The 57,671-nt window shown below is 45.7% G+C and carries 50 protein-coding genes (1 of these 50 running past the window's edge); 27 read left to right on the top strand and 23 right to left on the bottom strand.

Annotated features, from left to right (window positions below; genetic code table 11):
- Together S2091_RS19370 and S2091_RS19365 are read right to left on the bottom strand one after the other, a co-directional pair.
- Positions 1–217: the 5' portion of a hypothetical protein gene (locus S2091_RS19370; RefSeq protein ID WP_105533615.1), read on the bottom strand. Its footprint begins 107 nt before the window's first position; the window shows 217 of its 324 coding nt (coding positions 1–217); it begins with the start codon at positions 215–217; its stop codon lies off the left edge, out of view.
- A 100-nt stretch (positions 218–317) separates the two neighbouring features.
- Positions 318–497, bottom strand: coding sequence for a hypothetical protein (locus tag S2091_RS19365; RefSeq protein WP_105533614.1), 180 nt, complete (start codon positions 495–497; stop codon positions 318–320).
- Between the two features lie 365 nt (positions 498–862).
- Between S2091_RS19365 and S2091_RS19360 the strand changes: the two genes are divergently transcribed.
- Both S2091_RS19360 and S2091_RS19355 read left to right on the top strand, forming a co-directional pair.
- A complete protein-coding gene (locus S2091_RS19360) occupies positions 863–3,901 on the top strand; it encodes a chemotaxis protein CheB (protein ID WP_243405495.1) in 3,039 nt (1,012 codons plus the stop codon).
- Positions 3,898–5,754 (top strand): PAS domain-containing hybrid sensor histidine kinase/response regulator, encoded by a 1,857-nt coding sequence (locus S2091_RS19355; RefSeq protein ID WP_243405494.1) that lies wholly within the window; start codon positions 3,898–3,900, stop codon positions 5,752–5,754. Before S2091_RS19360 ends, S2091_RS19355 begins: the two co-directional genes overlap by 4 nt.
- 427 nt (positions 5,755–6,181) lie before the next feature.
- On the opposite strand, the gene S2091_RS19350 is transcribed toward S2091_RS19355, so the two are convergent.
- Positions 6,182–6,682 carry a Spy/CpxP family protein refolding chaperone gene (locus S2091_RS19350; protein WP_105533613.1) on the bottom strand — a complete coding sequence of 167 codons (501 nt, stop codon included), beginning with the start codon at positions 6,680–6,682 and terminating at the stop codon, positions 6,182–6,184.
- Positions 6,683–7,011: 329 nt separating this feature from the next.
- On the opposite strand from S2091_RS19350, the gene S2091_RS19345 reads away from it, so the two are divergent.
- The 11 genes from S2091_RS19345 (at position 7,012) to S2091_RS19295 (ending at position 22,400) form a co-directional block, all read left to right on the top strand.
- Positions 7,012–7,215: a hypothetical protein gene (locus S2091_RS19345; RefSeq protein ID WP_105533612.1), complete on the top strand. Its 204-nt coding sequence runs from the start codon at positions 7,012–7,014 to the stop codon at positions 7,213–7,215.
- 126 nt (positions 7,216–7,341) lie between these two features.
- Positions 7,342–7,896, top strand: a complete 555-nt coding sequence (locus tag S2091_RS19340) for a DUF1003 domain-containing protein (RefSeq protein WP_105533611.1) — start codon at positions 7,342–7,344, stop codon at positions 7,894–7,896.
- 151 nt (positions 7,897–8,047) lie between these two features.
- Complete coding sequence (locus S2091_RS19335; protein WP_105533628.1) at positions 8,048–9,598, top strand: S53 family peptidase; 1,551 nt, start codon at positions 8,048–8,050, stop codon at positions 9,596–9,598.
- Positions 9,599–10,170: 572 nt separating this feature from the next.
- A complete protein-coding gene (locus S2091_RS19330) occupies positions 10,171–10,818 on the top strand; it encodes a common pilus major fimbrillin subunit EcpA (RefSeq protein WP_133166942.1) in 648 nt (215 codons plus the stop codon).
- Positions 10,819–10,881: 63 nt separating this feature from the next.
- Entirely contained in the window at positions 10,882–11,562 is a 681-nt protein-coding gene (locus S2091_RS19325) for a common pilus major fimbrillin subunit EcpA (protein WP_105533609.1), read from the top strand.
- Between the two features lie 67 nt (positions 11,563–11,629).
- Positions 11,630–12,307, top strand: a complete 678-nt coding sequence (locus tag S2091_RS19320; RefSeq protein WP_105533608.1) for an EcpB family pilus assembly chaperone — start codon at positions 11,630–11,632, stop codon at positions 12,305–12,307.
- A gap of 79 nt (positions 12,308–12,386) precedes the next feature.
- Positions 12,387–15,122 (top strand): TcfC E-set like domain-containing protein, encoded by a 2,736-nt coding sequence (locus S2091_RS19315; RefSeq protein WP_165795039.1) that lies wholly within the window; start codon positions 12,387–12,389, stop codon positions 15,120–15,122.
- A gap of 81 nt (positions 15,123–15,203) precedes the next feature.
- Positions 15,204–16,811, top strand: coding sequence for a hypothetical protein (locus S2091_RS19310; protein ID WP_105533606.1), 1,608 nt, complete (start codon positions 15,204–15,206; stop codon positions 16,809–16,811).
- A 73-nt stretch (positions 16,812–16,884) separates the two neighbouring features.
- Positions 16,885–17,538 (top strand): hypothetical protein, encoded by a 654-nt coding sequence (locus S2091_RS19305; protein ID WP_105533605.1) that lies wholly within the window; start codon positions 16,885–16,887, stop codon positions 17,536–17,538.
- Positions 17,539–18,099: 561 nt separating this feature from the next.
- Positions 18,100–18,726, top strand: a complete 627-nt coding sequence (locus S2091_RS19300) for a response regulator transcription factor (RefSeq protein WP_105533604.1) — start codon at positions 18,100–18,102, stop codon at positions 18,724–18,726.
- Between the two features lie 17 nt (positions 18,727–18,743).
- On the top strand, positions 18,744–22,400 hold the full coding sequence (locus S2091_RS19295) for a transporter substrate-binding domain-containing protein (protein ID WP_165795038.1): 3,657 nt from the start codon (positions 18,744–18,746) through the stop codon (positions 22,398–22,400).
- 334 nt (positions 22,401–22,734) lie between these two features.
- Here S2091_RS19295 and S2091_RS19290 read toward each other — a convergent pair whose 3' ends face one another.
- Positions 22,735–24,387 carry a vegetative insecticidal protein Vip3A family protein gene (locus S2091_RS19290; protein ID WP_105533602.1) on the bottom strand — a complete coding sequence of 551 codons (1,653 nt, stop codon included), beginning with the start codon at positions 24,385–24,387 and terminating at the stop codon, positions 22,735–22,737.
- A gap of 519 nt (positions 24,388–24,906) precedes the next feature.
- On the opposite strand from S2091_RS19290, the gene S2091_RS24110 reads away from it, so the two are divergent.
- The 5 genes from S2091_RS24110 (at position 24,907) to S2091_RS19265 (ending at position 27,755) form a co-directional block, all read left to right on the top strand.
- Complete coding sequence (locus S2091_RS24110) at positions 24,907–25,056, top strand: hypothetical protein (RefSeq protein WP_165795037.1); 150 nt, start codon at positions 24,907–24,909, stop codon at positions 25,054–25,056.
- Positions 25,057–25,315: 259 nt separating this feature from the next.
- Complete coding sequence (locus S2091_RS19280; RefSeq protein WP_105533600.1) at positions 25,316–26,290, top strand: aldo/keto reductase; 975 nt, start codon at positions 25,316–25,318, stop codon at positions 26,288–26,290.
- A gap of 205 nt (positions 26,291–26,495) precedes the next feature.
- Positions 26,496–26,696, top strand: coding sequence for a hypothetical protein (locus tag S2091_RS19275; RefSeq protein WP_105533599.1), 201 nt, complete (start codon positions 26,496–26,498; stop codon positions 26,694–26,696).
- A complete protein-coding gene (locus S2091_RS19270; protein WP_105533598.1) occupies positions 26,693–27,049 on the top strand; it encodes a hypothetical protein in 357 nt (118 codons plus the stop codon). Before S2091_RS19275 ends, S2091_RS19270 begins: the two co-directional genes overlap by 4 nt.
- Positions 27,050–27,287: 238 nt before the next feature.
- The gene (locus tag S2091_RS19265; protein ID WP_165795036.1) at positions 27,288–27,755 is read left to right on the top strand and encodes a nuclear transport factor 2 family protein; all 468 of its coding nucleotides are present in this window, start codon (positions 27,288–27,290) and stop codon (positions 27,753–27,755) included.
- Between the two features lie 69 nt (positions 27,756–27,824).
- On the opposite strand, the gene S2091_RS19260 is transcribed toward S2091_RS19265, so the two are convergent.
- The 5 genes from S2091_RS19260 to S2091_RS24105 all read right to left on the bottom strand — a co-directional run bounded on the left by S2091_RS19260 (position 27,825) and on the right by S2091_RS24105 (position 37,269).
- Complete coding sequence (locus S2091_RS19260) at positions 27,825–30,902, bottom strand: multidrug efflux RND transporter permease subunit (RefSeq protein ID WP_105533596.1); 3,078 nt, start codon at positions 30,900–30,902, stop codon at positions 27,825–27,827.
- On the bottom strand, positions 30,899–34,258 hold the full coding sequence (locus tag S2091_RS19255; RefSeq protein ID WP_105533595.1) for an efflux RND transporter permease subunit: 3,360 nt from the start codon (positions 34,256–34,258) through the stop codon (positions 30,899–30,901). The genes S2091_RS19260 and S2091_RS19255 overlap by 4 nt, the downstream gene beginning before the upstream one ends.
- A complete protein-coding gene (locus S2091_RS19250) occupies positions 34,255–35,415 on the bottom strand; it encodes an efflux RND transporter periplasmic adaptor subunit (RefSeq protein ID WP_105533627.1) in 1,161 nt (386 codons plus the stop codon). Before S2091_RS19250 ends, S2091_RS19255 begins: the two co-directional genes overlap by 4 nt.
- Before the next feature lie 126 nt (positions 35,416–35,541).
- Complete coding sequence (locus S2091_RS19245; RefSeq protein ID WP_105533594.1) at positions 35,542–37,014, bottom strand: efflux transporter outer membrane subunit; 1,473 nt, start codon at positions 37,012–37,014, stop codon at positions 35,542–35,544.
- A 99-nt stretch (positions 37,015–37,113) separates the two neighbouring features.
- Positions 37,114–37,269, bottom strand: coding sequence for a hypothetical protein (locus S2091_RS24105; RefSeq protein WP_165795035.1), 156 nt, complete (start codon positions 37,267–37,269; stop codon positions 37,114–37,116).
- 91 nt (positions 37,270–37,360) lie between these two features.
- Between S2091_RS24105 and S2091_RS19240 the strand changes: the two genes are divergently transcribed.
- Positions 37,361–39,739, top strand: coding sequence for an HAD-IC family P-type ATPase (locus S2091_RS19240; RefSeq protein ID WP_105533593.1), 2,379 nt, complete (start codon positions 37,361–37,363; stop codon positions 39,737–39,739).
- Between the two features lie 49 nt (positions 39,740–39,788).
- Positions 39,789–40,658, top strand: coding sequence for an ADP-polyphosphate phosphotransferase (locus S2091_RS19235; RefSeq protein ID WP_105533592.1), 870 nt, complete (start codon positions 39,789–39,791; stop codon positions 40,656–40,658).
- A gap of 112 nt (positions 40,659–40,770) precedes the next feature.
- Here S2091_RS19235 and S2091_RS19230 read toward each other — a convergent pair whose 3' ends face one another.
- Entirely contained in the window at positions 40,771–41,052 is a 282-nt protein-coding gene (locus S2091_RS19230; protein ID WP_341477011.1) for an ElaB/YgaM/YqjD family protein, read from the bottom strand.
- 139 nt (positions 41,053–41,191) lie between these two features.
- Positions 41,192–41,518 carry a BON domain-containing protein gene (locus tag S2091_RS19225; RefSeq protein ID WP_105533590.1) on the bottom strand — a complete coding sequence of 109 codons (327 nt, stop codon included), beginning with the start codon at positions 41,516–41,518 and terminating at the stop codon, positions 41,192–41,194.
- Between the two features lie 328 nt (positions 41,519–41,846).
- On the opposite strand from S2091_RS19225, the gene pgi reads away from it, so the two are divergent.
- Positions 41,847–43,523 (top strand): glucose-6-phosphate isomerase, encoded by a 1,677-nt coding sequence (pgi, locus tag S2091_RS19220; RefSeq protein WP_105533589.1) that lies wholly within the window; start codon positions 41,847–41,849, stop codon positions 43,521–43,523.
- Between the two features lie 30 nt (positions 43,524–43,553).
- Here pgi and S2091_RS19215 read toward each other — a convergent pair whose 3' ends face one another.
- The 9 genes from S2091_RS19215 to S2091_RS19175 form a co-directional block, all read right to left on the bottom strand.
- The gene (locus tag S2091_RS19215; protein WP_105533588.1) at positions 43,554–43,748 is read right to left on the bottom strand and encodes a hypothetical protein; all 195 of its coding nucleotides are present in this window, start codon (positions 43,746–43,748) and stop codon (positions 43,554–43,556) included.
- A 145-nt stretch (positions 43,749–43,893) separates the two neighbouring features.
- The gene (locus S2091_RS19210) at positions 43,894–44,577 is read right to left on the bottom strand and encodes an ABC-type transport auxiliary lipoprotein family protein (RefSeq protein ID WP_105533587.1); all 684 of its coding nucleotides are present in this window, start codon (positions 44,575–44,577) and stop codon (positions 43,894–43,896) included.
- On the bottom strand, positions 44,574–45,467 hold the full coding sequence (locus S2091_RS19205; RefSeq protein WP_243405493.1) for an MlaD family protein: 894 nt from the start codon (positions 45,465–45,467) through the stop codon (positions 44,574–44,576). Before S2091_RS19205 ends, S2091_RS19210 begins: the two co-directional genes overlap by 4 nt.
- A gap of 41 nt (positions 45,468–45,508) precedes the next feature.
- Positions 45,509–46,363 carry an ABC transporter ATP-binding protein gene (locus S2091_RS19200; RefSeq protein ID WP_105533585.1) on the bottom strand — a complete coding sequence of 285 codons (855 nt, stop codon included), beginning with the start codon at positions 46,361–46,363 and terminating at the stop codon, positions 45,509–45,511.
- A 1-nt stretch (position 46,364) separates the two neighbouring features.
- A complete protein-coding gene (locus S2091_RS19195) occupies positions 46,365–47,501 on the bottom strand; it encodes an MlaE family ABC transporter permease (RefSeq protein ID WP_105533584.1) in 1,137 nt (378 codons plus the stop codon).
- 24 nt (positions 47,502–47,525) lie between these two features.
- Positions 47,526–48,203 (bottom strand): type 1 glutamine amidotransferase domain-containing protein, encoded by a 678-nt coding sequence (locus S2091_RS19190; protein WP_105533583.1) that lies wholly within the window; start codon positions 48,201–48,203, stop codon positions 47,526–47,528.
- A gap of 81 nt (positions 48,204–48,284) precedes the next feature.
- Complete coding sequence (locus S2091_RS19185) at positions 48,285–50,369, bottom strand: putative bifunctional diguanylate cyclase/phosphodiesterase (protein ID WP_105533582.1); 2,085 nt, start codon at positions 50,367–50,369, stop codon at positions 48,285–48,287.
- Positions 50,370–50,551: 182 nt separating this feature from the next.
- Positions 50,552–50,707, bottom strand: coding sequence for a DUF3096 domain-containing protein (locus S2091_RS19180; protein WP_423828252.1), 156 nt, complete (start codon positions 50,705–50,707; stop codon positions 50,552–50,554).
- A 113-nt stretch (positions 50,708–50,820) separates the two neighbouring features.
- On the bottom strand, positions 50,821–51,006 hold the full coding sequence (locus tag S2091_RS19175; protein WP_105533580.1) for a CsbD family protein: 186 nt from the start codon (positions 51,004–51,006) through the stop codon (positions 50,821–50,823).
- 563 nt (positions 51,007–51,569) lie between these two features.
- Between S2091_RS19175 and S2091_RS19170 the strand changes: the two genes are divergently transcribed.
- Positions 51,570–52,148, top strand: a complete 579-nt coding sequence (locus tag S2091_RS19170) for a superoxide dismutase (RefSeq protein WP_105533579.1) — start codon at positions 51,570–51,572, stop codon at positions 52,146–52,148.
- A gap of 81 nt (positions 52,149–52,229) precedes the next feature.
- Positions 52,230–53,468, top strand: coding sequence for an SAM-dependent methyltransferase (locus tag S2091_RS19165; protein ID WP_105533578.1), 1,239 nt, complete (start codon positions 52,230–52,232; stop codon positions 53,466–53,468).
- Between the two features lie 51 nt (positions 53,469–53,519).
- Here the strand turns inward: S2091_RS19165 and S2091_RS19160 are convergent, their stop codons facing one another.
- Complete coding sequence (locus S2091_RS19160) at positions 53,520–54,119, bottom strand: chemotaxis protein CheB (RefSeq protein WP_105533577.1); 600 nt, start codon at positions 54,117–54,119, stop codon at positions 53,520–53,522.
- Positions 54,120–54,259: 140 nt separating this feature from the next.
- Positions 54,260–54,451, bottom strand: a complete 192-nt coding sequence (locus tag S2091_RS19155; RefSeq protein WP_105533576.1) for a hypothetical protein — start codon at positions 54,449–54,451, stop codon at positions 54,260–54,262.
- Positions 54,452–54,701: 250 nt separating this feature from the next.
- On the opposite strand from S2091_RS19155, the gene S2091_RS19150 reads away from it, so the two are divergent.
- The 4 genes from S2091_RS19150 (at position 54,702) to S2091_RS19135 (ending at position 57,145) form a co-directional block, all read left to right on the top strand.
- Positions 54,702–55,250: a hypothetical protein gene (locus S2091_RS19150; protein WP_105533575.1), complete on the top strand. Its 549-nt coding sequence runs from the start codon at positions 54,702–54,704 to the stop codon at positions 55,248–55,250.
- A gap of 136 nt (positions 55,251–55,386) precedes the next feature.
- On the top strand, positions 55,387–55,923 hold the full coding sequence (locus S2091_RS19145; protein ID WP_105533574.1) for a ferritin-like domain-containing protein: 537 nt from the start codon (positions 55,387–55,389) through the stop codon (positions 55,921–55,923).
- Between the two features lie 410 nt (positions 55,924–56,333).
- Complete coding sequence (locus tag S2091_RS19140) at positions 56,334–56,786, top strand: PRC-barrel domain-containing protein (RefSeq protein WP_341477010.1); 453 nt, start codon at positions 56,334–56,336, stop codon at positions 56,784–56,786.
- 155 nt (positions 56,787–56,941) lie between these two features.
- On the top strand, positions 56,942–57,145 hold the full coding sequence (locus tag S2091_RS19135; protein WP_105533573.1) for a hypothetical protein: 204 nt from the start codon (positions 56,942–56,944) through the stop codon (positions 57,143–57,145).
- A gap of 171 nt (positions 57,146–57,316) precedes the next feature.
- Here the strand turns inward: S2091_RS19135 and S2091_RS19130 are convergent, their stop codons facing one another.
- Positions 57,317–57,538: a response regulator gene (locus tag S2091_RS19130; RefSeq protein ID WP_243405492.1), complete on the bottom strand. Its 222-nt coding sequence runs from the start codon at positions 57,536–57,538 to the stop codon at positions 57,317–57,319.
- Positions 57,539–57,671 lie beyond the last annotated feature (133 nt).

Genomic DNA, 57,671 nt, shown 5'->3' with positions numbered 1-57,671 from the left:
TTTTCGATGAATCCTGATACACATTCATCGCCTCTTTTTTTAATGTCAAAAAATAGCCATGTGGAGTCATGTCTTCTTGATACCACCTCGCCGGATCACCGGGCTGAGCTATTGAAGCATCTTGATTGCTTTGTGCGTAACTAGCGCTAATAGACAGGATGAAAAGGCAAATTATTGGCACACTTGTCATTATTGAATTTGTAAGATTGATGTTCATAACTACTCCTAAATTAAGTCATCGTTTAGCGAGAAGGAACGACCATTCCAGGCAAACCTTCCGGCAAATATAACGACTCAGATTAAATTACTTTACTCTCTTAATGCGCAGGTACTATTGTCGTGGTAGTTGACGTTCCCGCTGCGCCCGTTGCACCAGTTGCGCCGGTGTTACCAGTGTTGCCGGTATTACCTGTATTACCTTGCGGGCCGCGTGGACCAGAGCATGCGCTAATAGCAACAAGGATAGCGATAGTAGCGATTGATGTTGAAAATTTCATAAAAGTTTCTCCAATTGATTTGGTGAGATGGGGCACTTTTGGTGACACAATTCTCAGCAACTGTATTCAGAATTCAAGAAAATTAGCGACGTTATCCAGTAGGAAGATCGCCATTGCGTATTCGATTCAACAGAGCGTTGTTCTCTTTCGAGAAAGCAGATTGCGCTGTATTTACCGCTTAGAATAAGAATATCCACGCCGTGTCGTTGCGTCTGTTCGCTAACACGCATAGGAGATGGCATTGAATAACTTGATTACCTTAGTCATTTTTTACGGCTGGCGCTTATTGCCAATGCAGAACTAAATCCATTTAAGTAACGAAAAGCCTTATACTCAAAAGTCAAACCAGCGTAGCGGAGAAGTTAGTGCCATCCAAAAGAATAACCAAAAAACCCGCAACTGAACCTGCCATAGTTCCATTTATCTTACCCGGAACTATCATTCCGGAAAAAAACTATTCAGATGCTTTTCCCATTGTCGGCATTGGCGCTTCAGCCGGTGGTTTGGCTGCGTTCGAAGCATTTTTTTCTGGATTGCCGAGTGATATCGAGCCTGGCATGGCATTCGTTTTGGTGCAACATCTAGCGCCAGATCACAAAAGTTTGCTGACTGAACTCATCCGGCGCTGTACACGGATGCAGGTTTTTGAAGTCGAAGATGGCATGGTAGTTCAACGTAACTGTGTGTATATCATCCCACCCAACCATGATATGGCGTTTCTAAATGGAACACTGCATTTGTTGGAGCCATCTGCGCCGCGCGGGCAGCGCTTACCAATTGATTTTTTCTTTCGTTCATTGGCGCAAGATCAGTGCGAATGCGCCATCGGGATCGTCTTGTCGGGTACTGGCAGTGACGGCACTTTAGGTGTGCGGGCGATAAAGGGTGAGGGTGGCATGGTCATCGTTCAAGTGCCGGAAACGAGCGATTTTGACGGTATGCCGCGCAGCGTCATTGCTACCGGATTGGCTGATTATGTGTTGCCGCCGGCAGAGATGGCGGCGCAATTGATCGCTTACGCGGCCCATGCCTACGGTAAACTTCCGCGCTCCGCTGCTGTCGATATGACGAAATCTGAAAGTGCGCTAAAGAAAATATTTATTTTATTACGATCACAAACGGGTCACGATTTTTCTAATTACAAACCAAGTACGATCAATCGACGTATTGATCGGCGTATGGCGGTACATCAAATAGCTGAAATTGGTAGCTATATGAAATATTTGCAGCAAACGCCCTCTGAGGCGGAGGCACTGTTTCGTGATTTGTTGATTGGTGTGACCAACTTTTTTCGCGATCCAGAGGTTTTTGAGTTATTAGAAAAAGATATTATCCCCAAGTTATTTGCGAGCAAACCTGCTGGGGGAGTGGTACGTGTTTGGTCAACTGGTTGCTCAACCGGTGAAGAAGCCTATTCGATTGCGATTCTTTTACAAGAGCGCATGGAGACACTCAAGCAAAATTACACAGTACAAGTTTTTGCTACCGATATCGATAGCCGGGCAATTGCTATAGCGCGGGCGGGCTTGTATCCAGCTAGTATTGCCGCTGATATTACTCCGGAAAGATTGGCACGGTTTTTTTCAACAGAACCAGATGGATGTACTTTCCGTATCCATAAAAGTATTCGTGACATGTTAGTTTTTTCCGAACAGGATGTCATTAAAGACCCTCCATTCTCTAAGCTAGATCTGATTAGCTGCCGTAACTTGCTTATTTATTTGGGCATGCAATTACAAAAAAGATTGATCCCTTTATTTCATTACGCACTGAAGCCGGATGGCATATTGTTGCTGGGTACGTCTGAAGGAGTAGGTGATTTCACCGGATTGTTTCCAGTACTTGATCGCAAATCGAAATTATTTCAACGCAAAGAAAATTACCAAGTAAGGCCAAGCATGTCATTAGGGCGAACTCTTCCTCGCTCTTTGCCCTTGGATCACACAACCACAGCTGGATCAAAAAAGATGACTTTCCCCGTAAAATTACAATTGCGTGAGTTAACCGAGCAAGCCCTTTTACAACAACTTGCCGCGAGCAGTGCATTAGTTAACTGGCACGGCGATATTCTTTATCTGCATGGCCGTACCGGAATGTACCTGGAATTGACTCCTGGCGAAGTTGGTATCAGCAATATCTTAAAAATGGCACGTGAAGGTTTGCGGCGCGACTTAACCATGGCGTTGCATAAAGCGGTCGGCAGCAAAGGAGTTGTGCGCTGTTCCGGTTTGCGGGTTCAAACAAACGGCCACTTTACGCTGGTGAATTTAACTGTTTCCCCAGTCCTGGCAGGCCCACTGGCAACGCCGGAGTCATATCTGTACCTGGTTATTTTGGAAGAAGTTTCAACCATTGCCACCGAAATATTACAACCGACTGCGCTATTAGCTGAGCCTAAAGAAATTAATGTTGAATTAGATGCGGAGTCGCGTATCGCCATATTAAAGCAGGAGTTACGGGCAAAAGATGAATACCTCCAGAGTACGCACGAAGAACTGGAAAGCTCTAATGAAGAGTTGAAATCTTCTAATGAAGAAATGCAGTCGGTTAACGAAGAGTTGCAATCAACGAACGAGGAATTAGAGACCTCGAAAGAAGAATTACAATCGGTGAACGAAGAACTGGCTACCGTTAATAATGAGCTACAAACCAAAGTAATCGATCTGTCTCGCGCTAATAACGACATGAACAACCTGCTCGCTGGCACTGGCATAGGCACGGTATTTGTTGATTATCAGCTACGTATCCTGCGCTTTACACCGGCCGCGAGCACTATTATCAATTTAATTCCATCAGATGTGGGGCGGCCAGTGGCTCATATTGTCTCTAATCTGCTTGATTATGACAGTTTGGTCGTAGATACTCAGGAAGTGTTAAATACACTGATATTTAAAGAAGTTGCTGTGCAGACTGTTGAAGGGCTCTGGTACACCATGCGGATACAACCCTACCGCACGCTGGACAATGTAATTGAGGGAGCGGTGATTTCTTTTATTGATATTACTGAAACAGTGCGTACGCGCAATGACCTCCACAAAGCCAATAAGTTGATGCGGCTAGCCGTGGTTGTGCGAGATGCGCACGATGCTATTACGATGCAGAATTTGCAAGGTTCTATCTTGGCGTGGAACCCTGGTGCAGTCAGAATTTATGGTTGGAGTGAGTCTGAAGCATTAGCAATGAACGTGCGTGATCGGATTCCCTTGGAAGAACGCGAGGAAGCTCTGGTCAGACTGCAACAACTCAGTCAAGCCGAAATTTTGGAACCTTATAGTACGCAGCGAATTACCAAGCAAGGATCTGTTATCAAGGTGTCGATTACTTCCACTGCTTTATTGAATGAGGTGGGTGAGGTGTATGCGATTGCAACTACAGAGCGAGCTATCAGGGAAATAACCCAATGAATCTAGAGAACGGCATTCCTAATCCGGATGAAAAAGTAAAAAATCTTGAATTATTCCCTGAAGGGAGTAATGCTGCCGCTGCATATTTATTGCAACGTCAACATGCCGAAGCTCGCCTGCAACAACATGCGGCACTGTCGCAAGAGGAAGTGACTATTTTATCGCCGGAAGTATCCCGGCATCTGCTGCATGAATTACGTGTTCATCAGATTGAATTGGAAATGCAGAACGAAGAATTGCGGGAGTCGCAAGTGGCACTGGATGCTGCGCGCGACCGCTATTTTGATCTCTATGATCTGGCCCCGGTAGGTTATTGCACCATCAGTGAAAAAGGGTTAATCCGGCAAGCTAACCTGGCTGCGGCCAGTCTGTTTGGTGTCATGCGTGGCACTTTACTAAAACAACCACTATCGCGATTCATCAGCAGGGAAAACCAAGATACCTATTACTTGCATCGTAAAAAATTGGTTGAGACTGGCGAGCCTCAATCCTTTGAAATGCAAATGGTAAAAGAGGATGCCACGCCATTTTGGGCGCATCTGACGATGACGATAGCTCAGGATGCGGACGGGGCGGCTGAATTACGTGTTGTACTGAACGATGTAACCGAACGCAAGCATGCCGAAGATGAACGTGCGTTACTCCAGCAAGACTTACAAGACAAAAACGCTGAACTTGAGCGTGCCAGAGTCGTTGCGGAAAAAGCCAATCAGGCAAAATCGGACTTTTTATCCAATATGAGTCACGAGTTGCGCACGCCGCTTCACGCTATTCTCGGTTTCGCTCAACTTTTGGGAACTGGAGCACCGGTCAATTCAACACCGCTAACACTTGATCAACAGCAAAGCGTTGATCAAATTCTTAAAGCCGGTTGGCATCTTCTTGAATTAGTTAACGACATACTCGATCTGGCCGTAATTGAGGCTGGCAAAATCGGCTTGTCTATAGAAGCAGTTTCGCTGACGGAAATTATTCGCGAATGCAAAGCGATGGCAGCACCACTGGCACAACGGCGTGGTATTGAAATTATTTTCCCATCGGAAGAAATTTGCTGTTTTGCTCAAGTAGATCGAATTCGAATTAAGCAAGTGCTTATTAATTTGCTGTCCAATGCAATTAAATACAATCGCCCGAATGGAACGGTAACGCTTACGGTAAAGAGCGGCGTCAATTCGGAAAGAAGCATTCGAATTTGTGTTGCCGATACCGGCGCAGGGCTCCGCCAAGATGAACTGTTGCAGCTTTTTCAGCCATTTAATCGACTCGGACAAGATATGAACGCGGAGGAGGGAACAGGCATCGGCTTGGTTGTATGCAAGCGTCTTATTGAATTGATGAGCGGTACGATAGGCGTAGAAAGTATCGTAGGAAAAGGTTCTGTATTTTGGATAGAGTTGGCGCTGGTCGATTCGCCAGATAACATTAAACCGTTGCAAATCAATACGGAAAATATAGCGCAATTAGTGACGAAATCACATACTTTATTGTATGTTGAAGATAATTTAGCGAACTTGAAGTTGGTCGAGGCAATTATTGCACGCCAACCGCATATTCGTTTGCTGAGTGCCCCGAATGGAAATAGCGGTATTGTCATGGCACGTGATTTTTTGCCGGATATCATCCTGATGGATATTGATTTACCCGATATCAGTGGATTTACCGTATTAAAAATGTTGGCAGAAGACGCGACAACAGCGCACATTCCTGTCATTGCCCTCAGTGCTAACGCTATGCCACACAATATTGAGCAAGGATTGAAGGCCGGTTTTTTTCAATATATGACAAAGCCTATTAAAATCGACGAACTCATGAAGACACTGAATAAGGCGACGGATAATACCTTTGGCAATTAGAAGCTTAATCCTGTTGTACTTGGCTTAATCCCAAACGTACTATGTAAATAGATCGTGAATTTGATTTTTTTACTACCTCGAAAAGATGAATTTCTTATCGAGGTAGCAGAACAAATTTTAACGACGTCCTCTGCCATCAGAATGCCCTCTATCGTGTCCACGTGGACCATTGCCTCGATGCACACCCCAATACCCGCCACCTACATACACTCCGACCGGAGGTGCGTAGTAGGGGCACGCTTGATATAAAGCTGGGTAGCCACAAGTGTTAACGCCGATGCCAACGCCGATTCTTACTTGAGCGTTTGTAACTGGTGTAATCATCAACGCGAGAACAGCAAAGAGCAGGGATATAAATTTTAATTTCATGATAAATCCTTTGGTAAAAGAGTGCGGTGAATCTCACTGCACTGAACTTGGAAAAATATTATTTTGCTGATATGCGTTGATCCTTGCCTGCATGGCCACGTTGAGTAAAGATTTCATCAGCTTCCTTTTTCTGGGTATCTGACATTGCTGCATACAACGGGCCAAAGACCATAGAAAGTTTTTTGACTGAATCTGCATGCGCCTGAGCAATATCGGCATAAGCATTTAAATCATCAATTGCTGTCGCGCTGGGGATGAGTGACTCACGTTTGTCGATCACTTTATCAATTTCATTTGCACTGTCGCGCATTGTTTTGGCTACGGTGTCCCAGAGTGTTTCTTGTTCCTTAGTAATTTTTAGCTTCGTATGTAACTCTTTGATGTGCTTCTCGTTAGCCTGATCCCGTTTAGCATCCGATTTCGCCATTGAAGCGGGTGAAGCAGGGGCAGATGCGCTGACGGGCACGCTAGCAGCGGCTCCTGCCGTAACTGCTGGGGTTTGTGCATATGCGCCGCTGATGAGTAATGTAGATACGAGGGCTGTAATATACTTTTTCATTAAGTGCTCCTGGTAATAATAAATCGATTGGGTTAGTTCAATAAATTCGACTTCAATGTAAGTGCTTGTGAGCTTTTCCAAATATTGAAAATAAATGACATATGCTCAGGAGATATTCGAACACGATTAATGCGGGTTGTATGTGCGATGCCGCACATACATTCAAGGTGAGACACACCATAGATGTAGTTGTTTTGTAGTATGTGCGTTATCGAACTGTTTAATCTAATTGGCTGACTTATTCTGCATTGGCATGCCGTGCTCATTGATTTTGCGGCATGCACTTTCGATCTTAAATTAGTAATATTTATTGTTAAGGATTAAACATCATGTCAAATACCAACAATGCTAGTAGTCTTCACAAGCAAGCAGCACTCGATCATGAAACAGCAGCCAAGCACCATCAAAAAGCATCCGAATGCCATGATCAGAACAAGCCGAGCGATGCAATGGACAGCGCAAAGAGCGCCATGGCAAGCTGCAATACGGCAAAGAAAAGTTCTGATACGGCTTGCGCGTCTTCAACTAAGTAATTTTAAGTGAAGATGGCGGTTGGTTTTGGGGGCGTATCAGATGTTTATTGAAAGTTTGTGCTGATAGTCACTAAAACTAGCCGTTTAAAAAGAGTGCTATTTAATTTAAAGTGTGTTCCGTTAATCATGAATGAGCCTGAGTCTAGCTTAGATCCAATAACTCAAAATACTAAAACCATTTTAGAGTTGAGCCAATTTGAAGAAAAATCAATTACCCGCCACCAACGTATTTTGGAATATGTCAGTGGCGTAATAGGCCGCCCTTTTTTTCTTGGCCTTACATTGCTTTTTGTTTCGTTCTGGATCGCTGCCAACCTGTTAGCACATCGCATGGGATTTAACGTTTTTGATCCACCACCATTTCCTCTGTTACAAGGTTTGGTCGGGGTGGGTGCGTTACTAACGACGATAATTGTGCTGATTAAACAAAATCGACTTAGCAAAATGGAGGATCGGCGGGCTCATCTGGAGTTACAGGTGAATCTGTTAACTGAACAGAAAGCCACTAAATTGATTTCCCTAATGGAAGAATTGCGACGAGATTTACCGATGATTAAAGATCGCTATGACGCCGAATCGATCGCACTTCAAGTTCCTACTAATCCAAATTCGGTACTTGCTGCCTTAGATGGGCGAAAAGAAAAAGGAGGAAAGCATGTGAAGCCGGATAGTGTTGATTAAGTTTGTTTATATGTTTAATGTAATTATTTTCATGATTAAATTTCCCATCATTTTCGCGCTGTTTATTTGTGGTATTTTAACGAAGTTAAATTACGGTTCGATGGAATTTCAAACGAATTTCAAATTTATTTTTTTGATGAAAAAGGTAATCATGACTATTAATTCAGTACGTTCAGTTATTCCCGGCACCAATCGAATTCCAATGAGAAATGCGCAAGTCGTTGGCCCGATTCCAGAAAATCAAATAATTGAAATTACAATCATGTTACGGTCAGAGCATGAGTGCAAAGATCTCAATACACAGTTTATGTCTGGAAATCAGTCGCTTTCCAAGCGTAAAATTTTAAGCAGAGAAGAATTTGCCAAAAAATTCGGCGCAAGCAGCGCGGATATCGCCAAGGTAGAAGCGTTTGCACAACAGTACAATCTCGCCGTGTGCAAAGTTAATCAAGCTCACCGTAGCATCATCTTATCGGGCACTGTAGGCGCATTAAACAAGGCGTTTGGTACTACGCTAGAACAATATCAACATCCCAATGGCGTGTATTTCGGACGAATCGGCGAATTGAGTGCACCCAACGATGTCATTGAGATGATAGAAGGCGTTTTTGGACTGGATAACAGACCGCAGGCATCTAAGCATTTTCAAGTACGAACATCAACCGATACAATAAAACCCAGTACAACATTTACCCCACCTCAGTTAGCGAAAATTTATAACTTTCCACCAGCAGACGCTACCGGCCAATGTATAGGGATCATTGAACTTGGTGGCGGCACTCGCCCGGCGGATATCAACGCCTATTTTTCAGGTTTGGGAATTACTGCGCCGAACGTGATTATAGTTCCTGTGGACAGTGCCACTGACCAGCCGAGCACACCCGCGGGTGCTGATGGCGAGGTCATGCTGGATATTGAAGTCGCTGGTGCGATTGCGCCTGGTGCTACGATTGCTGTCTATTTTGCGCCGAATACGGATCGCGGCTTTCTCGACGCCGTCACAACAGCGATTCATGATGCAGTGAACAAACCATCGGTCATTTCAATTAGCTGGGGGAGCGCAGAAGTGGCATGGACCCACCAGGCTATGACCGCTTTCGAATCCGCTTTTATCGATGCTGCCGCTATGGGAGTGACAATTTGCGTCGCGGCCGGTGATAACGGCTCAACCGACGGCCAGACCGATGGAACGCAAAACGTTGATTTCCCCGCTTCAGCACCGCACGCTTTAGCATGTGGCGGCACATCTCTGGTCATCAATGCAGCAGGGAGCGCGACTGAAACGGTCTGGAATGATGGAGTCAACAGCGCAACGGGAGGAGGGCACAGCAGTTTTTTCCCGATTCCTGCTTACCAAACATCACTCGACTTTACTCAACAAGGACGTGGTGTGCCGGATGTTGCAGCCGACGCAGATCCCAATACGGGTTATGCAGTGCGCGTCGATGGTGAGGATATGGTAATCGGAGGCACCAGCGCAGTCGCGCCATTATGGGCTGGGTTAATTGCGCTGATCAACCAACAATTAGGACATCCTGTCGGCTTTTTAAACCCGCTCTTATATGGAGCATTGCAAAACAAAAAAGTGACAAATGATATTACTCAAGGAAATAACGGAGCTTATCAAGCCGGTGTTGGCTGGGATGCCTGTACCGGCTGGGGCTCGCCTAACGGACAAAATCTTTTACACGCTTTAGATTGATAAGCTAATGCTTAGAAAATGACGTTGAATGCTCTGGTGTGTTAAAAGAGGTTTGCTCACAACAATCTTCTGCAGAGCTTCCGTTTATCTATGTCGCACATCATTGGCTGTAAGCCGCCATCAATGTTCTTCGCCTTCTTTGGCGCGCCGACAAAAGAACTGCTCTTGTAATTTTCTAGCCAATTTATCTAAGCCTCTGGCTGTATTGCCTAACGCCAAAGTATTTCCTCGAAGTTAATAAGTTCAACAAGCCGGGCGTGCACAACTGGGCCAGGTTTGCGTAGGGGGGCATCCCTTGTGGGTGCCCACGTTAATCATCCAAGAGCACCCGCAAAGGATGCCCCTACAAAACGTCAAAGCCATAGACTACTTGCGTAACTCCCAACTAATTTCCCTACTTTTACCTTGATAAATTCTTATCGATCTAGTCTCCGATTAAATTACTGCTGTTCCATAAATGGCTCCACGTAAATCTAAATTAAGAAAATTCCTACATTAAAGTAGGAGTTGTCTGACTGCCCAGATTGGCCGCTTGCACGCATAATTCGGCCTCTTCTGCTGATGGCTTAATTATGAATGCTGCGTTAAATAAATCAATGTTGGTCTCTATTTTTGCGAGCGTGGCCTTCCCTGTTTTAGCTGCAACAACGACAGTCAGTTCAAGCGTTACTTGGAAGGCTGAGGCAATTAAAAAGACGGATGTCGAATTAAATGTATTTGCCAGTAATGATAGTTTGCAATTTAAGTGGGATCCAACAAATAAGCGGTTTTCAACTGCCTCCAGTTCGCTAACCGTTCAAGCCGCGGGCAAGGTAGGCACGACTTCCTACCAGATAACTTCCCAGCTTACGCGTAACAAACTCACGCATGTATCCGGTGCTGCAATCGGTACGGTAAGCATTTCTAGTGCTGTCGGTGGGATTGCTATGGACGTAGCTCCTGTCAGCATTCTTGAAGGGGATCGTACTAAAGGCGTAACGCTGGCAGCAAGCGGCATGAATGGGATGAATCTGGAGTTTGAGGGGCCAAATGCGGCGACGAATGGGACATACCATGAAGCTGAGCGCGTTAAGGTGGATTTTAATATTTTAAGTGGTACCGATTCAAAAAATTCTCCCTTGTCACGAGGTAGTGCCGAAGCGGGTCTGGATAAGCTTGCTGACGGCACGTATGAAGGTGTTGTTGAAATGAATTTTGTCGCTTCTTGGACAAAATCTTAAGTGCTGTTCTGGTGCTCAAGTGAAGTGTGTTGTTAGTGTTTTTATTAATTAATGGTGGAAATAATGAAAAATTTAGTGAAATTATCGGTATTGGGCGTGCTTGTTGCGGCTTCATTTTCTGCTTCGGCTTCTGGTGAAGTTACGACGGCAAATACCAGTGTGAAGTGGAATGCTGAAGCGGTTAAAAAATCAGATGTAGAGCTGAATGTATTTGCAAGTAATGATGCATTGCAATTTAAGTGGGACGTGACAAATAAGCGTTTTTCTAATGCCTCTAGCAGTTTGACGATTCAAGCGGCTGGTAAGCCAAATTCAACTGCTTATAGCATTACTTCGCAGCTGTTGCGCAAGAAATTAACCCATCTTTCTGGTGCTGGCACGGGCACATTAAGTTTGGGTGCCACATTGGGCGGGTTAGCAATGACGGATAAGCCTGTTTCTATTTTGGCAGGTAATGATTTTGACATGACTGCATCTGCAGCAGGTATGCAGGCAATGAATTTAAGCAAGGCCGGCCCTAATACAACTCCTAAGGGAAGTTATCACGAAGCCAATAACGTAATGGTGGATTTCAGGATTGAGGAAGGGACTGATTCTGCCGGTAAGGAGTTGACATTGGGTAGTGATGATAAGGGTTTGGATATGCTTGCCGATGGTGTCTACGAGGGGCAAGTTGAGTTGGCTTTTGTTGCATCATGGACCGCTGGTTATAGTAGTAAGCCATCTGAGCCGGATGAGTTGTAAGCATAGAAATAATATGTGATTAATAAAAGAGGAGGAAGCTCCTCTTTTATTGTTGAGGGAGTTGTCAATGAGTAAAAAACCATTTCTTGTAAGCGTATTGCTTTGGGTGTGCGCTAGTGGAGCCTACGCGATTAATGTTGGTGTATTAACGACTGAAATCCAAGATACCGAATTTTTTGTTGTTAAGGAAATAAAAAATCAAGAATCGGTTGCCAAGTTTGTCACTACGAAAGTGATTGAGGTCGATAACCCCAAGTCCTTGGCTCCTGTATTGGGTGGCGCGCCTGATGTGCTGGTTTCACCGGCAACGTTATTGGTGGGCCCTAAAAAATCTGCTTCGGTAAAAATTTACTATAACGGCGCAAAGGATGATCGGGAGCGTTATTACCAATTGATTTTTGTTGAGCAGAGTATGAGCAAGGCAACGGATTTGACTGCAAAAGCATCTATTGAAGCCAAGCAAAAAATCAGTATTGCCACCATTTTGGTTGCTCGCCCGAGAGTGCTTGATTTTAAGTACGAAGTGGATGGTAAGGGTGCCATTAAAAATGTGGGAAATAGCTTTATGCAGACGGTTGCTATTGGGCAGTGTGCGGGAGATACGGCGGATGGGTTGACTCCATGCGCTTCTGAGGAGTTTATTTTGCCGGGTGAGCGCGTTGATTTCTCAAAAAAATTCAAGGTCTTTGACGGTTATGGTATTTGGCACGGACTCAAATATGAGTTTATTGCTGGAGGCGAATAGTTAAAAAGAGCGGTTTGTTTCATAGTTTAAGTTGGTATGGAGGAACATGTTATTAATGTGTTCTCTGTGGGAGAAGGTTTTGAATGCATTAAGTTTGTCTTGTTTTGAAAAGAAAAAATTGTTGGTGGCGCCATTTTCGGAGCAGTTTGGACGGCATTTTTGTTTGCTCAGTACCTTCTTGTTTGTACAGGCATTTCCTGTTTTTGCAGCAGAGCTGGATGAGAATTCCACATCGGCAAGTGAGGTAACTCCGACTAATTCGCCTGCTGTGCTTGCAAACTTCACCGACAAAGCCTTGGGTAAGGACGCTTTCCCGCCAGAATTTTTTGCGTTATTGCAAGCAGGCGTCGAGGTGCCATTTCTTTTGAAAACACCACAAGGTGCCGAGGAGGTTGGTAAAGCTACACTACGCCATACAGGGGACTTTTTAACGATCGATCATCTGTCTGTTGGTAACTCAAAAGTTACTGCCGAATATCAAGCTTTAATCGAGCAGCAATACGGCAAGCCCATTCATTACCAGCAATGCTCTCGCACTGCATTGGACGGAGCGGCAACTGACAAGCAAAATAAAAATCATCTTCATTCTGATACGAGCGACAAGAATGCAGGTTCAGATCCTGCCGCTGCAATAGGTCTGTGTTTTGACGTAATGACGTTTGAGCTAATCGGTGATCTGCCTCAAGAAGCTTATTCTCAAGAAGCACGTTTAAGGATTACCGCGTTGCCGGATAGTACCGAAAAAAATCTTAGCGGCATTTTAAATTACAACGGATCGATGGTTCGCTTGAGCGGCCAAAATCCAGACGGCTACTTTCGCGCTAAATCGGTTACATCGTATGGCGTGAACAACTTCACGCTCGATGGTGATGTGCGAGCCAATCAGCCAGGTGATTTGTATGAGGCGCGTTTTAGCCATGATTACCAGGGGGTAAATGTTTCTGCCGGTTATTTGAGCTTATGGGCGATGAGTGATTTAGGTCGAATTTCCTACGCCAACAGCGGGAAATTTATTGGTGTTATTGCCGGTAATAAAGGTCGATCCGAAAAAACGGACACCAGTCTTTCTAAAAACCCTATTTACGTATTCATGCCTGCAAGTGGGCAGGTATCCATTTATCGCGATGGCAAACTCCTTAATGTGCAGCAAGTCGCATTGGGAAACCAGGAGGTGGATACCAGCGCTTTGCCCGGGGGGAATTATCTGGCGCGGGTTGATGTGATCGTGAATGGACAGGTGGTTTCGAGTAAAGAAGAGATGGTCTACAAAATGTCGTCTTCAATCGGGGCAGGGAACCAATATCAGTTTTTTGCGGGTAATTATCAAAACACCTATGACGGAACATCGACGCATTTAGTTGGAGCAAGCGGCCAATACAACCTACCTTGGGTGGATTTAAGTGCCTCCGTTTACTCTTATGGTTCCTTGATGGTGATTGAGCCAGGCTTTCAGAAAAATTTTAGCCACGGTTCCATCAGCGGCCAGTTTGGAGTAACTTCTGACGGTAGCCATAATGGCACCTTGTCCAGCAGTCTGAGTCTCGGTTCGGGCAGTGTTTGGGGAATGCTGGATTATGCGAGAAAGGGGAAACCGGAAAGTGCAATGACAGACCGTAATTTTGCCAGTTTGGGCGGTACGTTTGATCTGCAAAACACCTTTAACTTATCCAAGTCGTCACAGATTACCGGCAGTGTTTCGTTAGACCGGCAGAATAATAATAGAATATCCCGGCTGGATTTTTCACAAAGTATCTATCGTAATCATTGGGTAGAAGCGCGTTTGAACGCTGGAAAGTATTGGCAAACCCATCAGCAGGACTTTGATAATAACTATACCGAGATCGGTCTGGGTAACAGCATGCCCAGTAGTGCAGGTAATTTACAGCAGTCGTATTACGTGGGAGTTAATTTCACCTTTAGCTTCGGCACAGGCGGTATTGATTATTCACGTAGTCTGAACAGTGAAATGATTGGGGTTAATGCCGCATGGACGCCAAAAAATATCGATGGCCTCGATCACCTGGGAACCAATGTATCCAGAACTCGTTCTTTGGACGATCCAAATGCAGACATATCAAGCAATATTAATGTACGTGCCAATGGCCGTAATAGTATCTTTGCCTGGGATGCCGTTGTGGGTAGCAATAGCTTGAACAAAGGGGTTGATGTCACGGGTGGTATGAGTGGCAGCGCTGGCTGGAATAAAGGTGGTTTCGGCATGACCAATAGTCAGGCTGATGCCGGGATCTTAGTCAAGGTGGACGATGAGGCACGCGGACAACTGGATTTAATGGTCAACGGTGGATCCAATCTGCTGGAAAACAGCACCTCATTTGTACCGGCTCCGGCTTTTTCGACAGCGTCTATGGCCGTACGCAGTAGCGCAAAATCGCCGGAAAATTATGATATCCAAAATAGCGAACAAGATTTCGTACTCTATCCGGGGAATGTGGGTTTGTTAAGCCCAAAACTGAAACGATTGGTGACTGTTTTTGGCGTGTTGACAGAAAATGGGCAGCCGAAACCCGGCGTGGTATTAAGTAATCATATCGGCACAGCTACTACGGATGAAGATGGCGGATTTTCGGTCGACGTAGATTCGGTAAACCCCAGTGTAAGTTATGAAGTGGCAAAAAATCAGTCATGTCAGATCGATTTTGATCTGAGCGCAGCCAAAGGCGCAATGTGGGTGAATGAAGTATTTTGCCCATCCATGAAGCCTAATGGCAAGCAACTTTATGAGGCGGCAAAGCCGGATATGCAAACAGCAATACCAGCAGCGGAGTCTGTAGTAGGTAGTGTTTTCAGTGATTGATGGTTTTAGTAAATCTAAGCAATTTTGTTGTAATTATTCTTGCTTGTCTATGACGGGTGTAGTGCGTTTGGGGTGTTATTTATGTTAAGTAAGTTAATTAAGTCTAGTGCAGTCGTGTTATTTTTTGTCGGAATGAATGTTTGGTCAGCACCAGATCCTGGTTTGCCTGGAGAACCAATAGGCGTTAAGTACCATGGAAATATAGTGACGTCGATTCAGCCGGTCCTTATTAAATTTGGATCTAATTATTTGATTCAAACAAACTCACCAATTGCCGAAGGCGGCATATTTGGAATTTATAATAAAAATGCTCCAAACATGACAACGATGGCAATATCTTTTCCATTTAAAGGAGCCAGTGACTGGAATTACTTTCTGGGTGTGGGGATGTATTTTATTCAGGGTGGAATTTACAATATATTGTCTGATCGCTTTCCTTTTGTTGTAAATGAAAATTACCCATTTTCTTGGCAACCGGATGCGCCTGGTAAACCGGGCGGCTATATGTTGTCGTATAACGGTGTAACGTATGAGTCTAGTTACACTCCAAATTTACTGGGTGATAAATCAAATAGCAATAATCCACGCGGAGCTCAAGTTCAAGGGAAATCGAGAAATGTTTTAGCTGCCGCAATTATTGCAAAAAAATCATTGACCGCAGTTTCTTTGGATGTCTACTATCCTAACTACTTAGAGAATAGTCAAATTTTTGAACGTATGACCACCAAGGCGGAAGGAGCCGTTGGTGCAGAGGGAACCTTTGGTTTAAATAAATCTACTCTGAATATACTGCCAGCGATTGAGAATGGCAGCATTGATCCGCTTTCAGCTGGGGTGATAGGCATAAGTTCACAGAAAGTATTGACGACGGTACCTGCTGGATGCGAGATTGTGGCATCGCCGAGTGGTGTGGCATGTCCTATTAGTACCTCTGGATCATTAGAGATGTATTCATTGAAGTCTACGGTAGCCGGAGTTTCTTTTTTAGTTGATGGAGCTTTAGTACCCGTCACAGATACCGTTATTACTCCTCAGGTAAAACTATTTATGAGCGCTGACTGGATTGATAGTCAGTTGGGAAGTAATGAGCAGGTTGTGTTGGTTGATAGCCCATTAGTTTCGCTATACCCGAACCAAACGCCACAATTTATTGCACCATTTCCCATTTTTACTAAATTAACCATTAATCGCATCAATTATCAGATTTCCATTACCGAGCGCAATCCTGGCTTAGCGGTTGATGGGTATTATCAGGGAACTATCGGCAGCAACTCGGCCATTAGCATTCCGTATACAGTCAAACAGTCCGGGCCATCCAAGGCAACCAACGTAACCATGAGTGTGACAGGTGACACCGCAACTCAGGATAGCGATGGTCGCGCCTACTGCAAATTTACTACCGACAGCAAACCGGCTCAGTTTATTGCGGTGCCGCTGGCATTGGCGTTCTCTGGCAAGGACGGCGTTTCCCGGCAGCAGGTGGATTCGGATTGTTCCGGAACGGAGTCCGATATTACCGGCATGCCCTGGACGGAAACCTTGGGTACTCCTTATATGGGGGAATTATGGGTGGATTTACTGTTTAATCTGTCTTCCCGACGCATATTGACGGATATAAATGATAATTATTGGGCCGGTTCAGCAAAAGCCACGGGTAATATCAAAGTAACGGCGACCTGGAATGATTGAACTATTTTTAAAGCAGCTTGCAAGTTTCTTTATAAAAGATAGGCCAGGTGCTGTTTTGAGCCGGAGAGAAGTAATGTATAAAAAAGTGATTGCATTACTGTTGCTCAGTTCCAGTGCTTCTGCGTGGTCGATTACGGTGGGTGAAATGACCTATTTTATGGGCAGTAACCAGACGTATTTATCAAAGGCGGTACTCAATGATTCGACTCAGGCGCGTTATTACCAGGTAACGGTAGAAGAAACCGACCCACCTTACAAGGGAGCAAAGCTGCATAAAGTAGTAAAGGGGGCGTTGCTGTATGCGCCCAAGCAGTTGTTGTTGCGCCCTAATGAAACCAAGTTTTTAAAGTTGTATTACCAAGGCCCTTCGGACGATCAGCCGCGTTATTACCGAGTGACCTTTCATGAGCGCCCCGGTTTTTCAATGCATTCTGTTTCGGAAGCGTATTTTAGCGGTACGGCCAGTTTAAGTACTATCTTAGTGGTACAACCGCGTCAACCCAAACAGTCCTACCAGTTAAGTAATGGCGTGCTACGTAATAACGGCAATACGGTGTATTTGGCCTATGCTCAGGCACCGTGTAGCGACGAAGCAGAAAAATGCGTTAAAGAAAAATATTTGATCCCCGGCGGAGAATTAGTTTTAGATACGCTGTCAGCCCAGAGCGGCACTTTGTTTTTATCCAACGAAACTATGCAAGAGATTCCAATGACAGGTACGCCATAAAGTGTAACGGACGTGTGTGCCGAAGCCGAACTAATGAATATCCTTATGCTATTAAACGTTAATAGTGGTGTTTTAATTCCTCCTGGTTTCTATGGCGTTAATTGCGGAGTGTCTACAGTTCATAGCGTTTGAATCAGAAATTTCTATTTATCATCGCTGGTATCAAAGAGCATCCGTGTCACAGCTTCAACAAGCTTCCCTTCAATATAGCCTCCCTCAATATTAGACTGTGATGACAGCGGTAACGACAATGATATTGGCCGCGCTTACAATTATTTTCCATAGAGAAATAATTGCTCCCGCATTAAATAAAAAACAAGATCAAAAAGAGCTCAATGTAATGACGACGACTATATATCCGTTATTATTGCGGGCTTTGTGCATATCGCTGGCCGTTTATTCATGACGAATTAATCTAGGGTAACTATTTAGACCTGGATCTGGACGTCATTGAAGGGGGGGCGTAAGCTTAGCTTGAGAGCATTTTATAGTGATGCATCAAGTCTGAAAAACAGTCGGTTTTGTTAATTAAATGTGCTGTGAATAATAAGAAAGTGTTGCATGACTAAAATAATGATCGTTGATGATCATCCTGTGATTCGTTTGGCTGTACGTGTTTTGCTGGAGCGTGGCGGGTATGATGTCGTGGCCGAAACGGATAACGGTATTGATGCCGTGTCGTTAGCGCAAAAAAACGAACCCGATATTCTTATTCTGGATATCGGCATTCCGAAATTGGACGGTTTTCAGGTGATTCACCGGATCAGACAAGCGGCCTTGGCTACCAGTGTATTGGTGCTGTCTGCCCAATCATCGCAGCATATGATTACGCGCTGCATGCAAGCCGGCGCATCCGGTTATGTGAGTAAGGAAAAAGATCTTACGGAATTGATTGACGCGATTAAAGCCATTTTAATTAATAATTATTATTTCCCTCGGCAATCGTTGGGTGCGGCGCCGTCTTTGGATACGACGAAAAGCGAAATGGTTAATTTAAATTCGCTTTCTAACCGTGAAATGATGGTGTTGCAGCAGCTTGTTATTGGTAACAGTAATAATGATATCGCTGAGAATATGTTACTCAGTCCGAAAACAATCAGTACCTATAAGGTGCGACTGTTACAAAAGCTGAATGCCAATTCGTTGACTGATTTAATTGAAATAGCCAAGCGAAATTCGTTGGTATGAATAGGATTGCTAGCAATTTGAAGTTTTTTTTATTTCTGTTGGTGTTAGCAAGTCACTTTTCAATAGCTGATACGCTTGCCGTTGACCGCTTGACCTTGCCGGAACGAACCGTCATTACCCGTAGCGATGTTCCGTTAAGTGCTGATGATTGGCATTGGTTAAGAACTAAAAAAGTGTTAAAGCTGGGGGTGGCCAGTCCTGATACGCCGCCGTTTGATTTTTCCATTTATAACCGGGAATATGCGGGGGCCACTGCCGACTATAGTGATGTGGTATCCCAGTTATTGGGAACTAAATTTGATGTGCTTCGTTATGCAAATCGGGAGTTGGCTTTGAAGGCCTTGGCCGATGGGCAAATTGATTTACTGGGAACCTCCAATCAGTTCGACGTGTTTGAGCGGCCATTTGTGTTAAGTACACCGTATATTAATGGTCAATCTGTACTAGTTTCCCGTATTGGCGACAAACGGCGTTTTTCGCTGGATTTAGAAGGTCTCAGCATTGCTGTTGCTTCTGACTATGTCACAACTTCGGAGTTGTCCCGAAGATACCCTAAGGCGATTATTAAAATTTACCCGTCCATCAATTGTGCGATGGGAGCGGCAGCTTTTGCTCAGACCGATTTACTGATCGCGGATTTAACGACGGCACATTACTTACTTAATCGCAATTACTCACGCTATCTGAAGCTATATAAGGTTAGCGATGTTAAATCGGACGGCTATAGTTTTGCGTTTAAAAAAAGCGATGTCAGGTTAAAAAATATCGTTAACAAGGCATTGAGCGTCATCAAGTTAGAGCAAAAAATTAATATTATGAAACGCTGGGGCGGAACGAACAGTATTCTGATCGATACCGACAGGTGGATAATGACCCGCGCAGAACAGCGCTGGTTGACTGAGCATCCGGTGGTGAGTATTGAGGTTCCCGACTATCAGGCACCGATTTCTTATTTTGATGAAAAAGGTAAATTCAGGGGCTTGGTTGCGGATATATTGAGCAATATTGAATTGCAAACAGGGATTGTGTTCGATGTTAAGCGTAATCCTGACTTTAGTTCGATGGAACCACAATTGCATGATGGGAACATCGATGTTCTTGGACAGCTTTCTTATACGGATGAACGCGCCAAATCGTTCTTATTTACCCGGCCATTTTTTAAAGATCAGCATGTTTTTGTTGTAAGAAAAAATGGACTTCCCATCACATCGTTCAGGCAACTTGATAATAAAAAAATTGCATTGACTGCCAACACCATACTGATCAAATATCTGCATGAAAAATTTCCGACGATCACCATTATTGAAACAAAAAATCACATTGATGCCTTAGGTTTCGTTGAGTCGGGAAAGGCCGATGCCACCGTGGATCTTCTGGCTGTGGCTGAGTATTATTTACCCAATCTGTTTCATGACCGGCTCATCATCTCTTCCACTATTGACCTCGATTCCGAAGGCATTATTTCCCAACCTGCATTTGCCGTCAAACGAAGTGATGTTGAATTACATTCGATCCTGGACAAAGCGCTGCAAGCTATTCCTCCTGATGAACTTGAATTGTTGGTGAGCCGCTGGCAGCCGAATGCGCCGGCTGCACCGCAGCAATGGTCTGACTATCAGCGCCTTATTTACCAAGTATTAGGCGGCGCTGCTCTTTGTTTAATTATTGCACTTCTATGGAATTTAAGATTAAAACGGCATACCCGAGAGCTTCACTCTGCTCAGTTAGCCTTGGCAGATCAATTGAAATTCATGGAAAACCTGACAAACGGCGCACCATTTCCGATTTATGTCAGAGATAGAAACGGCACACTACTTTTGTGCAATGACTATATGTTGAATGATTTGGGGTTAAAAAAAGAAGATGTCATTGGTAAGGTATCTGCAGTCGGCCTGACAGATACGCAGGAGATTGAGGGACTCGAGGCAGATGTTGATCGGGTTCTTGAGCAGGGAGTCACTATTCAGGGAATACGTAAGTTGTATAAGGGCGATAACGTATTTTGGGTTTATCTTTGGCTACTTGCTTACCATGATTTAACAGGTGAAATAAAAGGTGTGATATGTAGTTATATCGATGTCACGGAGCGGCAACAACTACTGGAAAATCTGGAAAAAGCAAAAGAAATTGCCGACAGTGCGAGCAAAGCTAAAACCACATTTTTAGCTACCATGAGTCATGAAATCCGCACCCCGATCAATGCTGTTGTCGGAATGCTTGAGCTGGTATTGAAAAAAGCGGACGACGATGTATTCGATCGCGCCGCCGTTGAAGTGGCTTATAGCTCGGCTCAACATTTGCTGGAATTGATCGGCGATATTCTGGATGTGGTCAAAATTGAGGCCAATAACCTGCGCCTGGCTCCCGAAAGGTGTAATTTACGTGAACAGGTCGAGTCTGTTGTGCGCGTTTTTGACGGGCTGGCAAGGCAAAAGGGCTTGCGTTTGGTGCTTGATCTGGATACCAGCGTTAATCGGGATGTGTTGATGGACCCGATGCGCTTTAAGCAGATTTTGTCGAACATTGTCAGTAACGCGATCAAATTCACCCAATCCGGTCAGGTGACTATTCGCCTTGCTGGCACACAGCCGGACTCGGAACATTTGCAGGTGCAGTTGCTGATCAAGGACAGCGGCATCGGCATTTCCGACGAAGACCAGTTACGTCTGTTCCAGCCGTTTTCACAGGCTGAAAACAATACTCTGCATGGCCGTGTCGGTACCGGTCTGGGTCTGGTCATTAGCCGTACTCTTTGTGAGTTAATGGGCGGCAGTTTGCGGTTGAATAGCATGGCGGGCGAGGGTACCGAAGTCCACATCACGTTTACTGTCAGCACGCTGGAACCGGTTCTGACGCTTGCTGCTGAGCCGTTGAAGGAGCCTTCGCCCAATGGAAAGCTTACTATTTTGGTGGTTGATGATTATTTGCCGAATCGATTGCTACTGTCTGAGCAGCTTAATTACTTGGGGCACAAGGTAAGTTCAGCAGAAGATGGCGCAATTGGACTGAAGCTGTGGCAGAAGGAGTTTTTCGACGTAGTCATTACCGACTGCAATATGCCGGTGATGAGCGGTTATGACTTGGTTAGAACCATACGCGCGGAAGAGTTGGAGACGCAAAGAGCTGCGTGCGTGGTGTTCGGTTTTACCGCTAATGCGCAGGAAGAAGAACGCGAGCGCTGTATTGCCGCCGGAATGAATGACTGCTTTTTTAAGCCAATCAGTCTTGAAGCGCTGGCAAAAAAATTACAGATTACGCCCCATAATCCTATATTGCGTGCATCAACAAGGCCTGAAAACCTTGCCCGTTATGATCTTGGTGGCATGGAAAAATTAGTAGGAAGTCAGCCCCAGTTGATACAGAAATTGATAATAGAATTAATTAATAGTAATCGTAAAGACCTGAATTTATTACGGGTTTATTCTGATAATGCCGATGTGGCGAACTTGAGCGAGCTGGCTCATAAAATCAAAGGCGGAGCGAATATGATTCGGGCAAACGATGTGATATTCCGTTGTGAGGAACTTGAGCTGGCGTGCAAGGATCCGGTTGCAATGGACAGGGTATCGACTGCCGTTATCGCAATGGAGGCATCTATCCTCGCTTTGGAAAAGGAATTATTGCCGTTGACGGTGAATTCCGAAAATCAGGATGGGAGCGGCTCCATTCACTGAGTACCTGCGCATAATTACTTTATACGTGAGCATACTCCTCATGGTAGTAAGTCTCGTTGGCGGTAATTTGGTGTCTATAATTGGATTTGTGTGCAGGCACACCCAGGCACTTACTGGCGCGCATCAATATGGCGCTCGCGGCAAAACCTTGGTAGCAGACAGTAATTGGCATAAAAATTGGAAAAAGCGAGTGTTCTTTTTTTAACGGTAAAAAAAGCCATCTGCATAGCAAATGGCTTTGATACTCGCTCCTAAATCATATCCTCTAAAACATTTGAGTTGCAATACGGCACAATTTCAGATTCTACCCTTAGGGGGCATTTTTGATATTACTCTATGCACGTAAAATAACATCCTCTTCCGGTTTCAAATAATACAGAGCCGCATCTTTGTCATCGGTACTTTCAACAGCACGAATAAGTTTATTTAGATCAGTTTTAATATAAATATCCCGTAGGTACACATGATCAAGTGAAGCATGCGGATGGCTAGCAAGTCCCATCCCAGTTATTGGCGATAAAAACATATCACTTAATACACCATCAGTCTGCCTAAAAGTCCATGGTTTATCATCGGTAAGCGTCATTACTCCATCATCATTTGTTTCTTTAAAATCAACTTTTTCAATTTCGTTTGATAACTCTCCCGTAGCAAAATCATATGATTTAAATTCAAGGTACCCCTTCCCAGTACTATCCACATGAATCCCTGTAAGATAACAATTCTCTCTTGGTGCCATGGCTGCAGTAATACCATCGCGCCCCGCAAACGCAATATAAGTCGCAGCGCCCTTAGTTGGTATCACCACTCGCTCAATACTGCCTGGCTCTATTTGATAGTTACTCGTCATTTTCCCTTGGTAAAATGCGACCAATTCTTGATTCTGTATTCCTCGCTCTATCGAAAAATCAATAGCCAGTATCACATAGGAATCGTCCGCCACTATATCAAAAGCCACAGTGGGCTGTAGATTTACAGGATCCATCGTATAGTCGACCATTGATCCGTGTACTACCTTGGTTTCAATATTATCTAAAACATTATCCAGATAAAATTTCCGTTGTTCTTGGATTCGGTCATTCAAAAACTGTTCATTCTTGCTGATATCGAATCCCATTATTTTTGCACATGCGGTAAGGGCTAAATAACCAGAAATTTGTGATGCAACTAAAGATGTCATAAAACTATAGACGACCGCTGTATAACTGCTATTTGATGAAGCACCAAGTAAATCTTTGAACGAATTTAAGACCGATCGATTCAAGAAATTGTCGGCTATTATTCCTCTATGCAAAGCATCAAGATAAAATTCAAAGTTATCAATCCGCGGTTCGGTAGTGTTTTTACAGAATGAAATAAATTCATTCATTGCATTAACGTTGTCACTTGCATTCGTATTTTTACTTGACTCTTCAAATGTACCTTGAAGTGCGTTAAATTTATCACTGGCAAAGTTGATACGTTGAATGGATGGCATGACCTCAATTAAAGACGAATTGATGACAACATTGGCATTAATTACATCAAGTCGTTGCAAAACCACTTCCATCATGGCTTTAATCTGATTTACGACATGTAAAATCTGTGTCGTTTGATGGTTGATTGTCGACAGCATGTTGACAATTTTTGGAAGGTAAATGGAAAGCATTCCCGTAATACTATCAAGCTTTGAATTGATTTCATTAAGAACCAGACCTTGTGACAATGAAATTGACTGTAGTAGTTTTAAATGTGCAGTGTTTAATTCGCCGCTTTCTATCAATTCTTTAATAGATTGTTGGACATCGCCGAGCTGGCCACTTGTTGAGCCCATCCAGTCTTTTATGCTTCCCATATCAATTGGGTCAGACGAAGTATTACCAATATCAAAAATTGACTCAAAAATTGATTGGAGATTACCGATGAAGCTCACCAACCCATTAAATTCGTCGATGACAGGAAGTCCTCTAACTGCAATATTATATTTATTTTTTTTCATGTTTTTCATTTCTAATCCTACTCATTGGTTGACAGTGTTTGTAAAATTTATAAAACAGTTATTTCCTATTTAACCTAGGGCGTGTTAATAATCGAATAATCCAAAGGTATGTAAAAACAATATCAATGAAGGAAATGAAGTTTCTATCCAACTTTTCATATCGCGTTGCAATCCTTCTGAACTGTTTAATACGATTAAAAAGCGTCTAAAGATATTTCGATCTTTGTATAAGTGGCCATCATATGCACACGGCTCATCTCTATTTTTAATAGAATGTTCCATGCCATGTATAGCAACACGTTACCTCCCAAATCGTTAACTTAAATTTTAGAAACAACATGGGAGAGTTGGCGTTTGGCTAAACAGGCTTGAACTATAGCTAGCCGCAGTAATTGCGAATAGTCAGCCAACGATGCAATTCATGTAGGAATTTTCTTAAAGAAATTCAACCGCAAGTATTTACGCTGCTATACGGAATGATCGCCACTGTTGTCGCTATAAGATCCAGATAATTCGTAAAGTTATGCAATGCCTGAAACTCAAAAGCTTGGCCGTCAAAAGAAGTTAAACGCACTTTCTTCTATTGAGCGTACCAAGCGCTATATAGATAAAAAACACGCATCTTTGCCCGTGAAAAACACTGTTAAAATAATTGATGGCTGCTCAATATCGATTTAAGTATTGCAAAATACATTTAAGAAATTTTTGTGCATTGATTAAATTTAATGTACATTTTGTTGACCACCCATCTCTCGCGATGTCGTTAAATTGACTTCAACTTGAGACAAAATAGCCGCTCATTTGGGCGGCTATTCACATCTGGATTCAAGCTGTCCGTAGGGTTCGTACGGCGGCATGGATTAGTGGTTGAGTTTTTTTAGTAGCAGCATAGGAAATTGAAAGCGGTTGATGCCGCGACTGATCAAAGGAAAATACTATGAAGCAGCGTCAATTAGGAAAAACCGGGCCTTCCTCATCGATTCTCGGCCTCGGCTGCATGGGAATGTCCGGCATGTATGGCCCCGCAGAACGCAGTGAAAGCATTGCGACGATACACGCCGCATTGGAAGCCGGTATTACCTTGTTGGATACCGGCGATTTTTATGGCAGTGGCCATAACGAAATACTGATCGGCGAAGCGTTGAGAGCGGCCCCGGCCTCGCGCCGTGATGCCGCTCAGATCAGCGTAAAATTTGGCGTGATGCGTGACCCCAAAGGCGGTCGGTTGCATTACGATGCGCGGCCAGCAGCGGTTAAGAACTTTCTCGCGTATTCGCTGCAACGGCTAGGCGTTGATTACATCGATATCTATCGCTCAGCGCGGCTTGACGCTAACGTACCGATTGAAGAAACGGTCGGGGCGATTGCCGATATGGTCAAAGCCGGTTATGTGCGGCACATCGGTCTGTCGGAAGTCGGCGTGGACACGATCAGGCGGGCTGCCAAGGTGCATCCGATCTGTGATTTGCAAATCGAATATTCGTTGATCTCACGCGGCATCGAAGAGAGTATTTTGCCGACCTGCCGCGAACTGGGCATTGGGATTACTGCATACGGCGTCCTTTCACGCGGACTGATTGGCGGCCATTGGAGCAAAGACATGGCCGGCACCGGCGATTTCCGCTCCAATAGCCCACGCTTTCAAGGTGAAAATCTGGATCACAACCTGGCATTGGTCGATGCATTGCGCAAGGTTGCGGATGAAAAACACGTATCGGTGGCACAAATAGCGATTGCCTGGGTTGCTGCTCAGGGCGAAGATATATTGCCCTTAATCGGAGCGCGCCGCCGTGATCGTTTGACCGAGGCACTAGGTGCATTGGATGTGGTGCTAAGCAAAACTGACATAGCTATGATTGAACAAGCCGTGCCAAAGGGCGCTGCCGCCGGAAGTTATTATGCTGCCGCTTAGAATTATGCAGGGAGCTGTGAACATAGTCTTACTCTCAATGATGCGCAATTAATGAGTCTGGTTGATGAGGTAGTGGGCAGATGGCTCATTCAAAGCAATCGAGAGCTCAATGTTGCACAACTTTAAATAGCGAACAAAATTAATTCGGTTTAGTTTTAGTATAGAATCCATATAGATTCTATATGAAATACGTTAGGAGAATACTATGGCAACCACATCATTTACTATTGATACCAAGCTCGATCAGACTTTAGAAGACCTCAAGAAACACTTTGGCGCGTCTTCGAAAGCCGAGGTACTTCGCAAAGCGATCGCACTATTAAACGTCGTTAGCAAGAATGAAAGCAGCGATGGCAGTGTCACTATTCGATGCAATGACCAAGATATTAAGGTGATCTTGAGATGACTGATCCTAATCAAGGAGTTACGGTTCATCTTGGTGTCGAGGAAGCTAATGTTGGACCAACACCAATTGAAGAGGCGCAAGCACGCAGTCTCACAGCAGATATGATCTTCCGTGGGATTATGGTCGTTGTTGTTTGCGTCATTTTTAGCTGGCTCAATTGGAATGTAATGTCATTCGTTCGTGAAGCGTTCGCAAGTGATAATGCCGGGTTAATTGCAAAGCCACCAATGTTGCCAGCTGATCGTTTGATTACTCCTAATGTGGTCATGGCGATGATCGGAGCGACGGTTGTTCAGACAGGTATTGGCTTCATTGCTATTATGTCTTACCTCTTTCCAAAACGTACTTCGTAGTGCTTACGATGTACGTGTTCAACTAATTACTAATTAAATTTCGAGCTGTTCCACAGGTTCGTATTCCCGTCGTTTTGGAGACATAGACGAAGGCATCCTATAGGTGTGCATGGCTTATAGCTGCAGCTTCTCAGGGCCAGCATATAGAACTACTTAAAATGAAAAAAAATACATCTATCCAAACACTAGGATTAATTTCCCTACCTTCTTTAGCTGCCGAAAAAACATGGAGAGCATAATGAAGACAGCTTTTAACTCGATCGTTTTTATTTTTATGGTGATGAGCATGACAACAGCGTCCTTTTCAGCAACAACTTCAATCTCGCCTGAAGAACTCGTTCAGCTACAGTTAGATGCCTACAATGCGCATGACATGGACGCATTTCTTGCTACCTATTCCGATACTGCTCAAATAATTGAGTTCCCATCTACTGTGCAGGCTGTTGGTAAGGAACAGATGCGACAACGCTATGCGACTCGCTTTAACGATCCTACACGTCATTGCACTATCGTTAATCGGATCGTAATGGGCAATACTATTGTTGATCACGAACGTATTCGCGCGACCTTCCCAGAAGGTGTAGGCGTTTTGGAAGCGATTGCCATTTATGAAGTCGTCGACGGAAAAATCGTGAAGGCAACTTTGAAAGTTGGTGAAAAAAAGTTGGATACTGATGTGGGCCTACCAAGACATAGCGAAAAATAATTGTGTTCGTATTAATGGGAAAAAACGCTATGCAAAGTTGATGCGGCGTTAGCACGGCAACCAAAAAAATTACCCATGTAGTTTTTTATTTGCCAGTATGCGCAAGCGCAGTCGGTCAAACGCCAGATAGACGACCGGCGTAGTATATAAAGTCAGCAATTGGCTCATCAACAATCCTCCGATGATCGTGATACCGAGCGGGCGGCGCAACTCGTAGCCCATACCGCTTCCCAGTGCCAGCGGAAGTGCTCCAAGGATCGCTGCCATGGTGGTCATCAGGATTGGGCGAAAGCGTAGCATGCAGGCTTCAAAAATCGCATCAGCCGGACTTTTTCCCTCATTGCGCTGAGCTTGTAGCGCAAAATCGATCATCATAATGGCGTTCTTTTTGACGATTCCGATCAACAGCACAATGCCGATAATTGCCGTGATGCCCAAATCTTCTTTAAACAACATCAAGGCGAGCATTGCACCGACGCTGGCGGGCGGCAAACTCAAAATAATTGTCAGTGGATGGACCATGCTTTCATACAAAATACCGAGAACGATGTACACCGCAAGTAATGCCGCAGCGATCAAAAACGGTTCAGTGCTGAGCGACTGCTGATACGCCTGCAAGGTTCCGGCAAAAAAGCCTTGAATTGACGACGGCGTACCAAGCCGCTGATGCAGTTGTTCTATGAGCCTGGTGGCATCGCTTAATGACACATTCGGTGCCAGGTTGAAGGAAACTGTTACGGATGGAAACAAGCCTGTGTGGTTAACCGCGAGCGGCGTGGTATTGGTTTGATTGGTTGCTATTGCTGCGAGTGGAATATTGCCGCCCGTGTTCGTGTTGAAGTAAATATTTTTCAATCCTTCCGGGCTTTGCGAATATTGGGGTGCCACTTCCAATACGACGTAATACTGATTCAACTGCGTATAAATGATCGATACTTCGGATTGCCCGAATGCGTTATATAAACCGGAATCCAATGCCTGGACAGTCAAACCTAGCCTGGCTGCCGCAATGCGATCGTAGTTCACCATCTGTTCCAGCCCACCATTTTGCTGATCCGAATTTACATCCAGGAATCCCGGCAGGAGCTTCATCTGTTTGAGCAGAAGCGGCCCCCATTTAAAAAGATCCTGGACATTGTCGGATTGCAGCGTGTATTGATACATCGCATTGCTGGAGCGACCTCCGATGCGTAGGTCTTGTGATGCTTGCAAAAATACGGAAGCTACCGGCAAACGGTTCAATTTCGGACGTAGACGGTTAATTATTTCAGCGGCATTGGCTTTACGATCGGCCAACGGTTTGAGTGCAATAAAGATAAAACCCGTATTGGTCGCGGAACTGCCGCCGGTGAAACCGATCACGTTTAAAACCGCACGGTCTCTCTTGATTATATCAACAACTTGCAGCACAGCACTATTCATCGCTGGGAAAGATGAATCCTGTGGTCCCTGCAAGCCACCAGCAATCGCGCCCGTGTCTTGTTGCGGAAAGAACCCTTTGGGAATCACGATAACCAGCAAGACATTCAACGCAATGGTTGACAACAGCACGATCAGTGTGGGAGTCGGGTGGTCGAGTACCCAATGCAGGCTGCGCCGGTATTTGTCCAGAATGGAATCGAAGATTTTTTCACTGGCGATATAGAAACGGCCATGTTGTTCGTTGCGCTGATTTTTGAGCAGGAAGGCACACATCATCGGTGTCGCCGTCAGCGATACGATCATCGATACTAAAATGGCGGTGGACAGCGTAATGGCAAATTCGCGAAACAAACGACCAACTATTCCGCCCATTAGCAGCAAAGGAATGAAAACCGCGATCAGCGAAATACTGATGGTGAACACGGTGAAGCCAATTTCTGCAGCACCTTTCAGGGCCGCTTCAAATGGACTCATGCCGGCTTCGAGATGGCGGGTGATATTTTCCATCACGACGATAGCGTCATCAACCACAAAGCCGGTTGAAATGGTCAAGGCCATTAACGATAGATTATCAAGGCTATAACCGCACAGATACATGACAGCGAACGTGCCAACCAGCGAAACCGGTACAGCAACCGCCGGAATCAATGTTGCACGCGAATTACGCAGAAACAGAAACACCACCATGATGACCAGAGCAATCGAAATCAGCAGCGTACGCTCGACGCCATTGACCGAAGCGCGAATGGTCGTGGTGCGATCAAGTACGACGGCCGTATTGATTCCGAATGGAATGGCTGCCTGAATCAGCGGCAATTGCGCGCGTATGCTATCGACTGTATCGATGATGTTGGCGCCGGGCTGACGAAAGATAATCAGCATGACGGCGCGTTTGCCGTTCAGATATCCGGCAGCGTGCAGGTTTTGTACGGAGTCCGTTACCTCTGCTACGTCGGAAAGACGTATCGCCGCACCATTTTTGGTGCCGACTATAAGCGGCCGGTATTGCGCTGCTTTTGAAATCTGATCATTCGCCAGAATATCTGCTGTTACTGCTCCATCGGAGATCTGCCCTTTGGCTTGGTCGGCATTTTGCAGGCTCAACATGGATTTCAAATTCGCGATAGTTAACCCGTAGCTGGCTAATTGAGTTGGATTTGCCTCGACCCGTACCGATGGCAGGGTACCTCCGCCAAGATTGACTTGGCCAACACCCTGAATCTGCGACAGTTTCTGCTGAATGACCGTGGAGGCAACGTCGTACAGTTTGTCGGGGCCGTATTTTTCCGAGGTCAATCCGAGTATCAAGATCGGCGAATCGGCCGGGTTAACTTTTCGGTAGGTTGGATTGGCTGGCAGGTTGGTGGGTAAATAACTGCGCGCGGCGTTGATCGCTCCTGCCACGTCACGCGCCGCACCATCGATATCGCGGCTCAGGTCGAACTGAATCGTTATCGACGTGTTACCAAGCGTGCTGGACGAGGTCATTTCTGTGACCCCGGCAATATGGCCTAACTGCCGTTCCAATGGGGTTGCGACAGACGACGCCATGATGTCGGCACTGGCGCCGGGCAAAGCGGCACTGATTGAAATGGTCGGGAAGTCGACTTGCGGAAGGGGAGATACCGGTAAAATATTGAATGCAATCGCGCCAGCCAATGCAATCGCCACGGTCATTAACGTGGTCGCGACCGGGCGGTGGATGAAGGGCGCGGAAAAACTCATGGATTCGATTCTGGTTCTGGTTTTGCTTCAGGTTTTTGCTCCGGTTGCGTGACCGGCTTGGTATCATCTGCTCCTTTCTCGTCTCCTTTCTTTGTGAAGCGTTTGGCGAGTTTATCGAAAAAGATATAAATAACCGGAGTCGTGTAAAGCGTAAACCCCTGACTTAACAGCAGACCGCCGACCATCGCAATACCTAATGGGCGACGCAATTCGGAACCAAAGCCGCTACCCAGTGCCAGTGGTAACCCGGCTAGCAAGGCTGCCATAGTGGTCATCATGATAGGGCGAAAGCGCAGCAGACAAGCATCGTAGATGGCATCTGTCGCATTCTTGCCTTCTTTGCGTTCTCCTTCCAGCGCAAAGTCAACCATCATGATGCCGTTCTTTTTTACGATACCAATCAACAAGACAATACCGATGATGGCGACCACGCTCAAATCCTGGTGAAACAAAATCAGCGCCAGGAAAGCACCGACACCGGCTGATGGCAACGTCGACAGAATCGTGATCGGATGGATAAAGCTTTCATACAGAATGCCAAGAACTAGATACACGGTAACCAAGGCCGCGAGAATCAACAAAGGCTCATTCGCTAGCGAATCGCGAAAGGATGCGGCCGTTCCTTGAAATCCCGCTTGCAGGCTGGACGGCATCTTCATGTCGTGCTGCACTTTATCGATCACGGTCAGGGCTTCGCCGAGTGCGGCATTCGGTGCCAGATTGAACGATACGGTAATGGATGGAAATTGTCCCTGATGGGTAATCGAGAGTGATTCGCTGGTTTTAACGAAGTGCGAAAAAGCACTAAAGGGAATTGAACTGCTCATGACGGAATTGGCTCTTCCAACTGAGCCGGTTCCGGTACTTGATTGCGAGCTAACCGGAGACAGCGCATTCGCCGGTGCTGTTAACGTATTGGCCGCCGGCGTATAAAGTGCCGTCGTGGTCAGTGCATTCGAACCGGCAGTTGCCGATGTGGTTGAAGAAAACGAACTAGATGCGCCGCTACCGCTGGTACCGCTCGAACTGTTGGCCTGAATGTACAAATGATTGAGCATGTCGGGATCGAGCTGAAACTGCGGTTGCGCTTCGAGCACCACGTGATACTGATTTATCTGTGTATACATCGTATTGATCTGGCGTTGCCCGAAAGCGTCGTACAAAGTATTGTCGATGGTTGCTGGTGCAATACCGAGTCGCGAAGCAGTGACGCGGTCAATGTCAAGGTACACTGCCAGCCCGCCCATCTGTTGATCGCTGGCGACGTCTTCCAGTTCAGGTAACTTGCTTAGCTGACCGATAAAGCGATTGGCCCACAAATTTAATTCAACCGGATCAGGATCTTCTAGCGTGAATTGGTATTGCGTGCGGCTGACTCTGTCGTCCAGCGTAATATTTTGCACCGGTTGCATATATAACTGAATGCCTGCTACTTTCTCCAGACTTTTCTTAAGTCTGCGGATCACGTCGGAAGCACTCATGCTGCGTTGATCGAGAGGCTTGAGATTTATCGACATGCGGCCGCTGTTGGTGGTGATGTTGGTGCCGTCTGCACCGATAAATGACGACAAACTGGCAACTGCCGGATCGGCGAGGATGACTTTGGCGAGTTCCTGTTGTTTGATCGCCATGCTGGCTGATCCAATTGTTGGCGAAGCCTGCGAAATACCCTGAATCACGCCGGTGTCCTGTACGGGGAAAAAACCTTTGGGAATGATTACGTAGAGGAAGCAAGTCAGCAGCAGAGTTGCCAAGGCGATCAGCAATGTGATTGTCTGGTAGCCCAATACGAATTTCAGTGTGCGTCCGTAAAATGCGATCATGCGCTCGAACACCTGTTCCGAAGCTTGATAAAAACGGCCCTGCTGTTCTTTGGGAATCCGACGCAAGATACGCGCACTCATCATCGGCGTAAGCGTCAACGATACTACGGCCGATACCACAATCGTCACCGCTAACGTCACGGCAAATTCGCGGAACAGGCGGCCAACTACATCGCCCATGAATAGTAGAGGGATCAGTACCGCGATTAGCGACACGGTCAGCGACATGATGGTGAATCCGATTTGTTCGGCACCTTTGAGTGCGGCATCCATCGGTGAATCGCCAGCTTCTATGTAGCGCGAGATATTCTCTATCATCACGATGGCATCATCCACCACAAAGCCGGTAGAAATGGTCAATGCCATCAAGGACAGATTATCCAGACTGTAACCCAGCAAATACATGGCGGCGAATGTGCCGACCAGCGACAACGGCACCGCAACGCTGGGAATGATGGTGGCATACACATTGCGCAAGAAAAGAAATATAACCAGCACCACTAGCGCGACGGTTAACATCAATTCAAATTCGACATCAGAAACCGAAGCTTCAATCGGCGTTGTGAGGTCGGTGAGCGTAGTCACTTTGATGCCGGTCGGTAGATTGTCCTGCAATTGCCCCATCAATGTCTTTATTCCCTTGATTACGTTGATCGTGTTGGCGCCCGGTTGGCGTTGCACATTGACGATTACCGCCGGTGTCAAATTCATCCATGCCGCTTGATTATTGTTTTCAATACCATCGACGATTTGCGCGACATCGGTCAGCATAACTGGTGCTCCGTTGCGATAGGCAACCACCACCTTTTTATAATCTTTGCTGGTGACTAATTGATCGTTGGCATTAATCTGGTAATCCTGACGCGGGCCGTCGAAATTCCCTTTGGCCGCATTGACACTGGCCTGCGTCAATGCCGTGCGCAGATCTTCCAGATTGATCCCGTACGAAGAAAGTGCGACTGGATTCGCCTGTATGCGGACGGCAGGTTTTTGACCGCCACTGATCGTGACCAGCCCGACGCCATTGATCTGGGATATTTTAGGAGCCAGACGCGTGTCGACCAGGTCTTCCACTTGCGACAACGGCATCGAACTGGACGTGACGGCGAAGGTCAGTACCGGCGCATCGGCTGGATTGGTCTTGCTATAGACTGGCGGCGAGGGCAGGTTAGAGGGTAAAAAGCTCTGTGCTGCGTTGATGCCAGACTGTACTTCTTCTTCAGCGACATCGATCGACAACGCAAGATTGAATTTCATCACGATGACCGAGGTACCACCCGAACTGGTGGAAGTCATCTGACTCAGGCCCTGCAACTCACCGAATTGACGCTCGAGCGGTGCTGTTACTGTGGTTGCAATCACATCTGGACTTGCACCTGGATAAAAGGTCAGAACCTGAATGGTCGGATAATCGACTTCCGGCAATGCCGAAACCGGGAGTTGTGTATAGCCAACCAGTCCAACCAGCAAAATCGCCACCATCAGCAATGCGGTTGCAACTGGCCTTAGTATGAACGGGCGTGACGGACTCACGGGGCGCTACTGCCGGGTGTTGCCGCAGCAGCCGGTTTGGGTACGACTGGGGCAGCAGCAGGTACCGGCAACGTAACCGCTATCTTATCTTGTAGCTTATCAAAGCTGCTATTGGCAACTACCTCTCCAGGATTAAGGCCTGTCACCTGTGTGCTACCTGCGTTAGTCACACCCGGCGTCACACTACGCATAAAGGCAATCTTGTTTTGAATTACATACACGAAAGAAGCTTGTCCATTCTGTTGAATTGCCGATGCCGGAATTAAGGTCGCCCCTTGTATCGTATTGACCAATAAACGGGTGTTAATAAACTGATTAGGAAACAGCGTATCGCCCTTATTGTCGAATACCGCACGCGCTTTAATCGTTCCCGTGGTCGTGTCGATCTGATTATCGAGCGTCAACAATTCACCGCTCGCGATAATCTTTTGCGCGGTCCGTTCGAATGCATCAACCTTAAGCTTGGCGTGCACACGCAGTCGCGCCTGAACTTGCGCAAGATCGTCTTCCGGTATGGTGAAGATGACCGTAATTGGATTTATTTGTGTGACGACAGCCAGCGTTAGTGTTGCAGCGGACTGCACAACGTTGCCGGGATCAACCAGCCGCAATCCGATTCGACCCTTAATTGGTGCGGTTATATGACAGAAGTCCACCTGGAGCTGGTCGTATTGCACCATTCCCTGGTCGATTTTGACGATACCTTGATCTTGTAAGACCAACTTTTCCTGATCATCTAACACTTGCTTGGAAACTGCTTCACCGATCCATGCTTTACGGTAGCGATCTAAGTCCATGCGTGCCTGAGCCAACAAGTTTTCATCTCTTTCAAGTGTGCCTTGGGCTTGCAGCAAGGTCGCCGTATAAAGGCGCGGGTCAATGTCAATTAAGGTATCGCCTTTATTAATCAGTTGTCCCTCCTTGAAGTGCACCGCAATCACCAAACCATTTACCTGACTAGTAATCGAAGCGGTATAGATCGGTGTGACGGTGCCGATTGCGGTGAGGTAAATGCCAATGTCACCTTTGGTTGCCGTGGTGGTGGTGATAGCGATTCCGGGTGGTGGCGGTTTAACTTTTTTTGCATTGTTAAAGTGACGTATGAGTAATAAAAGCACTACAGCGAGCAGGATTACTGACGCTATCCATATGATCATTTTCGTCCGTTTATGCTTTCGCGATTTGAGCGTGTTATTGGGTTGTTGCTGGTCGCTAGCGGCATGCTCATTGGTTTCCTCACTCAAAAAACTCTCCCTTTGGTGCGTTATTGTTTAGCTTATTGTTCAGCTCTTATTGTTCGGTTTTTCCACTGCATTTGCGGTCGGCAATTGTGATGCACTCCATCCGCCGCCCAACGCTTTGATCAGTAAAACATTGGCACTTAAACGCTTGTTAAGTAAATCGACATAGACGCGCTCATTACTAAGCGCGGTGGTTTCTACCGTGATGACATCCAGGTAGGTGATGAGGCCTGCTTCATATTGTTTGATCATCAGTTCGACCGAACGTCTGGACAGCTTGACTGCTTCTTCCTGTTTCTTCGCTTCCTGCTCAAGGATCCGCAGCGCTGCAATGTTATCTTCCACTTCCCGAAAACCGGCCAGCACCGTTTGGCGGTAATTTGCCACGCTGGCGTCGTAGGCGGCGATTGCCTGATCGGTTACCGCTTTCCGAGCACCGCCATCGAACAACGTTTCAGCAAGCGACGGCCCCAACGACCAGATTCGGTTAGGAAGTGAAATCCAATTTGCCAGCCCGCTACTTTGATAACCGCCAGTTGCGGCGAGCGTGAGATCTGGAAAATAGGCTGATTTTGAGACACCGATCTGCGCATTCGCTGCAGCGACCAGACGCTCGGCATTTGCTATATCCGGCCGACGTTCAAGCAGTGCGGATGGCAGTCCTAGCGGTAGTACAGGAATCTGTGTATCGAATTTATCTACCTGAGCGATAGAGAAAGTGGATGCCGGCTTGCCGACCAAAAGTGCTATCGCGTGTTCCATTTGTGCACGCGCAACGTCGAAATCGATGGCTTGCGCTTCAGTTTGCTTGAGCAGCGTTTCTGCTAACACCACGTTTGCTCTTAGTACCATTCCAAAATCAAATTGGTGCTGCGTCAGCTCCAACGATTTTTTATAATCAATCACGGTTTTGTCGTAAAGCTGTCGGTCGGCATCCTGGTCGCGTAACTGGAAATAGTCTTGCGCTAGTTGCGCCTGGGTACTCAGGCGCATCGCCTGTAATTCGGCAGCACTAGCTTGCGCACTGCTTGTATTGGCTTCGATCGTGCGCCTTACCCGACCCCAGATATCCGGTTCCCAACTGACGTTGGCCGTTAATAAATCAGTGGTGGATGGTCCAGTCACGGCACTGCTTGTATCTTTAGTCGTGGAAGTGCCGCTAGTGCGGGTACTCGAAACGTTAGCCGCCACGGTAGGATAGTAGGCAGCACTTGCGGCCTGAACCAAAGCCCGTGCCTGGCGATATTGGGCTTCAGCCTGGATCACAGTCTGGTTTGAAATAGTGACCTGCTCTTCAAGCTTGTTGAGCACCGGGTCGTTGTACATCTCCCACCATTTTTCAGGGATTTGTAAGTCCGCGGGTTGGGCAATCTTCCAGCCAACCTGTTCTTTGAAAGCGGGCGGTGTTTCCACGTTGGATTTGACATAGTCGGAGCCGACAGCACAGGCACTCAACAGTAATGCCAAAGGAGCTGCTTGCGCCAGGCACCTGAAGCTTTTCAACGAAAATTCCATTTCACCTCCTTAGCTGCGCGTGCTTCCTTAAGACATGTTTACAGATCGCAGCTGGTGCGATCGCAATTTGCGAGCTCAGTCTGGTAATGGACTATTGCTTCATGTTTTTAAATTGTAGATAACGGATATCCCTGTGGTCTGTTCGGTAGCGTACGAAGGGTAGGGCGGCGGTTGATACGGAATGAAATTTGGTTTGTAATATACCTGACCAATTTGTGCGGATTGTGCGCCACCGTACAGATAGCTTTCTGTCATTGCTTCATTCTCATTGAATGCAATTTAATTTTTTAATGTCCGGCGAATTTGGATTTTGCACAATCAAGCTTTTCTTAAGAATGGAGAACATATGCCGCCAGATAATGCAAAATCACTGCCAATCCCCTCAAACGACACTCAGGATTCAGCTAAAAAAAGTGACCAAAAAAGTGGACTAACGACTGGCGAAGCACACCGCCGGCAAGAGAAAATTGGTTTCAATACAATGCCTGTCTCGACTGAAAATCCAGTTCGCATGGCGCTGAAAAAAATCTGGGCTCCCGTTCCGTGGATGCTCGAAGCGACTATCGTGCTTCAGGTTGTGCTTGGTGACTATATCGAGGCTGCGATCATCGCTGGCCTCTTGATATTCAACGCGGCGCTCGGACTTTTCCAGGAAGGGCGCGCCCAAGCAACTCTTGCTGCACTTAAATCAAAGCTAGCAATGAACGCAGCCGTACGGCGCGACGGCCATTGGATTACTGTGCCAGCCGCCGACTTGGTGCCGGGTGATGTGGTAAAGCTTTCATTAGGCGGTGTGGTTGCCGCCGATGTGCGCCTCATGGAAGGCGAGGTCTTGCTTGACCAGTCTATGCTCACCGGCGAATCGGTGCCGATTGAAGCTGGGGTAGGAGTGCAAACTTATGCGGGCGCATTTGTAAGACGCGGTGAGGCTGTTGCGGAAGTGACTGAAACCGGGCCGCGTACCAAATTTGGGCGCACCGCAGAATTGATTCGAACGGCCCACGTCGTCAGTTCCCAGCAAAAGGCAGTTTTGCATGTGGTACGTAATCTAGCCATGTTCAATGGCGTGGTAATTGTATTGTTGGTCGCTTACGCTCACTATCTCGCCATGCCGTTGGCCGAGATCATTCCCTTGGTGCTGACCGCAATCCTCGCATCCATACCGGTTGCTCTCCCAGCCACGTTCACCTTGGCGTCAGCGCTAGGTGCCAGAGCGTTAGCGAAGCAGGGTGTTCTTCCAACGCGACTATCGGCGGTGGACGAAGCTGCCACCATGGATGTTTTATGCTCCGACAAAACAGGAACGTTAACGCGCAATGAATTGAATGTGACAACTCTGCGCCCTATGCCTGGCTTTGATGAGGCACACCTGCTTGCACTGGCAGCATTGGCTAGTTCGGACGGTGGTGGTGATCCTGTCGATGCGGCCATTCGCGCAACTGCTGCAGGCAAACCAATTCAGGAGGCGCCGCGATTGGTCAAGTTTGTACCGTTTGATCCCGCAACCAAAATGTCGGAAGCCACCGCTACCGATAAAGATGGCGTGGAACAACGGATCGTAAAAGGTGCCTTTACCTCGATTATTGGTCTTGTGCAATCATCGCCGACTGCGCAGGCAGTATTGACTGAACTTGAGGGACAAGGTTTTAGAGTACTGGCGGTTGCTTCCGGCGTACCAACGGCAATGAAGCTGCTTGGATTTATTGCGCTGAGTGATCCCCCGCGCACCGAGTCGGCGGCGCTTATTACTGAATTGCGCGGTTTAGGTGTGCAAACGGTGATGGTGACTGGTGACGCACCGGCGACGGCAGGTATTGTGGCGCATGCAGTTGGGCTAAATGGCGCAACCTGTCCTGCAGGTCCTATCCCGCCTGACGTACGACCAGAGACCTTTTCGGTTTTTGCCGGAGTTCTTCCTGAAGGAAAGTTTGAGCTCGTTAAAGCATTCCAGAAGAGCGGACACACCGTCGGCATGTGCGGCGATGGTGCCAACGACGCACCAGCGTTGAGACAGGCGCAAATAGGTATTGCAGTTTCGACAGCAACTGACGTCGCCAAATCGGCTGCCGGGATGGTATTGACTGATACAGGTCTGGCGGGTGTCGTTGCTGCTGTTAAGGAAGGGCGCATCATATTTCAGCGTATCCTGACCTACACATTGAATTCCATTGTGAAGAAGATCGTCACTGTACTGTTCTTGATCCTTGGTCTGATTATGACTGGACACGCTATTTTGACGCCACTTTTGATGGTTATTATCATGATTGCCGGCGATTTTCTTGCTATGTCATTGACTACGGATAACGTGCGGCCGTCCGTGATGCCGAATGCGTGGCGCATCGGTAACTTGACGACTGCCGGAGTTATCCTGGGCGTTTGTCTACTGGCATTTTGCGCCGCTGTTCTTGCAATCGGAAAATTCGAATTGATGCTAGCAACCGAAGCACTGAGGACATTGGCCTTTATCGTCCTGGTTTTTGGAAGTCAGGCAATGATCTACGCCATTCGAGAGCGCAAGTATCTGTGGAGTTCTCGCCCTAGTACGTGGTTAGTGGCTTCTTCCATCCTTGATATTTTGATTGCATCAATTTTAGCCACCTGGGGCCTTGCAATGACAGCATTGCCGATATCGGTGGTGGCCGGTACGTTTTTCTCAGCGGTCGTGTTTGTAGTTATTCTGGATATGGTAAAGGTGCTGTTATTTGCGAGGTTGAAGATAGCCTAAAGCGGAATTAACTATTTTATAGATGCGACCATAACTCAAAAGGACAAAGATGAAAATTAATTCTAAAGATTTTCGTGTCAGTGAAGGGGATAAAGTAAGTCTCCAAAAGTGGCCTACGAAGGTCGACGCGGTGTACCAGACAAAAAAACAATACCAACAGCTTTTGCATGAGCATGTAGCGCAACTAAGTGCGCTTCAGCAATTACTTTACGCGTCCAATCAACACGCTATCCTGCTGATTTTTCAAGCGATGGATGCTGCCGGTAAAGATGGCGCTATCCGACATGTAATGTCAGGGGTTAACCCGCAAGGTTGCCAGGTATTTAGTTACAAACATCCCAGCGCAGAGGAATTACAGCATGACTTTTTGTGGCGTACTACGCGTGACCTGCCGGAGCGTGGACGCATCGGTATCTTTAATCGGTCCTATTACGAAGAAGTGCTGATCGTGCGCGTTCACCCCGAACTACTTCACAGCGAAGGTCTTCCTGATAAACAATCCGATGATCAATCCATTTGGCATAACAGATACCTTTCTATTACCAATTTGGAGAAACACCTGCATAGCAATGGAACGCGCATCATCAAATTCTTCCTTCATCTGTCAAAGGGCGAGCAAAAAAGGCGTTTCTTGGAACGTATCGATGAGCCGGAGAAGAATTGGAAATTCAGCCTTGCAGATATCACAGAGCGAAAATTTTGGAAGCAATACATGACTGCTTATGAAGAATGCCTCAGCGCAACAAGCACTAAAAACTCACCTTGGTATGTAGTTCCTGCCGATGACAAGGAAAACGCGCGGCTGATTGTGTCGCGTATTGTTCTTGATACCTTAGAAGAACTAAAAATGACTTATCCTGAAACGACGCCGGAACGAAAAAAAGAATTGCTGTCTATTCGCAAGCAAATTGAGAAATGAAAAAGCGAATCTGGTATCAAAATAGTGCTTCTTTTTTGATTTGTCTATTTGAAAAAGGAGGGCAGCATGATAAATGCTGCGCTCTTTTTAGGATGACAGAATAATTTCGCAATTATCGACGGCCGAGTATCACACCCAACAGTAGTCCGATGCCAGCTCCAGTGGCGATCGTTCTCCATGGATTTTCCCTGACATAGCCATCGGCAGACGCTGCCATTCTCTTGCTAGTATTTATTGCGTTGATCTGGGTATCACGTGCCTTGGCCATGGCAGTATCAAGTAATTGCATTCCATGTTTGCGCATTTCCTCAGCTTTCTCACCGGACAAAGTGGTGGCTGCTTGCAGCAATGCCTGGGCATCGATAATCAATGTCCTGATGTCTTGATTAACCATATGTATATTTTCTTCCAGCATGGGGAACTCCTTATTCAACGTATTCAATTATTAATAGTGATCTGTCGGCAATTGAAGTGCCGAACTTCGCTTTGTTCATGCTACCAATTGACAACGTGATGCCAACTGGTAGCGTTTACTAATCCATTTTCACGACGATATTATTTTTCACCGCTCTAACGCCGTCAGTATTACGCGCAATTGATTCCGATTTATCTACCAGCATTTGCGATGGTGCATACCCGCTCAGCCAGACCACACCCTTGTCGTCTGTATCGACTTTGATATTTTTCAGAGTGGATAAATGCTCAGCGGCGAGCTTGGTTTTGATTAACGATGTAATTGCCGAGTCCTTGATGAAAGTCATCGGATGATGTTGATCAACATCGTCAGCATAAGCGACAGCCGTTATGGTCAAAAGGCTACCGACTAACACGCACATTGTGCCAAATTTAGGTTTCATCATTACTCCAACAATAGTTTGAAAGGAATTTCATCTTATCGCCGGTTCAGATCCGGTTCTGTGCGGTGGCGCACCTAGATGTTGCCGATAGTGGGTTATTTTTTTAAACCCAAATGAACTTAAATTCGCATTTCAAAACGTATTAACGTCTGTACGATATCGTACAGACTGGCCCCGGATATAAGTTCACTATGCATGTCTACATGGGCGCATTGACTACTGGTAACGTGAGATTATAAAAAAGGGCGGCTGTTATGAATACTACTGAGTATCTATACGAACTGGGCCAGAGCTTGTGGCTTGATAATATTACGCGAGGAATACTGACAGCATGAGGGACACAACACTTACACCCGGTCCGCGATTGCTGGAAAGGCTCACCTGGCAGGAGCTTGTAGCGCACCACAAGCTGATTGGCGATCTGCATCTGCGACAGTTATTTTCCGATGATCCGCAGCGCGGCGAGCACCTGACTGCCGAAGGCGCCGGTCTCTATCTCGACTATTCGAAGAATCGCGTAACGGATGAAACGCTCAGGCTTTTGCTTCAGTTGGCCGACGATTGCGGTTTGCCTGCACACATCGATGCTATGTTCAGCGGCCGGAATATCAATACGAGTGAGAAGCGCGCGGCGCTTCATATAGCGCTGCGGGCGCAAGTTGGTGAGCATATCGAGGTAGATGGAGTCGACGTGGTGCCGCAGGTCTATGCGGTGCTTGATCAAATGGCTGCATTTAGCGAAAGCGTGCGAAGCGGAAAGTGGCTCGGCTACACAGGTCGGGTGATTCGCAACGTAATTAATATCGGCATCGGCGGTTCCGATCTGGGCCCGGTTATGGCGTATGACGCGCTGCTTCAGTACAGTCGTCGTGACATGTGCTTTCGTTTTATTTCCAACGTCGATGGTACCGACTTTGTAGAAGCGACGCGTGATCTGGACCCGGAAGAAACGTTGTTCATCATCTGCTCAAAAACATTTAAAACACAGGAAACCTTAACCAATGCCTACTCGGCTCGCGCATGGTGTTTAAGCACGATCAAGGATGAGCGGGCAGTGCAGCGGCATTTTGTCGCGGTATCAACAAATACGGACGGCGTGGAGAAATTTGGCATCGATCCGGCCAACATGTTTGTTTTTTGGGATTGGGTTGGTGGCCGTTACTCGATGGATTCGGCTATCGGATTGTCAACCATGATCGCCATCGGCGAACAAAATTATCGTGCGATGCTGTCCGGTTTTCATGCAATGGATATGCACTTTCGCAGTGCGCCGTTCGCGCAGAATCTGCCTGTGCTGATGGGCTTATTAGCAATCTGGAATAATAATTTTCTTGGGGCTGAAACTGTCGCGGTGCTGCCTTATGAACAATATCTCAAACGTTTTCCTGCGTATCTTCAGCAGTTGGCGATGGAAAGCAATGGGAAGCATGTCACGCTCGATGGCGATCCAGTCGGTGTGATGACCGGGCCAATCTATTGGGGCGAGCCGGGCACCAATGGCCAGCATTCGTTTTTTCAGCTGATGCATCAGGGAACCAGGCTTGTACCATGTGATTTTATCGGATTTTGCCAGCCGCTTAATCCAGTGGGTCGTCATCATGATTTGTTGATGGCCAACCTGTTCGCGCAGACTGAAGCGCTGGCGTTTGGCAAAACACAAGAGCAAATCGCGACCGAAGGCACGCCACCGTGGCTTGCGCCGCATCGCATGTTTGAGGGCAATCGTCCGACCAATACCATACTCGCCGAACGCCTCACTCCAGAAGTTTTGGGGCAACTGGTCGCGTTGTACGAGCATAGTATTTTTACTCAGGGGGCTATTTGGCAGATCGACTCTTTTGATCAGTGGGGAGTTGAACTTGGCAAGGATCTGGCGCAGCGCATTATTCCCGAACTTGAAGATGTTGACGCGCCTAAGTTAGAACACGACAGCTCAACCAAAGCATTGATCCTGCGCTACCGCAGGTTGCGGGATGAGCTGACACATCAACAAACCAATGAAAAATAACCCATTTATCGAAAAATTTACCGCAAAAGGTTATCGACCAGCTTCACATAAGGCAGCATATGAGCGCATTTTTGATTCATAGCAATTCATAGGTTTTTTTGGTTGAACACGTATTCCACTGGTAGCCAGGTGCGGTACGTTGTCCGATTCATTGATCACTTGCATGAGTTGGTCTTCAAGTTTTTCATAAACAAACAGTAATTCGTCGTTGGATGTCGGTGTCATGATGTTCTCCGGAGGTTGATTAGTATGGGGAAGATATCCTGAAGTTTTAGTCTGGTCGGTGCGCTAGCGAACCGAATCAGGATCTTGCCTCGAATTAAATTTTCCTTACTAAACCAAGCCCGAGCGTCTTGAACAGTAATCTTGATTAATTCAATGTGCCGTTACTATGTTCGGCATCTTTGCTCGCTTGCCATTGACGTGTCGTATCAACACAAAACCTGGTCAACTCCTGTAACCCTATTTGTACCGCCTGATTCGCGGCAACGATACCGTCATACGGCGTGTCGCTTGCTGCTACAACGACTTCATCGAATTCATGCCATGCCAGAACCTTACGCGTTGCATTGTCCAACACATAAGCGCGTATTGTGAAGCGTAACTGGCTCGGTTGCGTACTGAAATCATGTTGCAGCCGAACTATCTCGGTATTTAAGCGCAGACCACCGGCAGCAGCGCTGGTGGCCGGAGCCACTGCACGAAAAGCGCCGCTGTTGGCCAATGCATCGACTATCAATGGTGCAATCATGCGTGCCGGAGTGTCGATCCACTCACTGTGTGCAAAATATTCCAGTTGATGTGCAACGCGAGTGTAAATAATGCGCTGGCTGTCAAATCCCGAAGCGGCAACCGGCGGGTTGACCAGCAGGGTAGGAGCGTAGTCTGGCAAGGTCGGCTTGGCCTGATTAGACTTCGCAGTAGGATAGTCCAGTGAATAAAATGTCGGCGGCGCTGTTTCAATCGGATGCAATGCACTGCATGCGCTAAGTAAGATAATGGGCAGCGTGTTTATTAGGCACTTGAATAATTGAGAATAAGATTCCCGGTTCATGGCTTCCTCACTACGGTAGGCGTTTCTCCCGGCCCGTCAGGCACTGGAGTAATGCCGAACAACAAGCTGTTTGGATTTCGTTCGGTTTGCTCACTAAGGCGTCGCATCGAAGCCGATAAGGCATTGAGCTCGCCGATTAGTCGATCCAGTTCCGGCAGACTCACGTCGGTAAAGCCCTTCAAGTCCGATCCGATTGAGTTCAGGGATTTTCCGGCATTGATGCTGGTGCGACTGACTTCCTTACCCATCGTGCTGATGGATTCCGCGCTACGCCCAATTTGATCGATAACAGGTCCAGCTTGTGCGGTTAGTCGTGTCGTATTGTTCAAGGTAAGGTCCGCATTGCGTAAGCCGTGGTCGATTGCATCTTTGCGTAACGCAATAGTGTGCGCGATGGTCGCCAAGTCGCTCAGCGTGTTTTTGAAGTTTTCCTGATTTTGATCGCTCAAGATTGAATTGATGTGCTTGGATGTGCTGTCCAGACTGGCCAACACCGTGGTCAGCACGTTTTCCAGCCGCGCACCCAGAGAAGGTTTGGTACGTATCACCGGATACTCATAACCTGCAGTTTTATGCAGCAAAGGCGAGTTGTGTGCGGTGCTGCTCAGTTCAACGTAGGCGATGCCGGTTAAGCCCTGGGTTTTCAGAACGGCCACGGTGTCTTCCCGGATTGGCGTATTGTGGTTGATGGCGAAGAGCAGGTTGACCCGATCAGGGTTGCTCGGATCGAGCTGGATATTACGCACCTTGCCAACATCGACCCCGTTATATTTGACCGGTGCATTCACGTTTAGCCCGGCTACGGATTCGTCTTCAATCGCCAGATACATGTCGATTTTCTTTTGGAAGGCACCACCTGAAGCCAGCCAGAGTATGCCAACTATCAGCACAGCGCCGAGTATCAGGACAAATGCGCCGACCAGTGAATAGTTTACTTTGGTTTCGATGGTGAACTCCCGGAAGTTGCATTCGTTGCCTTCGCTGCATTAGTTGATGTATGGGGCAATCGTTGCTCTTGGTCTTGCGCAGCTCTGCCACGTGGGCCGTCAAAAAATACTTTAATGGCAGGATTGTCGTTAGTTGATAGTTCCTGCATCGACCCCATGGCTTGTACCTTGCCATTGGCCAATACCGCAACACGATCCGACACTTGCCATAACAGATCAAGATCATGGGTAATCATGACGATGGTCAAGCCGCTTTGGTTGCGTAGTTTACAAACCAGTTCATCAATTTCCGATGCGCTTTCCGGGTCCAGACCGGTGGTCGGCTCATCTAAAAACAGCAATTCCGGATCGAGCACCAACGCACGTGCTAACGAAGCACGTTTCAACATACCGCCGCTCAATTCTGACGGATATTGCGCACCGACCGCAGATTTCAGGCCGGTCATGGTCAGTTTCCAATCGGCTATTTCATCGATCAGTGCATCGTCCAAGTTGGTATGTTCGCGCATTGGCAAACCGATATTTTGCTGGACGGTCAACGAGCCAAACAAGCCGCCATGCTGGAACATTACGCCCCAGCGTTTGCGCAGATCCGTGGCTTGCTGCTCACCGAGATGTTCCAGCGGTTCACCTAACACTTGGATAGAACCCGAGTCGGGGCGTTGCAGCATGATCATCTCGCGTAACAGGGTCGATTTGCCGGAGCCGCTTCCGCCAATCAGGGCAAATATTTCTGCTTTGCGTACCTCAAGATCGACTCCAGAATGCACGATATGGTCGCCAAAACGCGTACACACGTTACTTATTTCGACAACGGTCTGATTGGGTAAGTTGTTCATATCAAAGGTCCAGCGCACTGAAAGCGATAGAAAACAGCGCGTCAACGACGATAACCAGAAAAATTCCCTGCACCACGCTGCGGGTAGTTTGACGGCCTATGCTGTCGGGCCCGCCACTGGCTAGAAAGCCCTGATAGCAACCCACCACTGCGATGATGGCGGCGAACACAACAGCCTTGCCGATACCCAGCAAATAAGCCGACATGTTAACGGCCTTAGTGAAGCGATCCAGGAATTCAGCAAAACCAACTCCCAGTGTGGCCTGTGCCATGATCATTCCGCCGAATACACCCAGCACATCCGCAAATACGGTTAGTAGCGGTAACGTAATCATTAAAGCGATAATTTTTGGTACAACCAGCATTTGGTGGGGATCTATGCCAAGAGTACGCATGGCGTCAATTTCTTCCGTCACTGCCATGGTGCCGATTTGTGCGGTATACGCTGATCCGGAGCGGCCGGCGACGATGATTGCGGTGATCAGCGGCGCGAATTCTCGCAGCATGGACAAGCCGATCAGATCGACAACAAAAATATTGGCACCATATTGCCTGAGTTGATTGGCGCTCTGATAGGCGACCACAACACCGAGCAAAAAGGTAAGCAAACCAACGATAGGCAACGCATCGACGCCTGCGCTGCGTATATTAAACAAGATAGATCGGCCCCGGAACTGCGCCGGGTGGGGGATACACTTTGCCAGGCTGACTGCGCTGAGACCAACAAAACCAAGCAAGGCCATCGTATCGTGCACAGCTAATTCAACGCTGCGACCGATGCGTTCCAATACAGGTTTGGTAGGCACGGGGAGGATCGGTGCAGTTTGTTCAGCGCTCTGTTGGCCTGCATCCCCGAGCAGATGGGAAAATTCGGGGCGCAAGTCATGCAGCTGGATCGCATGACCCTGAGTACCCAGCCGTAGCAACAGCTTATTGATTACCCATGCGCCTGTTGCATCGAGTGCATCAATACGTGCGCCATCTATCTTCAGGCCTGGGCTGGGAGTGATGGTCGCACTATTTAGTTGTGGTGAGATCTGTCCCATTCCATTAACTGTCCACGCTCCAGAAAGTCCAAGCGTTTGCGGCTTTGAACGATCTATTGCGGCGGGTGTCATGGTTGGCGTGCTAATAGTCATGGTCAGATTCTGGCGAAAAAATTGCTAAGCCAGCATTTTTAGCAATGCTTGAGCAGCCGGTTCGGATGATGCGGGGTTTTGTCCCGTAATCAGCAAGCCGTCCGTGACGACATGAGGCTGCCAGTCTGCAAGCTTGCTGTAGTTGGCTCCGTTTTCCTTAAGCATATCCTCAACCAAAAACGGCACCACCTTGCTTAACCCGACAGCCTGTTCTTCGCTGTTGGTAAAACCAGTTACGGCTTTGCCCTTGAGCACGGATGTGCCATCCGGATTATTGACATAGCGCAGTACACCGGGGGCATGGCAAACAGCCGCGACCGGCTTGCCAGCTTCCAGCATGACTTCGATCAGGGCTATCGACAATTTGTCGTTGACCAGATCCCACAATGGACCATGACCGCCAGGGTAAAATACAGCATCGTAATCGTTGGTCGATATGTCACTTAATTTGCGGGTATTGGCCAATGTAGCTTGTGCAGCAGAATCGGACTTGAAGCGAATGGTTGATTCGGTTTGTGAGGCAGGATCGTCGCTTTTCGGATCAAGCGGAGGTTGACCACCGAGTGGCGAAGTAAGCGTAATTTTTGCACCTGCTTTTTGGAAAACATAATAGGGCGCAGCAAACTCTTCTAACCAAAATCCGGTCTTTGCGCCCGTGTCGCCCAACTTATCGTGTGAGGTAAGTACCATCAGTATGTTCATAATATTTCCATAACAAAGAGTAAACAAAGAGAACAGCAAATAGAGTTCAAATAGGAGCGAGCCTTAAATGCAAATGAGTAACTAAAAAGATCTTTCGGATGCAAGCATCTCAACAAATGATTCCGATGAAATTGGTTTGCTGAAATAAAATCCTTGTCCTTCTTCGCAGTGAAGCCCTTTTAAAAAATTTAACTGTTCTAGATTTTCAATACCTTCGGCGACTACCTTAAGTTTCAGGCTATTCCCCATCCCGATGACTGCGCCGACGATAATGCCGTTGTCTTTTGAATTACCAATGCCATCGACAAACGATTGATCTATTTTTATTACATCGAGCGGAAATAAATTTAAATAACTCAAACTTGAATACCCAGTACCAAAATCATCTACTGCCAACTGCACGCCGATATTTTTAAGCTCCTGAAGTATAAATGCGCTTGATTCTGCATTATCCATTAATACATTTTCAGTGATTTCTAATTGCAAACAATGCACGTCTAACCCGGTATCGTTTAGAACGGAACGAACACTTTCAAGGAAATCAACCTGACGAAACTCAAGTGCAGAGATATTTACGGCGATTGATACAGGGGCAAGACCAGCTTCGATCCATTTTTTTGCTTGAGTGCAGGCATCACGTAATACCCAGCGACCGATGGGTATAATTAAACCGCAATCCTCTGCAATACGTATAAAGCGGTCAGGAAGAATCATTTCACTTGATGGACGTTTCCATCGTAGTAATGCTTCAGCGCCTGAAATTTTGCCAGTGCTTAAATTGATTTTTGGCTGATAGTGCAAAATAAATTCCCGTTTTTCCAGGGCGCTGCGTAAATTGGCTTCGACAAATTGGCGTTCGACTGCCCGGATGTTCATTTCGCTTCGAAAAAATTGATAGTTATTTCGTCCTTTACCCTTAGCGTAATACATCGCTGTATCTGCACTTTTGAGTAGCGCGTCTGCATCTTTGCCATCAGCGGGGTAAATGCTAATACCAATACTGGTCGTAATATACAAATCGCTTCCGTCGATTGAGTGCGGCGCTGCAAGCGCATTACGCACTTTATCCGCGATCATTGCGGCATCTGTGTCAAATTCTCCACCGACTAATAATAAGACGAACTCATCGCCGCCTTGCCGGCTTACCGTGTCGGAGCCACGTATGCAATCACGCAAACGCTGCGCAACGGATTGTAAAAGCTTGTCGCCAGCTGCGTGACCGAGAGAGTCGTTAATATGTTTGAAATTGTCTAAGTCAAGAAAAAGTAGTGCAAGTTGCTTGTGGTTGCGTTTGGCTAAAATAATCGCCTGAGCAATACGATCGTTAAGTAATATCCGATTTGGTAAATTAGTCAGAAAATCATGCTGCGCAAGATGTTCCATTTTATTGCTCAATGCTTGGGTATGACTAACATCATGAAAGACGATTGCCACCCCAGTAAGTTGCCCACTTCTGTTGTGAATCGGTGAAGCAGTATCTTCAATGGATGCTTCGCTTCCATCTTTCTTGATCAAAACAGTGTTTGGGGGCAGATCTCTTGATTCATTTTTTTGCAATACTAGCGCTACAGTACTACGTTCAGGCTCGCGCGTAACACCATTAATTAACTTGAATACGTCAGCAATTGGGTGACCGTTAGCTTCGTCAATTGACCAGCCTGTCAGTTTCTCTGCTGATACGTTCATATAATCGATATTACCCAATTGGTCCGTGCAAATTACGGCATCGCTGATTGAGTTAAGCGTAATCTCCGCTCTCGATCTCTCTTTGTAGAGCGCTTCTTCGACGTTCTTGCGCTGGATAACGCTGCGTAACGATTGAGGGATCAAGCTGCTTGCAAAGAATCCCTTAGATAAATATCCCTGAGCGCCAAGTTGCACGGCTTCAATCGCAAGCGGTTCTTCTTCATACGCACTGAGAATAAGGATTGGTGTGTGTGGTATGCGATTAAATAGTTGATTAAAAGTGTTAATGCCGCTGCTGTCTGCAAGGGATAAATCAACTAGAACGATGTCAATGCCACCTAAACTCAGTCGTTCCAGCCCTGCATCGAGACGCGATAAGCATTCCGTGTAGAACGGTCCATCTCGCGTATTGAGAAGCGCGCTTTTGAGTATGTTTGCGTCGATCGAGTTGTAAGTAAGAATGAGTATTCGATTTTTCATAATCTGTTTGACTCTTAATGTAATTGGCTATTTTTAAATTAATCTTAATTTAATCGGCAGCAATGATTTCAATCGCTTTTATTGGCTCATTTCGAACCAAAACGCGTAGAAATGGATTTGTTAAATGGACTTGAATTGATAAAGTAATGGTATTAGTTCTGTTTTTACAGACGAACAATAAGTTATGTATAAATTGTTGTATGTACGCCAGCGAACAAAACTGATAGAAATAATGGTGTTGTAGATCGGGCTATAACTAATGCCAAATAAATAGCAACAATAAAACGGAATAAACGTGGACTCATCAAAATCAATATTCCGGCGGTGAGGAATATCAATAAAGGTGAAATCCATTATTTGCCTTAAAATCGTTAATCATTTGAATTAAAAAAATGACGCGCAGCCAGTCATAATCGTTTACCGGCATGCGCGAAATGGATAGGTACCCAACTTATTTTTTAATTTTCGAAGCCCTGTAAGCCTCTTTTAAATCCCCCACTATTTCCTGAGTTTTTCCGTCAATCTGGTGTTTAAACCCTTTAACTTGCTGGGACTGGCTCCCTACAAGCTTACCGGCTTGTTCTTGGATTTTTCCACCAATATTTTTTGCTGCGCCATTTGTTTGATCTTTATTCATGATTTTCCTCTTTAGACGATAAATATAAAATATTGCCATTTTCAGCAATAGATACTCGATCACGCAGGGATTCTTCGTGTTCTTGCAGTGAAGATAACGTACACATTTTTTAGATTCTGTTCGGTAGCAAACAAAGCCGGGCACAAATAAATGAAAATTGACTATTTCAGTTATTCGGCATCTTTTTAATTTGTGTTTTTGTACGATACCGCACAGATAGACTTACGTTAATCGACCAAGCTTCAAGCATTCAATGTGAATGCGGCCAGCTTAATAACGTAATTTTGGCCCCACTCCTTGACTACATTGTTGATCCACAGCTTTCATGGAAAGGCTCTTTCACAATTAATTAAACGGAGGTGACATTGAACCAATATCCCATTGCGATGAATGTCGGGGGGGGGGTGTTACGCGATTCTTTCAATCGACAAATTGCGACCGTACAAGGAGTTAACTTCGTCACTCCTAAAATTGCTCACGATTCTCGCAAATCTGGGTGAGCCATTATGCTGACTGAGTGAAAAAATACACACTTCAATCTTAGAAAGATAAAAGGATATTCGATGAAACATACATTACCGCCGTTACCCTATGCGATGGATGCACTAGAGCCGCATATTTCCAAAGAAACACTGGAGTATCACTATAGCAAGCATCATCAGGCTTATATAACCAACTTAAACAAATTGCTCGAAGGTTCTGAATTTGAATCTGCTTCGCTTGAAGAGATCATTAAAAATGCGTCGGATGGCTTGTTCAATAATGCTGCACAAGTGTGGAACCATACTTTTTACTGGAATAGCTTATCGCCAGATAGCCATCTAAAACCTTCTGGAATATTGGCTGACGCAATTAACGAAAAATGGAACTCATTCGATAAATTCAAGGAGGTCTTCACTAAATCGTGTGTCAGCAATTTTGGATCTGGTTGGACATGGCTAATCAAAAAAGCGGACGGTTCGTTGGATATAGTTAACACCTCAAACGCTGCTACGCCACTGACTGGCAGTGACATCCCTTTGCTGACTTGCGATGTATGGGAGCATGCTTATTACATTGATTATCGCAACCTGCGCCCTAAATATATTGAAGCATTCTGGGAATTGGCAAACTGGGATTTTGCAGAGGAAAATTTTGTTTAAAAAATGTAATTCTTTTTTAAACGGTGAAACAAGATAGTGCTATATCGAATAAATGAATTAATACAGCCTTGGAGAAAAATTATGTTTTGGGAAAAAAAACTGGAACAATGGGCTGCAAATATTCGTGATCAGTTGGCATTACCATTGCGAGTGGATCTGTGGAATGGACAACAATTGAGTCTGAGCCATACAGAGCCACAAGTTATCGTACGAGTGCCGCATGTATCAGCCCTATCTTGTCTATTTACTCCGTCGCTATCCAACCTTGGTGCAGCTTATGTTGATGGGAAAATAGATGTCGAAGGCACGCCGAGCGCGATCATTTCGATCGGTAATGCATTAGCATCAGGAACGCTGAAGTTGGAAGGAAAGTTTTCTCGTATAGCCAGAAAAATTCAGCGTAGCAAGGAAAAAGATAGGCAAGCAATTCAATATCATTACGACGTTTCCGATGAATTCTACAAATTATGGCTTGATGAAAATATGGTTTATTCCTGCGCCTATTTTGAAAATGGCGATGAAGATCTCATTTCTGCCCAGATAAAAAAGATGGATTTGATTTTGCAAAAAATTCAATTACGGCCCGGGGATACTTTGCTCGATATTGGTTGTGGCTGGGGGGCGTTAGTCATACACGCGGCAAAACATTATGGCGCGCGATGTGTTGGTATTACGCTTTCCGAAAATCAGGCTGATTATGCAAAGGCGCTCGTTATTAAATTAGGGCTATGTGATTTGATCGAAATTCGTTTGCAAGATTATCGTGACGTTGATGGTACTTTTGATCGAATAACCAGTGTTGGCATGTTTGAGCATGTTGGAATACGAAATCTTCCGAGCTATTTCTCAAAAATTAATTCATTGTTGGCGGTGGATGGGATAGTGATGAATCATGGGATCACATCCACCGACGCCGATAGTGGTGAAACACCCTATGGTAATGGTGAATTTATCGAGAAATATGTGTTTCCTCATGGCGAATTACCACATATCGGTCTTGCTTTGAAAACCATGCAAGAGGGTGGGTTAGAAGCGATTGACATTGAAAATTTACGGCGCCATTACGCGAAGACTTGTGAGCTTTGGGGCGATCAGTTCGAAGCCAATTCGGAAGAAATAAAACGTCTTTCGGGTGATCGGCGATATCGTATATGGCGAGTCTACTTAGCCGGTTGTGCCTACGCATTCAATCAGGATTGGATTTCTTTGTACCAAGTGGTGTGCGTAAAAGCGGGGCGTAATCCATCAACCTTGCCATTGCCAAGCCGTCACCTCTACGGTCGTGCTGAACTGCGGACAGGAACGAATATGATTGGATAGTCAAAAAACACGACTCCCGCCTAGGCGGAAGTTAAGGAGGTAAAGATGAAATTAGTTTACGTCTGTAAATTCGACGTCATTTTTTTCTTGATTACGTGCTATGGATATCAACTTTTCAGCGATATCTTCTGGCGATAAAATAAAATCGATGCATCCACTTTCAATGGCGCTTTCCGGCATGTCAGGGTGGCTGGCTGTATCCAGTTTTTGTGCGATGGTAATACCTCCAACCTGTTGAATGTCGCACAACGCTGCAGCGCCATCGCCATCATATCCAGAAACAATCACAGCAATTAATTTGCCATCCCAGTAGCGGACTAGCGAGCGCAAAAAAACCGTAATGACATCCGGCCAGCCACGAGGCTTTGATATAGGTTTTAACTGGAATTCGCCATTTTGAACGTGTAAATCTCGATTTTCAGGAATGATGTACACATGATCGGGTTCGACTAATAAACTTTCTGTGATGAGTTTAACCGGCATACCTGTGTAATTAGGAAGAATTTCATGAAGTTGGGTTGGGAAGATTGTGATGTGATTCACGATAACGATAGCCACACCCATATTAACCGGCAAATTTTTCAATAATCGAATGTACGCGTTTAAGCCTCCGGCTGAGCCGCCCACGCAAACAATTGGGAAATTTTTCATAAGAATATTCTCGAATGGATACGACGGAAACGTGAAATTTTTTTATGGTTCATTCTATGTCCCCTATAAAAATCCTTGCAATATGATGTTCTTGGCAAATTTAATAAAAATCGTCAACGGTCCCGAAAATTTCGGTGCTACTATTTTTTTAGTGCTCGTTCCTTGTTACTTTTTCCTGCCTTAGTCAATGCGATAGCGACAGCCTGCTTAACTGCTTTTCTTTTAGTTTTTGGATGGCTATTGCCAATTGATCCTGATTCTTTCCATTCATCGACCAACATTTTAATATTATTGCTGACCACTGCTTTATTGGATCCTTTGGCGAGAGGCATGACAGTTCCGTTCTATTAAATTGGTGATAGATTTTGCCGCGTGTTACTGGGTGTAATAGTAATAACGGAATTTTCAGTATTGAATACCGATGAGTGTATGTATGAAAATTGTTTCAATCTGTGCGCTAGCACGCTTAGTTTCATTGAATATCATCCCATTATGTGCCCTAGCGTACTGACGATGTGAATTGCACGATCTATCGTGTAAACGCTACAAACAAATCCAAATCACATCAACTTAGGAAAAATTATGAATAAATTACTGTCAGGATTATTGATAACAATTGTTAGCATAAGCGCTTATACAAACGCTTTTGCAGCAACTGCCGAAGCGAAATTAACCTACAAAAGCGCCCTGGAACATGCGGACGCTGAGTACAAAATCAATACAAACAAATGTAATTCCTTAGCAAGTAATGCCAAAGATGTTTGTATCGAAGAGGCTGTTCTGGCTCGCACTACGCTCAAAGCTCAAGCAAATGCCGATTATGAAAATACGCCAAAGGCGCGCGCCACTGCAATATCGGATGTCGCCGATGCCCAATATGCAGTTGATAAAGAAAAATGTAATACGAAGGTCGGAAATGATAAAGACGTTTGCATGAAGCAAGCAAAAGCAACCAATGTAACGTCGATAGCCAATGCAAAAGCAACTAATAAAGTAACTAATGCACGCGGCGAGGCTGCTCAATCAACAAATGATGCCGATTACCAAGTGGAAATCGAAAAATGCGATGGTTTCGCAGGCCCATCAAAAGCTGCTTGCATCGCTTCAGCACAAACAAAATACGGGAAATAAATTTGGGTGATCATAGTGCTATCGGTGCTCCTTTTTAAGGTAAGTAATTTATAAAAGGGAGCATCTAATATTAAAAGTATAGATTCTGAATTTAAATTTTTTAAGTCATATTTCATTATTTGACAGGGACTAAATCATGATAAAAGCTAAAAATGAATTAAAAAAGAGCATTGATATAGATGCTATTCGATCAGCGGCTAAACATCTGGATGACGGTGCCGTCACCGTTGGTTATCAGGCAGATCGAAAGAAAATTATTGCGATGCTGAACAATGCATTGGCAACGGAACTAGTCTGTGTTTTGCGCTATAAACGCCACTACTATACGGCGATTGGTTTACAAAATGGTCCAATTAAAGCGGAGTTTTTGCAGCATGCGATGGAAGAACAGGGTCATGCGAATCTTTTAGCTGAGCGAATTGTGCAATTAAACGGTAAGCCAGATTTTAACCCTGCCACTCTCGTTAATCGTAGTCACGCAGAGTACGATGATTCTGCGTCGATAAAAGACATGATTAAAGCAAATTTGATTGCTGAACGGGTTGCTATTGAAGCATATCGGCAGATGATTGAACAAATTGGTGAAAAAGATCCGACAACCAGTCATATGTTAGTTGGCATCATGGCGAAGGAAGAAGAACATGCTGACGATATGCGTGATTTGATGGCTTAGCTGCGTATGCTGGACTACCGTGTTATTAATCCACATGATGTAACTTGCACATAAAATTTTTTGTAAATTTAATCGCTATTTTTTAAAGTATTTTAGTAAAAACGTTAGCCACGCTAAACTTTTTACATCCTCCTTAAGCCCAACCAGATGCAATTATTTTTTGTATTCAAAAACCGTTACTTTATATGAAGTAACGGTTTTTTATAAAATATAAATTAAGCATTGAATCTAAAGTTGGAAAATGAAGTGCTTGATTTCAGTTCAACTATAATTTTTTGTAATATGTTCGCTAACGAACTGTTTAACTTAATTGAATAATTTATTGTGAATTGCCATGTCGTGATCATTAATTTTACGGTATGGACTTCAGATCTTAAATCAGCAATATTTATTATTAAGGATTAAATATCATGTTAAATACCAATAGCGATAGCAGCCCACAAATGCTAGATGCGCTCGAAAATGAAACGATTGCCATAAATCAAAATGACCCAATTGCCATTAATCAAAATGAACCAATTCCACCTTTAATGGGCGCGAAAACACTGATCGGGAATAAAGTTAGCAACGCCCAAGATGAGCATTTGGGTGATATCAAGGAAATTATGTTGAACATGCATTCCGGCAGCATAGCTTATGCAGTTCTGGCGCACGGCGGCGTGTTAACTATGGGAGAAAAACTATTCGCAGTTCCGTGGAATTCAATGAAACTTGATCCGGAAAATCATCAATTTATCCTTAATATTAGTAAAGAACGATTTGAAAATGCGCCGGGATTTGATTCGAATCATTGGCCGAATATGGCAGATCATATTTGGGTTGACAGTATTCAAGGCTATTACTTTCAGCGAACTTACGAATAGCTTCCATTTATATTATTAGGAATAGATATGTTCGTTAGCGAACTGTTTAATTAACCTCAAAGATATATTGTGAATGGACATGTCGTGCAAACTAATTTTGCGGCATGCGTTTCGGTTTTTAACCTTCAATATTTTATTAATTAGGAATAAATACTATGTCAAATACCAATAACCCGAGCGATCTCCATATGCAGGCAGCAGTTGATCACGAAGAGGCAGCTAAACATCATCAAAAAGCATCCGAAAGTCATCATCACAATAAGCTGGATGATGCCAAGGGTAGCGCAAAGAGTGCTATGGATTGTAGTGATAAGGCAAAGAAGAGTTCAGATAATGCTTGCGCATCTTCAATAAAGTAGTCAGGTAAACTCGGCTGGTTTTGGGGGCATTCGGTTGTTTATTGAGAATTTGCACTGATAATATCTGAAGCCGGCCGTCATAAAACAATAGAGATAAACTGAATAATGTGAATTACGATTTTCTGCGGTATATAAATTTAGACGGTAATTTTAAATTTGTTCAGTAATGCTTCATTGAATATGGGACATAGAAATACCGGTATCAATTGCATCCATAAGTACATTGATTTCAAAGGGTTTGGTTAAATATCGGAAAAATCCGATATTGAAACCTTTTTGAATATCATGGATGAATGCATTAGATGACAATGCCATGATTGGTATATGGGAGGTTGTTGGGTCTTCATGCAATATGCGGAATACTTCATAACCATTCAAATCAGGTAAATTCATATCCAATCAGTAGTGTCCCAACGTTCTCACGCCAGGAGCTTGTAAGTTAATGATTTACTTGCATAAAACGACGAATTTGTTTGGTCTCGATTTGAACGTCGAGGCGCAAAATAGGCGCTTTTTGCGGATTTCC

Origin of the sequence: Solimicrobium silvestre (assembly GCF_002976435.1) — a bacterium.
In the GTDB taxonomy this organism is placed as follows: domain Bacteria; phylum Pseudomonadota; class Gammaproteobacteria; order Burkholderiales; family Burkholderiaceae_D; genus Solimicrobium; species Solimicrobium silvestre.
Note: the sequence above shows the minus strand (reverse complement) of the source record. Positions and strands in the feature narration are given on the sequence as shown.

What these genes read in the sequence shown, in the direction of transcription:
- S2091_RS19160 (WP_105533577.1), bottom strand. Translation starts at nt 54,119, where the DNA reads ATGAAAAATTTCCCAATTGTTTGCGTGGGCGGCTCAGCCGGAGGCTTA.
- S2091_RS19155 (WP_105533576.1), bottom strand. Translation starts at nt 54,451, where the DNA reads ATGCCTCTCGCCAAAGGATCCAATAAAGCAGTGGTCAGCAATAATATT.
- S2091_RS19175 (WP_105533580.1), bottom strand. Translation starts at nt 51,006, where the DNA reads ATGAATAAAGATCAAACAAATGGCGCAGCAAAAAATATTGGTGGAAAA.
- S2091_RS24105 (WP_165795035.1), bottom strand. Translation starts at nt 37,269, where the DNA reads ATGACAGAAAGCTATCTGTACGGTGGCGCACAATCCGCACAAATTGGT.
- S2091_RS19240 (WP_105533593.1), top strand. Translation starts at nt 37,361, where the DNA reads ATGCCGCCAGATAATGCAAAATCACTGCCAATCCCCTCAAACGACACT.
- S2091_RS19310 (WP_105533606.1), top strand. Translation starts at nt 15,204, where the DNA reads ATGTTAAGTAAGTTAATTAAGTCTAGTGCAGTCGTGTTATTTTTTGTC.
- S2091_RS19165 (WP_105533578.1), top strand. Translation starts at nt 52,230, where the DNA reads ATGTTTTGGGAAAAAAAACTGGAACAATGGGCTGCAAATATTCGTGAT.
- S2091_RS19345 (WP_105533612.1), top strand. Translation starts at nt 7,012, where the DNA reads ATGTCAAATACCAACAATGCTAGTAGTCTTCACAAGCAAGCAGCACTC.
- S2091_RS19260 (WP_105533596.1), bottom strand. Translation starts at nt 30,902, where the DNA reads ATGAGTTTTTCCGCGCCCTTCATCCACCGCCCGGTCGCGACCACGTTA.
- S2091_RS19145 (WP_105533574.1), top strand. Translation starts at nt 55,387, where the DNA reads ATGATAAAAGCTAAAAATGAATTAAAAAAGAGCATTGATATAGATGCT.
- S2091_RS19235 (WP_105533592.1), top strand. Translation starts at nt 39,789, where the DNA reads ATGAAAATTAATTCTAAAGATTTTCGTGTCAGTGAAGGGGATAAAGTA.
- S2091_RS19230 (WP_341477011.1), bottom strand. Translation starts at nt 41,052, where the DNA reads ATGGTTAATCAAGACATCAGGACATTGATTATCGATGCCCAGGCATTG.
- S2091_RS19195 (WP_105533584.1), bottom strand. Translation starts at nt 47,501, where the DNA reads ATGACTATTAGCACGCCAACCATGACACCCGCCGCAATAGATCGTTCA.
- S2091_RS19365 (WP_105533614.1), bottom strand. Translation starts at nt 497, where the DNA reads ATGAAATTTTCAACATCAATCGCTACTATCGCTATCCTTGTTGCTATT.
- S2091_RS19275 (WP_105533599.1), top strand. Translation starts at nt 26,496, where the DNA reads ATGGCAACCACATCATTTACTATTGATACCAAGCTCGATCAGACTTTA.
- S2091_RS19335 (WP_105533628.1), top strand. Translation starts at nt 8,048, where the DNA reads ATGACTATTAATTCAGTACGTTCAGTTATTCCCGGCACCAATCGAATT.
- S2091_RS19190 (WP_105533583.1), bottom strand. Translation starts at nt 48,203, where the DNA reads ATGAACATACTGATGGTACTTACCTCACACGATAAGTTGGGCGACACG.
- S2091_RS19270 (WP_105533598.1), top strand. Translation starts at nt 26,693, where the DNA reads ATGACTGATCCTAATCAAGGAGTTACGGTTCATCTTGGTGTCGAGGAA.
- S2091_RS19305 (WP_105533605.1), top strand. Translation starts at nt 16,885, where the DNA reads ATGTATAAAAAAGTGATTGCATTACTGTTGCTCAGTTCCAGTGCTTCT.
- S2091_RS19280 (WP_105533600.1), top strand. Translation starts at nt 25,316, where the DNA reads ATGAAGCAGCGTCAATTAGGAAAAACCGGGCCTTCCTCATCGATTCTC.
- S2091_RS19140 (WP_341477010.1), top strand. Translation starts at nt 56,334, where the DNA reads ATGTTAAATACCAATAGCGATAGCAGCCCACAAATGCTAGATGCGCTC.
- S2091_RS19185 (WP_105533582.1), bottom strand. Translation starts at nt 50,369, where the DNA reads ATGAAAAATCGAATACTCATTCTTACTTACAACTCGATCGACGCAAAC.
- S2091_RS19200 (WP_105533585.1), bottom strand. Translation starts at nt 46,363, where the DNA reads ATGAACAACTTACCCAATCAGACCGTTGTCGAAATAAGTAACGTGTGT.
- S2091_RS24110 (WP_165795037.1), top strand. Translation starts at nt 24,907, where the DNA reads ATGCCTGAAACTCAAAAGCTTGGCCGTCAAAAGAAGTTAAACGCACTT.
- pgi (WP_105533589.1), top strand. Translation starts at nt 41,847, where the DNA reads ATGAGGGACACAACACTTACACCCGGTCCGCGATTGCTGGAAAGGCTC.
- S2091_RS19135 (WP_105533573.1), top strand. Translation starts at nt 56,942, where the DNA reads ATGTCAAATACCAATAACCCGAGCGATCTCCATATGCAGGCAGCAGTT.
- S2091_RS19150 (WP_105533575.1), top strand. Translation starts at nt 54,702, where the DNA reads ATGAATAAATTACTGTCAGGATTATTGATAACAATTGTTAGCATAAGC.
- S2091_RS19350 (WP_105533613.1), bottom strand. Translation starts at nt 6,682, where the DNA reads ATGAAAAAGTATATTACAGCCCTCGTATCTACATTACTCATCAGCGGC.
- S2091_RS19300 (WP_105533604.1), top strand. Translation starts at nt 18,100, where the DNA reads ATGACTAAAATAATGATCGTTGATGATCATCCTGTGATTCGTTTGGCT.
- S2091_RS19325 (WP_105533609.1), top strand. Translation starts at nt 10,882, where the DNA reads ATGAAAAATTTAGTGAAATTATCGGTATTGGGCGTGCTTGTTGCGGCT.
- S2091_RS19250 (WP_105533627.1), bottom strand. Translation starts at nt 35,415, where the DNA reads ATGATCATATGGATAGCGTCAGTAATCCTGCTCGCTGTAGTGCTTTTA.
- S2091_RS19290 (WP_105533602.1), bottom strand. Translation starts at nt 24,387, where the DNA reads ATGAAAAACATGAAAAAAAATAAATATAATATTGCAGTTAGAGGACTT.
- S2091_RS19130 (WP_243405492.1), bottom strand. Translation starts at nt 57,538, where the DNA reads ATGAATTTACCTGATTTGAATGGTTATGAAGTATTCCGCATATTGCAT.
- S2091_RS19330 (WP_133166942.1), top strand. Translation starts at nt 10,171, where the DNA reads ATGAATGCTGCGTTAAATAAATCAATGTTGGTCTCTATTTTTGCGAGC.
- S2091_RS19225 (WP_105533590.1), bottom strand. Translation starts at nt 41,518, where the DNA reads ATGATGAAACCTAAATTTGGCACAATGTGCGTGTTAGTCGGTAGCCTT.
- S2091_RS19210 (WP_105533587.1), bottom strand. Translation starts at nt 44,577, where the DNA reads ATGAACCGGGAATCTTATTCTCAATTATTCAAGTGCCTAATAAACACG.
- S2091_RS19320 (WP_105533608.1), top strand. Translation starts at nt 11,630, where the DNA reads ATGAGTAAAAAACCATTTCTTGTAAGCGTATTGCTTTGGGTGTGCGCT.
- S2091_RS19355 (WP_243405494.1), top strand. Translation starts at nt 3,898, where the DNA reads ATGAATCTAGAGAACGGCATTCCTAATCCGGATGAAAAAGTAAAAAAT.
- S2091_RS19245 (WP_105533594.1), bottom strand. Translation starts at nt 37,014, where the DNA reads ATGGAATTTTCGTTGAAAAGCTTCAGGTGCCTGGCGCAAGCAGCTCCT.
- S2091_RS19340 (WP_105533611.1), top strand. Translation starts at nt 7,342, where the DNA reads ATGAATGAGCCTGAGTCTAGCTTAGATCCAATAACTCAAAATACTAAA.
- S2091_RS19215 (WP_105533588.1), bottom strand. Translation starts at nt 43,748, where the DNA reads ATGACACCGACATCCAACGACGAATTACTGTTTGTTTATGAAAAACTT.
- S2091_RS19265 (WP_165795036.1), top strand. Translation starts at nt 27,288, where the DNA reads ATGAAGACAGCTTTTAACTCGATCGTTTTTATTTTTATGGTGATGAGC.
- S2091_RS19170 (WP_105533579.1), top strand. Translation starts at nt 51,570, where the DNA reads ATGAAACATACATTACCGCCGTTACCCTATGCGATGGATGCACTAGAG.